General features: G+C 65.2%; 55 protein-coding genes, 1 tRNA gene and 1 pseudogene (1 of these 57 cut by a window edge). 23 read left to right on the forward strand and 34 right to left on the reverse strand.

Features of this window, described 5'->3' with window-relative positions; genetic code table 11:
* The first annotated feature begins 179 nt into the window (after positions 1–179).
* Positions 180–1,376, forward strand: a complete 1,197-nt coding sequence (locus WS62_RS19785; RefSeq protein ID WP_082721119.1) for a reverse transcriptase domain-containing protein — start codon at positions 180–182, stop codon at positions 1,374–1,376.
* A 781-nt stretch (positions 1,377–2,157) separates the two neighbouring features.
* Here WS62_RS19785 and WS62_RS19790 read toward each other — a convergent pair.
* Positions 2,158–3,375 carry a S53 family peptidase gene (locus WS62_RS19790; RefSeq protein WP_066574245.1) on the reverse strand — a complete coding sequence of 406 codons (1,218 nt, stop codon included), beginning with the start codon at positions 3,373–3,375 and terminating at the stop codon, positions 2,158–2,160.
* Between the two features lie 620 nt (positions 3,376–3,995).
* On the opposite strand from WS62_RS19790, the gene crcB reads away from it, so the two are divergent.
* Positions 3,996–4,382 carry a fluoride efflux transporter CrcB gene (crcB, locus tag WS62_RS19795; RefSeq protein WP_066574249.1) on the forward strand — a complete coding sequence of 129 codons (387 nt, stop codon included), beginning with the start codon at positions 3,996–3,998 and terminating at the stop codon, positions 4,380–4,382.
* 23 nt (positions 4,383–4,405) lie between these two features.
* Positions 4,406–4,765: a DUF190 domain-containing protein gene (locus tag WS62_RS19800; protein ID WP_066574252.1), complete on the forward strand. Its 360-nt coding sequence runs from the start codon at positions 4,406–4,408 to the stop codon at positions 4,763–4,765.
* Positions 4,766–4,769: 4 nt separating this feature from the next.
* Here the strand turns inward: WS62_RS19800 and WS62_RS19805 are convergent, their stop codons facing one another.
* Positions 4,770–5,333 carry a YggT family protein gene (locus tag WS62_RS19805; RefSeq protein ID WP_066574254.1) on the reverse strand — a complete coding sequence of 188 codons (564 nt, stop codon included), beginning with the start codon at positions 5,331–5,333 and terminating at the stop codon, positions 4,770–4,772.
* 83 nt (positions 5,334–5,416) lie between these two features.
* Positions 5,417–6,421 (reverse strand): Rossmann-like and DUF2520 domain-containing protein, encoded by a 1,005-nt coding sequence (locus tag WS62_RS19810; RefSeq protein WP_066574257.1) that lies wholly within the window; start codon positions 6,419–6,421, stop codon positions 5,417–5,419.
* On the opposite strand from WS62_RS19810, the gene WS62_RS34290 reads away from it, so the two are divergent.
* The 3 genes from WS62_RS34290 (at position 6,420) to WS62_RS19820 (ending at position 8,292) form a co-directional block, all read left to right on the forward strand.
* Positions 6,420–6,824, forward strand: a complete 405-nt coding sequence (locus tag WS62_RS34290; RefSeq protein ID WP_231748358.1) for a hypothetical protein — start codon at positions 6,420–6,422, stop codon at positions 6,822–6,824. The genes WS62_RS19810 and WS62_RS34290 overlap by 2 nt on opposite strands.
* A 23-nt stretch (positions 6,825–6,847) precedes the next feature.
* Positions 6,848–7,144, forward strand: a complete 297-nt coding sequence (locus tag WS62_RS19815) for a hypothetical protein (protein WP_066574379.1) — start codon at positions 6,848–6,850, stop codon at positions 7,142–7,144.
* Between the two features lie 164 nt (positions 7,145–7,308).
* Entirely contained in the window at positions 7,309–8,292 is a 984-nt protein-coding gene (locus WS62_RS19820) for a threo-3-hydroxy-L-aspartate ammonia-lyase (RefSeq protein WP_066574261.1), read from the forward strand.
* A 197-nt stretch (positions 8,293–8,489) separates the two neighbouring features.
* On the opposite strand, the gene WS62_RS19825 is transcribed toward WS62_RS19820, so the two are convergent.
* The gene (locus WS62_RS19825) at positions 8,490–9,167 is read right to left on the reverse strand and encodes a LysE family translocator (protein ID WP_066574264.1); all 678 of its coding nucleotides are present in this window, start codon (positions 9,165–9,167) and stop codon (positions 8,490–8,492) included.
* Positions 9,168–9,205: 38 nt separating this feature from the next.
* Positions 9,206–10,765, reverse strand: a complete 1,560-nt coding sequence (locus WS62_RS19830) for a UbiD family decarboxylase (protein ID WP_066574268.1) — start codon at positions 10,763–10,765, stop codon at positions 9,206–9,208.
* A gap of 580 nt (positions 10,766–11,345) precedes the next feature.
* On the opposite strand from WS62_RS19830, the gene WS62_RS19835 reads away from it, so the two are divergent.
* On the forward strand, positions 11,346–12,455 hold the full coding sequence (locus tag WS62_RS19835) for a lytic transglycosylase domain-containing protein (protein WP_066574270.1): 1,110 nt from the start codon (positions 11,346–11,348) through the stop codon (positions 12,453–12,455).
* Between the two features lie 462 nt (positions 12,456–12,917).
* On the opposite strand, the gene WS62_RS19840 is transcribed toward WS62_RS19835, so the two are convergent.
* The 5 genes from WS62_RS19840 to WS62_RS19860 form a co-directional block, all read right to left on the reverse strand.
* Positions 12,918–14,111, reverse strand: a complete 1,194-nt coding sequence (locus WS62_RS19840; RefSeq protein WP_066574272.1) for a pyridoxal phosphate-dependent aminotransferase — start codon at positions 14,109–14,111, stop codon at positions 12,918–12,920.
* Between the two features lie 61 nt (positions 14,112–14,172).
* Positions 14,173–14,610 (reverse strand): transcription antitermination factor NusB, encoded by a 438-nt coding sequence (gene nusB / locus WS62_RS19845; protein ID WP_066486860.1) that lies wholly within the window; start codon positions 14,608–14,610, stop codon positions 14,173–14,175.
* Positions 14,607–15,125 (reverse strand): 6,7-dimethyl-8-ribityllumazine synthase, encoded by a 519-nt coding sequence (gene ribH / locus WS62_RS19850; protein WP_010105762.1) that lies wholly within the window; start codon positions 15,123–15,125, stop codon positions 14,607–14,609. The genes nusB and ribH overlap by 4 nt, the downstream gene beginning before the upstream one ends.
* Before the next feature lie 80 nt (positions 15,126–15,205).
* Complete coding sequence (gene ribBA, locus WS62_RS19855; RefSeq protein ID WP_059470317.1) at positions 15,206–16,342, reverse strand: bifunctional 3,4-dihydroxy-2-butanone-4-phosphate synthase/GTP cyclohydrolase II; 1,137 nt, start codon at positions 16,340–16,342, stop codon at positions 15,206–15,208.
* A gap of 444 nt (positions 16,343–16,786) precedes the next feature.
* Complete coding sequence (locus WS62_RS19860) at positions 16,787–17,815, reverse strand: TOTE conflict system archaeo-eukaryotic primase domain-containing protein (RefSeq protein WP_066574274.1); 1,029 nt, start codon at positions 17,813–17,815, stop codon at positions 16,787–16,789.
* A 126-nt stretch (positions 17,816–17,941) separates the two neighbouring features.
* On the opposite strand from WS62_RS19860, the gene WS62_RS19865 reads away from it, so the two are divergent.
* Both WS62_RS19865 and WS62_RS19870 read left to right on the forward strand, forming a co-directional pair.
* Entirely contained in the window at positions 17,942–18,169 is a 228-nt protein-coding gene (locus tag WS62_RS19865) for a transcriptional regulator (protein ID WP_009889671.1), read from the forward strand.
* Positions 18,166–18,549 (forward strand): type II toxin-antitoxin system death-on-curing family toxin, encoded by a 384-nt coding sequence (locus WS62_RS19870; RefSeq protein WP_066574277.1) that lies wholly within the window; start codon positions 18,166–18,168, stop codon positions 18,547–18,549. Before WS62_RS19865 ends, WS62_RS19870 begins: the two co-directional genes overlap by 4 nt.
* 262 nt (positions 18,550–18,811) lie before the next feature.
* Here the strand turns inward: WS62_RS19870 and WS62_RS36695 are convergent, their stop codons facing one another.
* Positions 18,812–19,540 carry a hypothetical protein gene (locus WS62_RS36695; protein ID WP_156441058.1) on the reverse strand — a complete coding sequence of 243 codons (729 nt, stop codon included), beginning with the start codon at positions 19,538–19,540 and terminating at the stop codon, positions 18,812–18,814.
* Positions 19,541–19,752: 212 nt separating this feature from the next.
* Here WS62_RS36695 and WS62_RS39050 point away from each other — a divergent pair, with 212 nt between their 5' ends.
* Positions 19,753–20,208, forward strand: coding sequence for a winged helix-turn-helix domain-containing protein (locus tag WS62_RS39050; RefSeq protein ID WP_082721122.1), 456 nt, complete (start codon positions 19,753–19,755; stop codon positions 20,206–20,208).
* A 42-nt stretch (positions 20,209–20,250) separates the two neighbouring features.
* On the opposite strand, the gene WS62_RS19885 is transcribed toward WS62_RS39050, so the two are convergent.
* The 7 genes from WS62_RS19885 to WS62_RS19915 form a co-directional block, all read right to left on the reverse strand.
* Positions 20,251–20,988, reverse strand: coding sequence for a hypothetical protein (locus WS62_RS19885; RefSeq protein WP_156441060.1), 738 nt, complete (start codon positions 20,986–20,988; stop codon positions 20,251–20,253).
* A 119-nt stretch (positions 20,989–21,107) separates the two neighbouring features.
* Positions 21,108–22,247, reverse strand: coding sequence for a hypothetical protein (locus WS62_RS19890; RefSeq protein ID WP_066574286.1), 1,140 nt, complete (start codon positions 22,245–22,247; stop codon positions 21,108–21,110).
* On the reverse strand, positions 22,244–22,780 hold the full coding sequence (locus WS62_RS19895) for a hypothetical protein (protein WP_156441061.1): 537 nt from the start codon (positions 22,778–22,780) through the stop codon (positions 22,244–22,246). Before WS62_RS19895 ends, WS62_RS19890 begins: the two co-directional genes overlap by 4 nt.
* Positions 22,781–23,105: 325 nt before the next feature.
* Entirely contained in the window at positions 23,106–23,741 is a 636-nt protein-coding gene (locus WS62_RS19900; protein WP_066574292.1) for a riboflavin synthase, read from the reverse strand.
* A gap of 14 nt (positions 23,742–23,755) precedes the next feature.
* Positions 23,756–24,892, reverse strand: a complete 1,137-nt coding sequence (gene ribD / locus WS62_RS19905) for a bifunctional diaminohydroxyphosphoribosylaminopyrimidine deaminase/5-amino-6-(5-phosphoribosylamino)uracil reductase RibD (protein WP_066574294.1) — start codon at positions 24,890–24,892, stop codon at positions 23,756–23,758.
* Between the two features lie 28 nt (positions 24,893–24,920).
* Complete coding sequence (hemL, locus tag WS62_RS19910) at positions 24,921–26,339, reverse strand: glutamate-1-semialdehyde 2,1-aminomutase (protein ID WP_442855095.1); 1,419 nt, start codon at positions 26,337–26,339, stop codon at positions 24,921–24,923.
* 158 nt (positions 26,340–26,497) lie between these two features.
* On the reverse strand, positions 26,498–26,956 hold the full coding sequence (locus tag WS62_RS19915) for a hypothetical protein (protein WP_066574299.1): 459 nt from the start codon (positions 26,954–26,956) through the stop codon (positions 26,498–26,500).
* 300 nt (positions 26,957–27,256) lie between these two features.
* Between WS62_RS19915 and WS62_RS19920 the strand changes: the two genes are divergently transcribed.
* Complete coding sequence (locus WS62_RS19920; RefSeq protein WP_059471215.1) at positions 27,257–28,492, forward strand: Bcr/CflA family multidrug efflux MFS transporter; 1,236 nt, start codon at positions 27,257–27,259, stop codon at positions 28,490–28,492.
* An 82-nt stretch (positions 28,493–28,574) separates the two neighbouring features.
* Here the strand turns inward: WS62_RS19920 and WS62_RS19925 are convergent, their stop codons facing one another.
* Positions 28,575–28,919 carry a DUF3088 domain-containing protein gene (locus tag WS62_RS19925; RefSeq protein WP_059471214.1) on the reverse strand — a complete coding sequence of 115 codons (345 nt, stop codon included), beginning with the start codon at positions 28,917–28,919 and terminating at the stop codon, positions 28,575–28,577.
* Between the two features lie 103 nt (positions 28,920–29,022).
* Positions 29,023–30,210 carry a cystathionine beta-lyase gene (gene metC / locus WS62_RS19930; protein ID WP_066574301.1) on the reverse strand — a complete coding sequence of 396 codons (1,188 nt, stop codon included), beginning with the start codon at positions 30,208–30,210 and terminating at the stop codon, positions 29,023–29,025.
* A 166-nt stretch (positions 30,211–30,376) separates the two neighbouring features.
* Between metC and WS62_RS19935 the strand changes: the two genes are divergently transcribed.
* Entirely contained in the window at positions 30,377–30,844 is a 468-nt protein-coding gene (locus WS62_RS19935) for an Lrp/AsnC family transcriptional regulator (protein ID WP_066574303.1), read from the forward strand.
* A gap of 81 nt (positions 30,845–30,925) precedes the next feature.
* Here the strand turns inward: WS62_RS19935 and WS62_RS19940 are convergent, their stop codons facing one another.
* The 7 genes from WS62_RS19940 to zwf all read right to left on the reverse strand — a co-directional run bounded on the left by WS62_RS19940 (position 30,926) and on the right by zwf (position 38,879).
* Positions 30,926–31,945, reverse strand: a complete 1,020-nt coding sequence (locus tag WS62_RS19940) for a D-cysteine desulfhydrase (protein ID WP_066574305.1) — start codon at positions 31,943–31,945, stop codon at positions 30,926–30,928.
* 83 nt (positions 31,946–32,028) lie between these two features.
* A complete protein-coding gene (locus WS62_RS19945; RefSeq protein ID WP_066574306.1) occupies positions 32,029–32,754 on the reverse strand; it encodes an amino acid ABC transporter ATP-binding protein in 726 nt (241 codons plus the stop codon).
* 63 nt (positions 32,755–32,817) lie between these two features.
* Positions 32,818–33,477, reverse strand: a complete 660-nt coding sequence (locus tag WS62_RS19950; protein ID WP_066574307.1) for an amino acid ABC transporter permease — start codon at positions 33,475–33,477, stop codon at positions 32,818–32,820.
* A gap of 73 nt (positions 33,478–33,550) precedes the next feature.
* Positions 33,551–34,351: a transporter substrate-binding domain-containing protein gene (locus tag WS62_RS19955; RefSeq protein ID WP_066574308.1), complete on the reverse strand. Its 801-nt coding sequence runs from the start codon at positions 34,349–34,351 to the stop codon at positions 33,551–33,553.
* 383 nt (positions 34,352–34,734) lie between these two features.
* A complete protein-coding gene (locus WS62_RS19960) occupies positions 34,735–36,660 on the reverse strand; it encodes a bifunctional transcriptional regulator/glucokinase (RefSeq protein ID WP_066574310.1) in 1,926 nt (641 codons plus the stop codon).
* Positions 36,638–37,318 carry a 6-phosphogluconolactonase gene (gene pgl, locus WS62_RS19965; protein WP_066574313.1) on the reverse strand — a complete coding sequence of 227 codons (681 nt, stop codon included), beginning with the start codon at positions 37,316–37,318 and terminating at the stop codon, positions 36,638–36,640. Before pgl ends, WS62_RS19960 begins: the two co-directional genes overlap by 23 nt.
* A 91-nt stretch (positions 37,319–37,409) precedes the next feature.
* Complete coding sequence (zwf, locus tag WS62_RS19970; protein WP_066574316.1) at positions 37,410–38,879, reverse strand: glucose-6-phosphate dehydrogenase; 1,470 nt, start codon at positions 38,877–38,879, stop codon at positions 37,410–37,412.
* 455 nt (positions 38,880–39,334) lie between these two features.
* Here zwf and WS62_RS19975 point away from each other — a divergent pair, with 455 nt between their 5' ends.
* The 4 genes from WS62_RS19975 (at position 39,335) to WS62_RS19990 (ending at position 43,744) form a co-directional block, all read left to right on the forward strand.
* Complete coding sequence (locus WS62_RS19975) at positions 39,335–40,582, forward strand: ABC transporter substrate-binding protein (protein ID WP_066574320.1); 1,248 nt, start codon at positions 39,335–39,337, stop codon at positions 40,580–40,582.
* 155 nt (positions 40,583–40,737) lie between these two features.
* Positions 40,738–41,676 carry a carbohydrate ABC transporter permease gene (locus WS62_RS19980; RefSeq protein ID WP_066574322.1) on the forward strand — a complete coding sequence of 313 codons (939 nt, stop codon included), beginning with the start codon at positions 40,738–40,740 and terminating at the stop codon, positions 41,674–41,676.
* On the forward strand, positions 41,666–42,523 hold the full coding sequence (locus tag WS62_RS19985; protein ID WP_066574324.1) for a carbohydrate ABC transporter permease: 858 nt from the start codon (positions 41,666–41,668) through the stop codon (positions 42,521–42,523). Before WS62_RS19980 ends, WS62_RS19985 begins: the two co-directional genes overlap by 11 nt.
* Before the next feature lie 102 nt (positions 42,524–42,625).
* Positions 42,626–43,744: an ABC transporter ATP-binding protein gene (locus tag WS62_RS19990; protein ID WP_066574326.1), complete on the forward strand. Its 1,119-nt coding sequence runs from the start codon at positions 42,626–42,628 to the stop codon at positions 43,742–43,744.
* A 189-nt stretch (positions 43,745–43,933) separates the two neighbouring features.
* Here WS62_RS19990 and WS62_RS34305 read toward each other — a convergent pair.
* The 3 genes and pseudogenes from WS62_RS34305 to trxB all read right to left on the reverse strand — a co-directional run.
* A pseudogene (locus tag WS62_RS34305) lies at positions 43,934–44,092 on the reverse strand (TRIC cation channel family protein); the annotation flags it as partial.
* A 19-nt stretch (positions 44,093–44,111) separates the two neighbouring features.
* On the reverse strand, positions 44,112–44,861 hold the full coding sequence (locus WS62_RS19995; RefSeq protein WP_066574333.1) for a Smr/MutS family protein: 750 nt from the start codon (positions 44,859–44,861) through the stop codon (positions 44,112–44,114).
* Positions 44,862–45,010: 149 nt separating this feature from the next.
* Positions 45,011–45,973, reverse strand: coding sequence for a thioredoxin-disulfide reductase (gene trxB, locus WS62_RS20000; protein WP_066574334.1), 963 nt, complete (start codon positions 45,971–45,973; stop codon positions 45,011–45,013).
* Between the two features lie 319 nt (positions 45,974–46,292).
* Between trxB and WS62_RS20005 the strand changes: the two genes are divergently transcribed.
* From WS62_RS20005 to WS62_RS20015, 3 genes are all read left to right on the forward strand, one after another.
* On the forward strand, positions 46,293–48,599 hold the full coding sequence (locus WS62_RS20005) for a DNA translocase FtsK (protein WP_066574335.1): 2,307 nt from the start codon (positions 46,293–46,295) through the stop codon (positions 48,597–48,599).
* 57 nt (positions 48,600–48,656) lie between these two features.
* Positions 48,657–49,367, forward strand: coding sequence for an outer membrane lipoprotein chaperone LolA (gene lolA, locus WS62_RS20010; RefSeq protein ID WP_066574336.1), 711 nt, complete (start codon positions 48,657–48,659; stop codon positions 49,365–49,367).
* A gap of 175 nt (positions 49,368–49,542) precedes the next feature.
* Entirely contained in the window at positions 49,543–50,853 is a 1,311-nt protein-coding gene (locus WS62_RS20015) for a replication-associated recombination protein A (RefSeq protein WP_066574338.1), read from the forward strand.
* 18 nt (positions 50,854–50,871) lie between these two features.
* Here WS62_RS20015 and WS62_RS20020 read toward each other — a convergent pair whose 3' ends face one another.
* Entirely contained in the window at positions 50,872–51,138 is a 267-nt protein-coding gene (locus WS62_RS20020; RefSeq protein ID WP_066486799.1) for a DUF2164 domain-containing protein, read from the reverse strand.
* 251 nt (positions 51,139–51,389) lie between these two features.
* Here WS62_RS20020 and serS point away from each other — a divergent pair, with 251 nt between their 5' ends.
* From serS to WS62_RS20035, 3 genes are all read left to right on the forward strand, one after another.
* Complete coding sequence (gene serS / locus WS62_RS20025) at positions 51,390–52,691, forward strand: serine--tRNA ligase (protein ID WP_066574340.1); 1,302 nt, start codon at positions 51,390–51,392, stop codon at positions 52,689–52,691.
* 110 nt (positions 52,692–52,801) lie between these two features.
* Positions 52,802–52,892, forward strand: a tRNA-Ser gene (locus WS62_RS20030).
* 96 nt (positions 52,893–52,988) lie between these two features.
* The gene (locus WS62_RS20035) at positions 52,989–53,570 is read left to right on the forward strand and encodes a recombinase family protein (protein ID WP_066574381.1); all 582 of its coding nucleotides are present in this window, start codon (positions 52,989–52,991) and stop codon (positions 53,568–53,570) included.
* A 193-nt stretch (positions 53,571–53,763) separates the two neighbouring features.
* Here WS62_RS20035 and WS62_RS34310 read toward each other — a convergent pair whose 3' ends face one another.
* From WS62_RS34310 to WS62_RS34315, 3 genes are all read right to left on the reverse strand, one after another.
* A complete protein-coding gene (locus tag WS62_RS34310; RefSeq protein ID WP_231748360.1) occupies positions 53,764–54,048 on the reverse strand; it encodes a helix-turn-helix domain-containing protein in 285 nt (94 codons plus the stop codon).
* On the reverse strand, positions 54,041–54,355 hold the full coding sequence (locus WS62_RS20040) for a transcriptional regulator (protein WP_066574384.1): 315 nt from the start codon (positions 54,353–54,355) through the stop codon (positions 54,041–54,043). The genes WS62_RS34310 and WS62_RS20040 overlap by 8 nt, the downstream gene beginning before the upstream one ends.
* A gap of 111 nt (positions 54,356–54,466) precedes the next feature.
* The gene (locus WS62_RS34315) at positions 54,467–55,033 is read right to left on the reverse strand and encodes a hypothetical protein (protein ID WP_082721125.1); all 567 of its coding nucleotides are present in this window, start codon (positions 55,031–55,033) and stop codon (positions 54,467–54,469) included.
* A 160-nt stretch (positions 55,034–55,193) separates the two neighbouring features.
* On the opposite strand from WS62_RS34315, the gene WS62_RS20050 reads away from it, so the two are divergent.
* Positions 55,194–55,372, forward strand: partial view of a DUF2778 domain-containing protein gene (locus WS62_RS20050; protein ID WP_066574350.1) — the start only. 310 nt of this gene lie beyond the right edge of the window; 179 of the gene's 489 nt are visible here — the first part of the coding sequence; it begins with the start codon at positions 55,194–55,196; its stop codon lies off the right edge, out of view.

Consider the following 55,372-nt stretch of genomic DNA (forward strand, 5'->3'; position numbering starts at 1 on the left):
GGATCGCGTTGAGCACTTGCAGGTTCGGCAGGCTCACATTGCCTCGCTGTCGCGGCAGGCAATGTTCGATCTGTTTGAATTGGGCTTCGGAGATTTCCATCCCCGAAGCATAACCTTAAATCAATGTAGTGTGAACACGCCCTAGGGAGGATGTTCAACGCCAGCGAAGCACCTGAGATATGGCTAGAAGCGCATACCATACTGCCCTGTCACTTGATGCCCTACGCGCGGCGTGGGGCATTCTATTTAAGAAATCTTCACCTCGATCCCGCAATACTACGGGCGTCGATGACATCTCCATCAACGACTTTCGTGCTGACGAAAAGGCCCGTCTCAATCGATTGGCTCGCGATTTGCACCGCAAAGCGTTCCAGTTTTCCGATCTCCGACCACACCTCATTCCGAAGTCTCCAGGAAAGGATCGGTTGATCTGTGTTCCGACAGTTCAAGATCGCATTGTGCAGCGAGCGGTTTTGAATTTTCTTTCGGATCGCTACGCAGATCGGCTTGCCAACAAGATCAGCTACGGCTTCGTGAAAGATCGTGGAGTGAAGAAGGCCGTTCACGACGCTTGTGAGATTCGAGCGAAGTATGGATGGGTCTACAAGACGGATATCACATCCTTTTTTGACTTGATTGATCGATTGCATCTTGAGCGAGCGCTGAAAGCCGTCATCCGTGAGCGCTCTCTCCATCCATTGTTGGTGCAGGCGATTGGTTGCGAGATTTCTGCGACGAGGGGGAGTGTTGCGAAGAGGACCAGCCGACTCGGCATTAAAATGGGACGAGGCGTGCGGCAGGGAATGCCGCTATCCCCATTCTTTTCCAACATCATGCTGGCTGGGTTTGACCGCGCGATTGCGCAGCAGAGTCTTCGAGCGGTCAGGTATGCAGACGACTTGATTTTCTTTGCCTCATCTCGCGGTGAGTGTGAGGGCGTGGCTGAATTCTGTGCGCGCCATCTTGCCCCGATCGGATTGATGGTGCCGCCGGTTGAGCCCGGCTCGAAGTCAGTGATATACGAACCCGATCAGGCTGCCGAATTTCTTGGTGTGAGCTTGGTTCGCCACCAGTCAAGCTACCGACTTGAACTGACGCAAGAGCAAATCGTTGCGATTCGCGATGACTTGCTTAAGCTTGGCTCAGTACAAGAACTCGTGACACGAGGGATAGCGTTACCAACGCTGAGTAACACGCTCATGCTGAGGCGAAACGGATATCTGGCGGCTTATGACATGTGCCACAACGTAGAAGATCTGGGGCGCGAGTTGGATAAGTTGGAGCAGCGGGTGCTCCGCAGAATCTATAGCGAGGGGCTCGGAATCGAATTAGCCAAGTTGTCGCCGGTGGCTCGCAACTTTTTGGGGCTGAGCTGAATCTGCGATCCGATGATCGGCGGCGGCCCGTGTTTCTGATTCGATGTGGCCGGTGAGTTGATGCAATATGCGGTCGCTATATCGTCAGCTTCTTGATGTCGGTGCTGGCGTGAAAACTGGCGTCGCCTTGAACTCCGCATGAACAGTGGTTCTTCGTGGAGCCGGGAGAAATTGTGGCGTGAGGACGCGCGTGATTAGTGGTTTTGATTAACGCGCTGGGGCTTGGGAAGCTGAGGTAATGGCCATTATACGACGCCCGCAGAACGGGGGATTCTACAGGGTTTCGAGTAAGGATGGCAAGCTGGCGGTTCTGGCCGGCGGCGTCGAAACTGGCACGGCTCGATGGTGGAGCGGTGGCTTCGCTGGCCGATGTGCTTACTGCTGCCGCCATCAGTCATTGGCCGGTGCGCGTTGTTTGTTTTGGACAAGTCTAGCGCTGAATGCAAGGCTTGCTCAGGCGCGAGAAACCTCGCCGAGAGCGTATATGCTGTGCCGGGCGTATGGGGGCCAGCCCACCGGGCCGCAGGCGCGCGACCTCGCTGCCCACCGCGTCGACCGCCCGCGCCTTCGAAGCCGAGCACGGCGGGCAGCGACGTGACGGGGTAGAGGCCGCTGCGGAAATAGGTATCGACGAAGTTCACGCCGATCACCGATTCCCGCACCCGCACCCGCACCCGCACCCGCACCCGCAGCGCCTCTCACGCTCTTCGATATCCGCTTCACGGCCGGCGTTCGACGCGCGCCGCCGGATCTTTGGCGCGTCGCCGTCGTGCCGCGCGCGTCAAGGCTGCGCGACGAGCCCCTGAATCAGATTGAGCGCTTGCGGCGAGCCCAATCCCGTCACGTAGTCATAGCCGCCGCTCGCGGTGCAGATCGTCCCGCAGGTGCCGTTGGTGCCCGACGTCACGTCATGGTAGTCGCCGCCGTACGCGGATTTGCCGGCCGTGTAGAGCAGGTTGTACGGGCCGGCGAGCTTCGCCTTGCCGGCGGCGGTTCGCATCGAGTTCGCGATCGCGAAGAGCCCCGCCCATTGCGGCGCGCCAGCGCTCGTGCCGCCGACCACGAACCAGCCCGATTGCGCTTGATAAGTGACGGAGTCGTACACCGCGAAGCCCGAGCCCGGATTTGCGTTGTAGCCGACGTCGGGCACGCCGCGGCTGCCGGCGTACGGAATCGGCCACAGCGCCTGTCCGGAAGGCTCCGACTCGTACGTGCTGACGCCGCCGCCGCTGCCGCTCCACGCGGCTTCGCCCAGATAGTTGCCGTACGCGTCGGTGGACAGCGTCGTGCCGCCGACCGCGACGACGTACGGCGATGCAGCCGGATACTCGGCGCCGTTGCCGCTGTCGCCGGATGACGCGACGAACGTGACGCGCGACGGCGAGTTGAAGTGGCTGTCGAAGCCCGTCTCCGAGCTGAACTCGCTGCCGCCGAAGCTCATCGACACGACGGACGCGCCGTTGCGGACGGCGACGTCGACCGCGGTCATCAGGTCGTTGAAGCTGTTCGATGCCGCTTCGACGAGCACGATCTTCGCCTTCGGCGCGATCGCGTGCACCCATTCGACGTCGAGCGACATCTCGAGCGACCAGCCTGCGTCGGCGCGCGGCTTGCTGCCGCTCGCGTAGATCTTCTTGAAGCAGCCGTTCGACGTCGTGCAGGTCGGCAGCGAGAAGGTGCTGCTGAATACGCCGAGATCGGACTCGATCCTCGGATCGTCGTATGCGTCAACGATCGCGACCACCATGCCGTCGCCCTGGTTCGCGATCGAGTCGAAGCCGTACGCGTGCCGCACGGTGGCGGGCGCGAGGCCCGCGACGGTCGTGGTCGAGAAGCGCGTCGAGTTCGTATGGAACGGCGGACGCGCGAAGCCTCTCGGCACGCGGGTGCCTTCGACGTACGACGACTGGCCGTTGCCTTGCGCGAGCGCGGCCGTCGACGCGAACGCCTGAATGCACGCGGCCATTATCAATATGGATAACAAAGGGTTGTTTTTCATGCTGCATTCTCCATATCAATAAGATGGAATGGTCTGTTTGAATTCTACGGAGCGGCGAAAATTTTTTGAATAAAAATGAGCGCGACGAGGGAATTCACCGAGTCCATTTCGATGGCCGGAAAATGGAAATCGTTGTACGTCGAGAAACGGTGGGATGGGTTGGCGGGTAGGGCTGGTCGGTTGGTCGAGCGAGCGGCGGCGACGCGACCCCGCGCCTCGTTCGCTATCCGGAGTAACCCGAGTCGCGGATTTTAATAAGCCGAGTAATTGATTGGATGGGTTTATTGTTTTCGTTTTATTCGATATCGAGAAAATAGAACGAACGGTAGTCTTTATTCGCAATTTCAACGTAAGGATTGTGATTCGCCGGGGCGGATGCGCCGATGCGGCTGGAATGCAAAGCCGCCGGCGCATCCGGCGGCGGTCGGCGCGGCGCGCGGGCCGGCCGATTGCCGGGCGGCCGGAAATCCGCATAAAGTTGAGCGTGCGCAGCCGGCTTGGGCGCGTCCGGCGTTCCGTGGCGCCGCACCGGCGCGGCGCCGCACGTCCGGCGGGCACAGCGCCTGCCGCGCGGGCGGACCTCGCGCGGACCTTCTCCCCGTCAATCATGAGGTGCGGCCTTGTTCTATTCGATCGTCGCGATCTTCGTCGGCGCCGGGCTCGGCGCGCTGCTGCGCTGGTTCCTGAGCCTCGGCCTCAATGCGCTCCTCCCCGAGGTGCCGCTCGGCACCCTCGCGTCGAACCTCATCGGCGGCTATCTGATCGGGATCGCGGTCGTCGCGTTTACCACAAGGGCGGGGCTGCCGCCCGAATGGCGACTTTTCGTGATCACGGGCTTCATGGGCGGGCTCACGACGTTCTCCACCTACTCGGTCGAAGTGATGACGCACGCGACTCAGGGCGAGTTCGGCTGGGCGCTCGCCGTGGCTGCCCTACACTTGATAGGTTCGTTCACATTGACGGGGCTCGGCATGTGGACCGCGCGGGCGTGGCTCGCGCCGGCCTGATCCGGCCTAGGCGGAGGCGGCTTATGGACGGTGTTTTCCTGCGTTTTTACGTACACGAGAACCACCGGCTGCACTGGAAGCCGCTCTGGGAGTGGCTGCTCGAGGAAGCAAACCGGATGGGCATCGCGGGCGGCTCCGCATTTCGCGCGATGGCGGGGTTTGGCCAGCATCGGGTGCTGCACGAGGATCGCTTCTTCGAGTTGCAGGGCTCGCTTACGATCGAGGTCGAATTCATCGTCACGGAAGACGAGGCGCGGCGGCTCATCGAGCGCGTGTCGCGCGAGAAGGTGCGCGTGTGCTACGCGACGATCCCCGCGCACTTCGGCGTGATCGACAACCTCGGCGACGGCGCGCCGGCCGCCGCCGCGCCGCCGAACGGATAGCGCGTCAGATCCCGAACAGCGTGAGCGACACCGCCGCGCGTGTCACGATCATGATCAGCACCTGGACGATCACGAACAGCAGGATCGGCGACAGGTCGATGCCGCCCAGGTTCGGGATCACCCGGCGCAGCGGGTTCAGGAACGGCGCCGTCAACTGATACAGGATCGCCATCGCGGGCGAGCGCGGGTTCAGCCACGACAGCAGCGCCATCAGGATCGTCAGCCACAGCACGAGGTTGAGCGCCCATTTCACGACGGTCAGCAGCGCGACGATGAGGATCGTCGGGATGATCGACAGCGCGTCGACGCCCGCCATCGTCACCATCAGCGCGACGTAGACGAGCGACGTGACGATGGCCGCGACGACGCTCGCCCAATCGATGCCGCGCACGCCCGGGACGATATGCCGCAGCGGCAGCACGAGCCAGTTGGTCGCCTGCAGCACGGCCTGCGTGACGGGGTTGTAGGGCGGCACGCGCACGGCCTGCAGCCAGACGCGCAGGATCAGTGCTGCGCCAAACAGTGTGAAAACGGTATTGAGCAGAAAACGGGCGATCTCGCCGAACATCGTTTGAATCCTTTTCTTTATCCAGTCCAGTCGGGTAGCGTGCCGTCGCCGCCCGCAGGCGGCGCGCATCGGGCGTCACCTTATCACGGCTCGCCGCGGGCGGGGCGTGCGAGGTCGAGCGAACGGGCGAGCGACGTGTCGACCGCGTGTTCGAGCGCGTCGAGCGACGGGTGCGGCGACGCGCGCTTGCGCGCGAGCGCGACCGCGCGGCGGGTGTGAAGCGCGTAGAGCGCCGCGTGGTCGCCGCCGAGCGACTCGAGGAGCGCGAGCTGCCGCTCGACGATGCCGACGTCGCCGCGCGACACGGGCCCCGCGAGCGCGTTCGCGAGCCCCTTGTCGCGCGCGGTCTCGATCGTGCCGGCAAGCATCGGCAGGAGCGCGCGCAGCGCGTCGTCCTCGGCGAAGCCGAGCGAGCGCCACAGCTCGACGCATTCGGCGAGGTTGCCAAGCGCGAAGCTCGCCGCGTAGTTGGCGGCCGCGTGATAGAGCATCCGGCCGCCCGCCGGGATCGCCAGCGGATGGCAGCCGAGCGCGGCGGCGAGCGCGACGAGCAGGTCCTTCAGCGCGCCGTCGGCCTCGATCGTCACCGAGCAGCCGTCGATCCGCGCGAGATCGGCGTCGCCGCCGCCGAACAGGTAGAGCGGATGGAAGCCGCCCGTCGCCGCGCCTTGCGCGCGTGCCGGGGCGAGCAGATCGACGCTCGACGCGCCGCTGCAGTGGACGAGCGCCTGCTCGCCCGCGCGCGCCGGCGCGAAGCGCAGCTCGGCGGCGATCCGGCCGAGCGCGTCGTCGGGCACGGTGACGAAGATCAGGTCGGCGGCGTCGACGACCGCCTGCGGCGAATCGACCGGCGCGCAGCGCGCGCCGTGCGCCGTGCTGCCGCCGTTGCTGTCGGAGTGTGCGGGGTCAGCGGCGTCGCGCGCGGCTCGGTCGGCGTCGATCTGCGCGGCGAGTGCGGCGGCCGATGCGGGCGAGCGGCTCGCGATCGCGGTGACGGCGTAGCCGGCGCGCGCGAAGCGGCGGGCGATGCAGCGGGCGAGGCGGCCCGCGCCGATGAAGCCGATGCGGGGCGTAGCGGACAAGGACATGGATGCGATCCTGAATCTGCGGCAAACCGTCAGTATCGCGTATTCGGCGGCGGCGGCGTTCGATCCGGCCTCAGGAGGCCGCCGCATTTTGGGGGACGGAATGCGCGGCGAGATGCGTCCGTGGCGCGCGGGCCACATGCTGTCTCTAATTTGTAATCGTTCATTACCGGTCTCCGAACAGGAGGCGCGGCGCGGCGCGCGGCGTCTCCCGCGATTCTTCGCAATCCGCCGAATTGCAGCCGGACCGCGCTCGCGCGGCCGCGTCCGGTCCTGCGCGCCGCCTTGCCACGGGGCGCTGCGCAATTGCAATTTGCAACAAATGGGCGTGGCTCGCGGTGCCGGATTTCGCTACATTCGTCTCATGCGGCAAGCACGCCGTCGCAGTCGATGCGGTGGGCGCTGACGCCCGCCGCCAGGAGAACCAAAGTGAAAAAGCTCATTCCGTTGATCGCCGTTGCCGCACTGGGCCTGGGCGCTGCGAGCGCTGCCCAGGCGCACGTGTCGATCGGTGTCGGCATCGGGGTGCCGATCGCGCCGGCGTATCCGGTTTACGCCGCGCCGCCGCCCGTTTATTACGCGCCGCCCCCGCCGCCTGTCGTCTACGCGCCGGCGCCCGCGTACTATGCGCCGCCTGTCGTGGTCGGCGGTTACTACGGCTACGGTGGGCGCCCGTACTGGCGCCATCACGGCGGCTACTACGGCCGTCCGCACTGGCGTTATTGATTGCTGACGTCGACGCGCCGCCTGGCTGGCGGCGCGCCTGATGCTGCGGCGCGGCACGGCGATGGTTCGTGCCGCGCCGTTTTCTTTTCGGGGCTGCTGCGCGAGTCGAGCGAAGCTGGGACAATGATCGTTCCCTTGTCCAACGCGTTTCCCTGCTCGCCGCCATGCCTGTTCAATCCGCTTCCGACCTCGCCATCCCCACCTTCGACGACGTGACCGATGCGGCCGTCCGGCTCTCCGGCGTCGCGCATCGCACGCCCGTGCTCACGTCCAGCACCGCCGACGCGCGTACCGGCGCGACGATCTTCTTCAAATGCGAGAACTTCCAGCGGATGGGCGCGTTCAAGTTCCGCGGCGCGTACAACGCGATCTCGCACTTCGACGCCGAGCAGCGTCGCGCGGGCGTGCTCACGTATTCGTCCGGCAACCATGCGCAGGCGATCGCGCTTGCCGCGCGCCTCGCGGGCATCCATGCGACGATCGTGATGCCGCACGACGCGCCCGCCGCGAAGGTCGCGGCGACGAAGGGCTACGGCGGCGAAGTCATCACCTACGATCGCTACACGGAAAGCCGTGAGGAAATCGGCGCGCGGCTCGCGCAGGAGCGCGGGATGACGCTCGTGCCGCCGTACGACCATCCGCACGTGATCGCCGGGCAGGGGACGGCCGCGAAGGAACTGATCGACGAAGTCGGCGAACTCGACATGCTCGTCGTGCCGCTCGGCGGGGGCGGGCTGATCGCGGGCAGCGCGCTGTCTGCGGCGGCGCTCGCGCCCGGCTGCGCCGTGATCGGCGTCGAGCCGGAAGCGGGCAACGACGCGCAGCAGTCGCTCGCGCGCGGCGAGGTCGTGCATATCCCGGTGCCGCGGACGATCGCGGACGGCGCGGCGTCGACGCACGTCGGCGCGTACAACTTTCCGATCATCCAGAAGCTCGTCAAGCGGATCGTCACGGTTAGCGACACGCAGTTGATTGAGACGATGCGCTTCTTCGCGGAGCGGATGAAGATGGTCGTCGAGCCGACCGGCTGCCTCGGCGCAGCCGCGGTGCTCGATGGCGTGCTGCCCGTCGCGGGCAAGCGCATCGGCGTGATCCTGAGCGGCGGCAACGTCGATCTCGCGCGCTACGGCGAGTTCCTGCGCGGATGAGCGCGTGCGTGCGGCTTGCAGCGTGTCTCTCGGCAGGCGGACTCGCGAGCGGCGGGTCGGTCGATCCATCGAGGCGATCGGCCGGTCCGGATGAGTCGGGCTGCGTATGCGGTTGCGCGAGCCGCTCGGGCTCCTGACTCCGGCCGCGTCGTCTGGGCCGACCCGAGCAAGCCAAGCCGAACCGAGCCGAACCAGCGTCAAGCCGCCGCGTTCAGAATCAGGTCACGATAGCCGCCGACGATCACGCTGTACGAGAAATACGCGAAGAGCAGCGCCGACACGACGTGACACGCGCGCATCAGCCCCGCGCCCGCGCGCTTGCGGCCCTGGCTCGCGAGTGTGCAGAGAAAGAGCGTCCACGCGAGCCCGCCGAGGAAGAAACCCGACAGGAACACGGATGCCGTCGTAGGCGTCGTCGCGCCGGCCTTCGCGATCAGCGCGCCGCCGACCGCCGCGAACCACAGGATTGCCGACGGCGACGACATCGCGAGCAGCATTCCGCGCGCGAAATTGCGCCACGTGCTCGCCTGCACGAAAGCGGCGGGCGTGTCTTCGTCCACGGCGTCGCGCGCCGGCTCGGGAAAGAGCGCCTCGCGCGCCATCTTCCACGTGAGGAACAGCAGCACCGCGCCGCCGCCGAGCCATACGACCCAGCGCACCGCTTCGAACTGCAGCAGCACGGCCATCCCGGCGAGCGCGAGCGCCGCATAGACGAGATCGCCGACGCACGAGCCGACGCCGAGCCAGAAGCCCGGCCGGAATCCGTGCGACAGCGTGAGCGACAGCATCGCGACATTCACGAGGCCGATGTCGAGACAAAGCGAAAGCGACAGGAAAAAGCCGTCGGACAGCATCGACGTGGGGGCGAAGCTCATGGTGCGTCGTCGTTATCGAAGATTGGAGAAGCGGAAGCTCACGACAAGCCGATGTCGGTCCACAGACGATCGACACGCGCCCTCACGGCCGCGTCCATCTCGATCGGCCGGCCCCATTCGCGCTGGGTTTCGCCTGGCCACTTGTTGGTCGCGTCGAGTCCCATCTTCGAGCCGAGGCCCGCGACGGGCGACGCGAAGTCGAGATAGTCGATCGGCGTATTCTCGACGAGCACGGTGTCGCGCGCCGGATCGACGCGCGTCGTGATCGCCCAGATCACTTCCTTCCAGTCGCGCACGTTCACGTCCTCGTCGACGACGACGATGAACTTCGTATACATGAACTGCCGCAGGAAGCTCCAGACGCCGAACATCACGCGCTTCGCGTGGCCCGCGTAGCTCTTCTTCATCTGGACGATGGCCATCCGGTAGCTGCAGCCCTCGGGCGGCAGATAGAAGTCGGTAATCTCGGGGAACTGCTTCTGCAGGAGCGGCACGAACACTTCGTTCAGCGCAACGCCGAGCACGGCCGGCTCGTCGGGCGGCTTGCCGGTGTAGGTCGAGTGGTAGATCGCGTCGCGGCGCATCGTGATCCGCTCGACGGTGAAGACCGGAAACCACTCCTGCTCGTTGTAATAGCCCGTGTGGTCGCCGTACGGGCCTTCGAGCGCGTGCTCGTAGCCGGCCGCGGCGCCCGCAGCCGGCCGCGGCGTCGCGCCTTCGGGGGCGGGCGCCGGCGTGCCTTGCTGCGGATGAATGAAGCCTTCGAGGACGATCTCCGCGCGCGCGGGCACCTGCAGCGTGTCGACGCCGGGCGTCAGGCATTTCGCGAGCTCGGTGCGCGCGCCGCGCAAGAGGCCGGCGAACTGGTATTCGGACAGCGCGTCGGGCACGGGCGTGACGGCGCCGAGCGTCGTCGCCGGATCGGCGCCGAGCACGACGGCGACCGGATACGGCTGGCCCGGGTTCTTCAGCGCGAATTCGCGGAAATCGAGCGCGCCGCCGCGATGCGCGAGCCAGCGCATGATCAGTTTGTTGCGTCCGATCAACTGCTGCCGATAGATGCCGAGATTCTGGCGGGTTTTGTTCGGCCCGCGCGTGACCGTCAGGCCCCAGGTAATGAGCGGGCCTGCGTCGCCCGGCCAGCAGGTCTGGATCGGCAGCTTGTGCAGATCGACATCGGCACCTTCGCAGACGATTTCCTGGCACGGTGGCGCGGACACCGTCTTCGGGCCCATGTCCCAGACGGCCTTCGCGAGCGACAGCAGCTTGCCTGCGTCCTTCAGGCTCTTCGGCGGGTCGGGCTCCTTGAGCGCGGACAGCAGCCGGCCGATGTCGCGCAACGACGCGAGCGCCGCGTCGTCGTCGGCGTCGACGCCCATTCCGAGCGCGACGCGCCGCGGCGTGCCGAACAGGTTGCCGAGCACCGGAAACCGGTAGCCGGTCGGCGCTTCGAACAGAAGCGCGGGCCCGCCCGCGCGCAGCACGCGGTCGCAGAGTTCGGTCATTTCGAGGGCGGGCGACACGGGCTGCGTGATGCGCCGCAGTTCGCCGAGCTGTTCGAGGCTGCTGATGAAATCGCGTAAGTCTTTGTATTTCATGAAGGATATCCAGGCCGCGCGCGACAGGCGGCGGCGGTGGGGGCGGGCACAGCGTCCGCCCGGAACCGAGCGCCGATTTTACCCGGCCGGACGGCCAGGCGATGGAAACGTAGAAAAATGGCGGCGGATCCGAACGCCAGACGGCACGCGGCTTCCGATTCCGATCCGTAACCAATTATTACTTTTTGTTATGAAAACGTATTTCTATAGTGTTGACGATCTATAAAACCCTGCTAGAATCCGCTCACATTGGATGCAGGTCCCAGTGTTGAACCATCAATCCCCGGTCCTATAGACGCAACGCGTCGCCGTCCGCCGATACCTGCACGGCCTTCTGACGGTCTGTTTGTTGTCCTAGCCAGCGCCCAGTCGACGCTGGTTTTTTGCGTAGGAGCCCCGCGCGTCCGCCTGCCGCAAGTGCAGGCCCTGTTTCGACGTGGCTCCGAACGGTACTTATACCGTTTCTCCGATACCGATGCGGTCTGACCAAGACGCTCGGTGTCTTGATTCCGCGGCAGCGCGCCATGTCTCGCCTCGAGAACCGAGCGAGCCGCACGAATCATGCCCGTGGAGGATCTGAATGAACGCTTGGTTATCGTGGCGTCCCAGTGAGCGGCATGCGCAGATATTTCGCGCAGCGCTGCGTCGCGGGACGCGTGTCAGTCACCATCTGTTAAGCGTGGTCGGTTGCTGTGCGGTGGCGATCGCGCTCATGCTGTGGCTGCTGCCCAACGTGCGCGGCACGCTTGCAGCAAAAGTGATGCCGTTCGTGTCGGCCGCGGTCCAGGCCGGTCCAGCGCGACTCCTCAGCGGCCATCCGCTGCCGACCTTCGGCCCGGCGAACGCCGACGAAGGCGAATCGATCAACGCGGACGCGGCGCCCGCGCCGACGGCCACGGCCACGCCCGCCGACGTCGGCGCGGCGCTCGACGCCGTGGGCAATGGCCCGTCGCCCGTGTCGCTCGCGAAGCTCATCCCGACGCAGCGGGTCGCCGCCGACGCGCGCGACGACCGCGTGCTCGCGTCGAACCGCGAACAGGCGCTCGTCGCCACTTACCTCGCGCGCCGCTACCGCGTCGCGCAGGAGCCCGTCGGCCAGCTCGTGAAGGCGGCGTTCCAGACGGGCCGCGACGTCGGGCTCGACCCGCTGCTGATCCTCGCCGTGATGGCGATCGAATCCGGCTTCAATCCCTACGCCGAAAGCGGCGTCGGCGCGCAGGGCCTGATGCAGGTGATGTCGAAGGTTCATTCGGACAAGTTCGAGTATTTCGGCGGCACCGATGCGGCGCTGCAGCCGCTCGTCAACATCCAGGTGGGCGCGCTCGTGCTGAAGGACTGCATTGCGCGCGGCGGCTCGCTCTCGGGCGGGCTGCGTCTGTACGTCGGCGCGACGACGCCCGACGACGGCGGCTACGGCACGAAGGTGATCGGCGAGCGAGACCGGCTGCGCGATGTCGCACGCGGCCGCAAGGTGTCGATCTATGCGTCGCAGCAGTCCGCGCAGGGCGCAGTGACGGTCACGACGGTGTCGACGTCGGGCGTGACGCAAAAGCGCGTGCATACGACGCTCGACGGCACGCGCCCGCTGACGATCAAGGCTGCCGCCGCGCCGAAGGCGCCGCAGCAGGACGACGCGAGCGTCGACACGGCGGCGAAGCACGATACCGCGGCTTCGGAGCTCGGCACCTGACGGGGGGCGATTGCCGAATGCGCTGGAACGGTGGCCGCTCCGGTCGCGCGAAGGTTGTGGAAGGCTGGGAATGATCGAAAGGGCCGAGTCCGGTGTCAGACGGGACTCGGCCCTTTGGTTTTGGCGGGCCCCAGAGCGGCGGGCGTGTCTGGGGCGCAATTAACTGCAGGCTGGGCGATCACATGTGATCGCCCAGCCGATATGTTGCAAATCGTTGCGGTTGCGACAGGCCCGGCCCAAGACCTAAGCTGGAGTCCGAAGTCCGAAGTGCAAATCGCCAAGCTCAGGTTCGAGGCGAGCGGCGTGGCGAAAGGCGGGAAACAGAAAGTGGACGGCGAAAGAGGCGGGGAGCAGGATGGGCGACACGCGCGAGACGTGCCACGCGTGACCGTCATGATAGGCAGCAACGACGGGTGTCGGTACGCGCAATGCGACCGCGCCCGTGCCGAGCCTCCTACCGTCCTACTGCCCGAACAGCTTGCCGAGACGCTCGACCGCTTCTTCGAGCCGCGAGTACGCGGTCGCATAGGACAGCCGGATATAGTCGCGCGGCGCATGAACGCCGAAATCCATTCCCGGCACGAGCACGACGCCCGCGTCGTGCAGCATCGCGTTCACGAGCGCGGCACTGTCGCCTGCCGCCGGATGCGCGACGCCGCCGCACTGCGCGTATACATAGAACGCGCCGTCCGGCATCACGGGCACCTCGAAACCGAGCGATTCGATCGCCGGCACGATGAAATCGCGGCGACGCTTGAATTCCGCGCGGCGCGCCTCGTAGATCGCGAGCGTATCCGGTTCGAAGCATGCGAGCGCCGCGTGCTGCGCGAGCGCCGACGGGCAGATGAACAGGTTCTGCGCGAGCTTCTCGAACGTGCCGACGAGCGCCGGCGGCACGACGAGCCAGCCGAGCCGCCAGCCCGTCATGCTGAAGTACTTCGAGAAGCTGTTGACGGTGACGACGTCGTCGCCGAACGACAGCGCCGAGACGGGCGCGCCGTCATAGCTCAGGCCCTGGTAGATTTCGTCGACGATCGTGAAGCCGCCGCGCGCACGCACGGCGTCGATGATCCGGCCGAGCTCGGCGGGCTCGAGCGACGTGCCCGTCGGGTTCGACGGTGACGCGAGCAGCACGCCGCGCGTGCGTTCGCTCCAGCGCGCTTTCACATCGTTCGCGGTCAGTTGGAAGCGGGTTTCGGGGCCGCTCGGCACGAGCACCGCGCGGCCTTCGGCTGTCGCGACGAAGTGGCGGTTGCACGGATACGAAGGATCGGGCATCAGCACTTCGTCGTCACGGCCGACGAGCGCGAGACACGCGAGCAACAGCGCGGCGGACGCACCCGCCGTCACGACGATCCGCTCCGGCGCGATTGGGAGGCCGTACGCGCGCGCATAGTGCGCGGCGATCGCCTCGCGCAGCGGCGCGATGCCGAGCGCGCTCGTGTATTGCGTGACGCCGCGCTGCAGCGCCGCGGCCGCCGCCTCGATGACGGGTTCCGGCGCGGTGAAGTCCGGCTCGCCGATGCTCATGTGGATGATGTCGCGGCCGGCGCGCTCGAGCACGGCGGCCTCCTTGACGATCTCCATCACGTAGAACGGCTCGATCGCGTCGACGCGCGACGCGAGCCTCAGGAGCGAATCGGCAGCGGTGTTCATCGTCGAATCAAAACGTTGGGGGAAGCGGAAAGCGGGCGCGCGCCGCGCGCCCGCGAAGGGGTTACGCGTCGCGTCGCGCCTGCGTTTCGGCCGGGCGCAGCTTGACGGAGAGCTTGTCGAGCACGCCGTTCACGTACTTGTAGCCGTCCGAGCCGCCGAACGTCTTCGCGAGTTCGACGGCTTCGTTGATGATCACGCGATACGGCGTGTCGATCTGATGCGTGAGCTCGTACGTCGCGATCAGCAGCACCGCGCGTTCGACGGGCGACAACTGGTCGATCGGACGGTCGAGACTCGGCGAGATCGCTTCGGCAAGCGCCGCGTGCTCGCGGATCACGCCGTGCAGGATCGTGTCGAGCAGCGTCTTGTCGGCCTTGTCGTAACCCAGCGCGCCGCGCAATTGCGCGTCGATCTCGCCCGGCGCCGCGTTCGACAGCAGCCATTGATACAGGCCCTGCGTCGCCAGCTCACGCGATTGTCGGCGGGCGCTCTTCTTCATGCGCGCTCCTCTTCGTCTTCGTCGTCCTCGTCTTCGTCCTCTTCGTCGTCGCTCAATTGATCGAGCGTCATCGTGAGGTTCGCCATCTCGACGGCGACGCGTGCGGCGTCGCGACCCTTCTCGGTCATCCGGGCGATCGCCTGCTCGTCGGTTTCGGTCGTGAGCACGGCGTTCGCGATCGGCGTGTTGAAGTCGAGCGCGATGCGCGTGATGCCCGCGCCGCTCTCGTTCGACACGAGCTCGAAGTGATAGGTCTCGCCGCGAATCACCGCGCCGAGCGCGATCAGCGCGTCGAACTGGTTGCTTTCCGCGAGCTTTTGCAGCGCGAGCGGGATTTCGAGCGCGCCCGGGACGGTCACGAGCAGCACGTCTTCGCCGGCGACGCCCAGGCGCTCCAGCTCTTCGACGCACGCGTCCGCAAGGCCGTTGCAGACGGGCTCGTTGAAGCGCGATTGAACGATGCCGATACGCAGGCCATCGCCTTCGAGGTTCGGTTGATATTGTCCGATTTCCATGTTCTTTCCGTGGTGTGGATGAGCGGTGATAGGGGCTGCAGCACAGGCTGACAACATTACGACACTACGACACGAGACCGTTATGCGGCGTCGGGCGTCGACGTCGCGCCGCCCGGCATCGGCGCGAAGCCGGTGACTTCGAGGCCGTAGCCGGACATGCTGCCGAGCTTGCGCGGATTCGACAGCACCTGCATCTTGCCGACGCCGACGTCGCGCAGGATCTGCGCGCCGATGCCGAACGTCTTGAAATCGACCGGCCGGCGCTTGAGCGCGGCCGCCTTCTCTTTTTCGTCGAACGCGAGGAACACGTCGACGAGATGCTCGTTCGTGTCGCCGCAGTTCAGGAGCACGATCACGCCGAGCTCGCGCGCGGCGATTTCCTTCATCGCGGCGTCGAGCGTCCACGAGTGAGTCGAAATTCCGGTCTCGAGCAGGTCGAGCACCGACAGCGGCTCGTGCACGCGCACGGGCGTCTCTTCGTGCGGCGCGGGCGTGCCGCGCACGAGCGCGATGTGCGGCGAGCCCGTCGGATGATCGCGGTACAGCACCGCCTTGAACGGGCCGTGCGCCGTCTGCATCGTGCGTTCGGCGACGCGCTCGACGATCGATTCGGTGCGGCTGCGATAGTGGATCAGGTCGGCGATCGTGCCGATCTTCAGGCCGTGCTCCTTGCCGAATTCGATCAGGTCCGGCAGGCGCGCCATCGTGCCGTCGTCCTTGATGATCTCGCAGATCACGGCGGCGGGCGTGAGACCCGCGAGCGCCGTCAGGTCGCAGCCCGCCTCGGTGTGGCCCGCGCGCACGAGCACGCCGCCCGGCTGCGCCATGATCGGGAACACGTGGCCCGGCTGCACGATGTGCTCGGCGCGCGCGTCGTGCGCGACCGCGGTCGCGATCGTGCGCGCGCGGTCCGCGGCCGAGATGCCCGTCGTCACGCCTTCGGCCGCCTCGATGCTGACCGTGAACGCGGTGCCGTACTGGGTGCCGTTGCGATACGTCATCAACGGCAGGTGGAGCTGCTTGCAGCGCTCCTGCGTGAGCGTGAGGCAAATCAGCCCGCGGCCGTAGCGAGCCATGAAGTTGATCGCTTCCGGCGTGACGAACTCGGCGGCGAGCACGAGGTCGCCCTCGTTTTCGCGGTCTTCTTCGTCGACCAGGATCACCATCCGGCCGGCTTTGAGCTCGGCAATGATGTCGGGCGTGGAGGCGAGCGTCATAAAAGGATCGGGGGAAGGGAAAGCGCGTATTTTACGCCACGCGCGCCGGGTTTTAGCCGAACGCGGCGCGACGGCCGGCCGCGTCGGCCGAACGGCCGATGGCGGCGCGCGCGGCGGTGCGGCCGGCGCACCGCGCGATGGACGTTCGGCGGGTGTCGGCGCGCGATATCCGGCGGGCGGCGCGGATGCGAAAAGGGCGCGATGGGTGCGCCGATCGTCCGATCGCAGACACGCATCGCGCCCCGCGGAACACCGCGCGCCGCGCCGGTTCACGGTTACTTCGGCGCGTTCATCATCCGCTCGACATACCGCGCAATAACGCGATGTGCTTCGGGTGGTTTTCCGCACAACCGATAATCCGTGGTTTGTCCCAGACAGGGAAACGCATTGCCTGGGCCTTGAAAAATTCGGGATTTGGAAAGGCGGTGAGACGGATCAACCGGTTTAGCAGAGATTGCGGGACGCGTGCTTTTCGAAATAGACGAGATTGGCTGCGGTGACAGAGAGCGAAGCCGGCATCGGACCCGGCAGTGTGTCTTGCTGGTTTCTGCGCGTTTTCCACGGTTTCTGCTGGTTCTTCTCTGTAATGAAGGTTACGTCGAGAGGATGCGTACCGCCGGTAGCATCCATGACGGCCCGCTCGATAGACTCCGGTGCCATCGACCGGATCGACGACAGATAGGTCCATTGGTCCGTGTAGGGCTGGAAGTCCTCGTCGACGAAAACACTGCAATCCTGCTCGCGTGGCGTCTTTTGCAGAGGAAGTGCAATCAGATTGCCGAAGCCACCCTTCGGTATCGTGTCCTGATTAGGGAAGAGGCGGTCGTAGGACGCCAGCTTCAGTTGCCGCGTTCGCGCGCATGTATGGCTGATGATCGCGGTGCCTAGGCGCCGCGCATCCCGTCCAGGTACCGCTGACCGGAAGAAAATCCAGATGTGCGCGCCGTTGCCGGATCGCGAGATTTCCAGCGCAGCCGGTACGCCTAGTTCGGTGCATGACGACCTGAAAGCCTGGGCATCTTCTCGCCAGTCGGCGTCATCGAAATCGACGGCAAGAAAATGACAGGTATCGTCAGCCAGCAAGGGGTAGACACCAATCGTGTGCCTACCAGCGAGGTGGTCGTAGATGATCTGGTCGGACAACGATATCAGGAGGCGGTGGCCGCAGTCGGAGCATTTGATTCGGGGTTTCTCACAAATACAGGGTCTCCACTCGTTGGCACAAGCGGGTGAGGAGCCTGATTTGCCAGCCTTGCTCTGCCATCTGATCGGATAAACGTCGGTACGACCTTGAATCAGCCGGCGAAACAGAACGATTTTCTCGTCCGTGCTAAGCCGAGACGCCTTGGACTGCTGCGGGACAACTGGCTCTGCCAACGACCGTTGGAAGTCGATGCCGTGCGCATCGAGCAAGGCACGGAGCCGCGCGCTTTCGGCGCGCAAACGCTCCAGTTCGCTAATCTCGGGTGCCATGTCGGCGCCGCGAACGGGATGGCCACCTTTCTGTCCCTAAACACGAACTGTTGGAGAGTCGTTCAATCCTTGTCCTTTGGGTAGGCAATTGCTATATAATGATCGTTATATAGTAAGGAGGGCGCCATGCTTACTTTCAAGGTCACAACTGTCGGGGCTTCGGCCGGTTTCATTCTTACCAAGGAGGCGATGGCGCGGCTCAAGGTGCAGAAAGGCGATACCGTGTATCTGACCGAGGCACCCGAAGGCGGCTACCGGATTACGCCGTACAACCCGGATTTTGAACGCCAGATGAAGTTGGCGGAAGAGATCATGCACGATGACCGCGATATTCTGCGGGCACTAGCCAAATGACAGTATGGCGCTGGGTGCGTGCGGACCTGACTTACGCAATCCATGATCGCCAGCTTGCAGAGCATGGCGGGCTCGATGGTGTGCGCGACAAGGGAGCGGTGGAGTCGGCACTGGCACGGCCGCAGAATCTCGATGTTTATGCGAGTGCGGACGCGGCGGCGCTCGCCGCCGCATATGCCTGTGGGTTAGCGCGGAATCATGGCTTTACGGACGGCAACAAGAGAACCGCTTGGGTGGTTGCGCGTCTTTTCCTGGCAGACAACGGCTTTCGGCTGAAGTTTGATCCAGCCGACGCCGTTAGGACCATGGAAATGGTTGCTGCTAGCACGTTCGACGAAGCTGCGTTGGCGGAGTGGTTCAGGAAGCGGATCGCCGAGTAAGTCGGCGGACGATTAAACTCGACACTCGCGCTGGTTTAACCAGTTACGGGCGTCCCATGGGTGACGCCGACGACAGCATTCTTTCGGTGTACCGCGCAATTATGTTGAGTCTGGCTGGAGACGCTTGCCCAGTATAGCGGTGGCGCTCAACGATGCTCGGTATACCGTCAGAAATACCGTCGTGTCGTTGTGGCTGTAGAGAGTCGTTGGTGGACAACTACGAACGAAAGCGAATGTGAACGCACTACCCCTTGGTCGGCACTCAGTGCGACCGATAGCCGTGGCAGTCGATATTTACATGCTTAGTGGCCTTCACTGCGATAATGGTGCCGCTCGAATCAGTGAGGTTGAACGCGTTTCCGTTTTCGTGCTCAACATCATAGTGAAACATGTCCTCCAGTTCGGTGGAATATTTCCAGCGGCGAGGGAAGGGGGTCTTTGCATGATATGGGCCCGCATCCTTCCAAACCAATCCTGTGCGATCAACCATATATGTCGGCTGCTTTGGCTGATTAGCTTTCGTATGATCGTTCGCGAAGCGCTTAATCTTTTTGGCGAGTCGCTCGAAGTGGTTCTCTTCGCGCCCCCACATCTCACATTCACCCCAAATGTCGGGATGTTCGGGCAATCGAGAAAAAATATTCCCCGGAAATATCAACGGTGAGCTTTTTCCACGCGGCCTGATGTGCTCCCGACAAGAATTTTCCTCAATGAGGACCGTTGATAGGTATGTTTGGAACGTCGTTGCCTCGGTACCTACACTCCAGAGCGTTTCGGCATCGCCCCAACGAAACCGGAAGTGAGCCCGTATGCGTTGCGCGATCGAACCGCGGTCCCCGGTTTGATGAAACCCGACGATATGGGCTCCTTGCGCTTCTCCAGCTTTCTGTAATAAGTCTTGAATTTGCTGTTCGGCGATTTGCGCGCTCGTGCTCTTTCCAGGAAAAAATCTAACTGCCCAATCTCCGAGGTGTGCACTATCCATTGCCATTACTGCAGCCTTGGCTTCCGTCCCACAACTTCAGGGGCTTGCCATCAGTCGTGGCGCGCGCGATTTCCAATGCAGTCAGAGGCATTTGAGTCGTTCAACATGGGTGTTTTCGATGTTGAAACGATATCGGATCGTGACGAAGCCATGCGAGCTAAATAACTTTGGCGCATAGCATGAGATATACTAATTAAGTGACAATATCCGGGCTCGATATGCGAAAAGAGGAGACTGCGGAGTTCGAGGCACGTCGACGTAAAGGGATGCGATTGCTTGCGCGTGGGGCGTCTCAGGCAGAGGTCGTCCGCGCTCTCGGGGTTACTCGACAGACCGCTTCGAGGTGGGCAAAGATGCTGGCCGAGAATTCTGGCTCGTGGAGGGCTGGAAAGCGCGGACCGCCGAGCCGATTGACGGAACAGCAGCTTCTGCGTCTGGATAGGCTAGTGAGGGGGAAGGAACCGCAGGAGCACGGCTTCGCACAGTATCGCTGGTCTGTTGCCTTGGTCCGCGATCTGATTGAAAGGGAGTTCGGTATACGCTACGAGTCGATTCCGAACGTGCGGCGCATCCTGCGCGAGATGGGGCTGTTCCCCAAGTACGGATGGAGTCTATCGATGATACGCCGGGCATGGCGGCGATGGGAGCGTGATGGAAGGCCAGTGGCCTGGTAACGCTAATGGACCGGCATTGAGAAGGTGGGTGTGTCGTGTGCGTCAGTCGCTTCCGCATGTAGCCGAAAACGTCAAATCTTTTCTGATGATGCCCTTTTCTTGGAGACGCTGAAAGACAGATTCTTCGCGCACGGGTACAGCAAAGTACGCCATCAACGTTGCCGCATTCAGATCGCGGAAATGTTGGAGGATCTCCATCGAGCAGCGCAATGCATGATCAAAAACGAGCCAAAGACACTTTTCGTGCGCTGGCCAGCGCGTCCAATGTTGAAACATCGCGGCCTTTTTTTTGTTGCTGTGTGCAAGCTCTCCGTATATGACCGTATCCAGTATCTCCCGATACGTGACCGCGTCTCCGCCGGGTTGAAGTGGCGAACCCGTTGACAGAAATAACGTGTTCTGTTCCCTCAACTGCGTGAATGCATTGTGAAATAAAGGGTGAGTAAACTCGTAATTCTCGGCGAGGCGTCCGATGCTAAATCTGTCATTGTTTTGGGTAAGCATTCGATAGGTCAGCGTGAAGGCATCGATGTTGTCCCGATCGAGATGACGTAGATCGAAATCGCTGACCTCGGTTTGCATCTCTATTTCCGTCGCTGCATCCCCGTCGTCGTCGATTACCTGATTTACAGACAGGATTTTTGCGCGAACCCGATTTAAGCTAAACGTGACAGCTTGGCTTTGGAAGAACCGAGTATGCTCAAGACGTTGCACCTTCTCGTTGAAGCCTATAAGCTGCTCTCGAAATTCCGACGCGTCAGGCGTTTTTCGAACTTGCATGGTCCGCCCCCGTTAGACGTTTCCAGCTTTGTGCATGGCGATGTCGTTCTGTGCAGGCATTGTTGAGGACTCTCAACGCGACCACACGTAGCCTCGGCAACGCACTCCTGACCAGCAAGTTAATCGGGTGGGATCGCATTTTGGCGTTCAGAGGCAAGTTCAATGTCGACGAAACGCAGGTTGCCCGATTTATTTCGCAAGGCGCGAACTAGCACTTGGCGGTTAACCATGGGGCCGATGACGTCATCGACCTGTTGAGAGACACCGCTTACTTTTTCTTCGCCTTTGTCAGGGACGTGAATCTTCAACCAATCGTCGTTGAGGTCAACAGCGCGCAGGTTGCCGGTTAATTCCACGACTTGCTCGCCGATGTTTGGCGCCGGTAGTTCGGTGCGGATAACCTTGGCTATTTTGGTGCGAGCAATGGCGTTGATTCGGGGTGCCTCTTCTACGCCTGCGGACCGGAATTCGAGACTTTCGAACTCTTTCCCAGCGGGCGTCATGTTTCGGACGAGCTTCCGAAATGTGGTCCGATAGTTATCATCTTGGATGAGAGCTTTGGTCGCGTCACCCGATTCATCCTCGGAAATCGTTTGGACGACGGTCAAAAACTGCTTCGCGACGTCGGATGCACCAGGATTCTGCTTTTCGAACAATTCGAGTTGTGTGCTAGCCTTGATCGCAACAGAGAATTGGAAGCTTCCCGGCACATCTTGCAAAAGCCATGGCTGGAATAATTGCGTGACGTCCTTGGTTGGCGGTCCCTTCCGGTGTGGCCGGTCAGTTGTCCATTCGATTACGCGATAAAACATCGCCTGAATCGTCTTCACGCGATCGACAATCAGGTCTAGCGGTGCGGCGCCGCGGAGCACGTCACCGCCTTTGACTGAGACGTTGACCATTCCCGGCAAGAAGTTGACGTCGTACTTCTGCTTCTCTCGTTCGGTGAAGACTGCTTGAACGATCTCTTCGAGTTGGAAACGTGCGAAGTCGGCTAACGCGCTGTCGCTCAACTGAGAGTATGCAAGTTGACAGGCGCGATCTAGCTCGCCGGCCTTGTACAGGAGAGCTACCGTACTTACTGCCGTGATATCGCGCGTTTTACGCTTGCTCGGGTCTAGCGCATCGAGGGCCTGACGTTCGAACTCGGCTGCTTTTGCGAACAACTGACGAGCATTTTCCTTATCGTTGGCACGTAGCGCTTCATGCGCCTGCTGCGCCGCTGTCTCGCTCAGCCGATGAAAGGTTAGCCAGGTCATGCCGCAGGTTCGAGCAGAATGAGTTTCGCGCGAAAGCCGACGACAGCGGCAAATGCTGGCAGGCTGCTTTTACCCTCCTTGGCTTGCTGCCGTTTCTGTTTGAGTCTGTATCGAACGTCTGTTTCGCCGCTGTCTGACCCAGAGACCTCCAGGCGGTATGCTTCCTCCAAGTAGGACTCTGGATCGCTTCCGACCGGCATCACGTAGTAGTCAGCCCCCGTCTTGGTTTCGCATCGCGCAACGCCAACCATGTTTTCCAACTCCTCTACGGCGGCGAGAGCTATAGCGTATGCGCCATCCCGCTTCGCGTCGTCGGCATTGAGATACGAGCGTTTCAGTGTGCCGTCGGCGGGCGTCCAGCCGAGTTCGACGGGCTGGGCTTCGCCACGGGACTCAAGCTGGAATTCCGTTGGCGAATTGTGATGCGCGTCGAGACGAACTCGTGCCGCGTTTGAACAAGTGTCCAATTGGGGTTGGTCGATTAGATGACGACCAGCAAGGTTCTCGAAAACGAGCCTCAACTTTTCTTCCACACGTACCCCCCGCATCTCGCGATTTTTGGGGAACAATGTAGCGCGACGTATCGCGAGCGTAAAGGAAAATCCCTTGTACTGAGCTTGACTGCGCGGTTGAAATGCAGACCAGATCAGTCCGAACTCTTGCGGCGTATCGCCGCCGATTTCGATCCCGATGGGGTAGGTAGCTGGATTCGGTATATCGAGGACATCGTCTTCTGGAGACGTGACGGTATACGAATCGCAAAAAGCGGCCGTATACCGTCAGAAATACCGTCACAAAACCGTAGATTCAGTTGGGCTCAAGGAGACGCCAGTAGACGAGTGATTCAGGAAAATCTAATCATTTCAATGGCTTATGGTCGTCCTGAGACGTGCTGAGCATCCGCTCCACGTACCGCGCAATCATGTCGATCTCCAGATTGACCTTCACGCCGGCCTTCAGATGCCGCAGCGTCGTCACTTCGACCGTATGAGGAATCAGGTTGATCGAGAATGCGCAGCCGTCGTCGCGATCCTCGACCGAATTGACGGTGAGGCTCACGCCGTTGACGGTGATCGAGCCCTTGTACGCGAGGTAGCGGCCGAGCTCGCGCGGCGCGAGCACGCGCAATTCGTGCGATTCGCCGACGGGCGCAAAGCGCGTGACCGTGCCGAGGCCGTCGACGTGCCCGGACACGATGTGGCCGCCGAGGCGATCGTGCGCGCGCAGCGCTTTTTCGAGGTTCACTTCGCCCGGCTCGGCGAGGCCGACCGTCTTGTTCAGGCTTTCGCGCGACACCTCGACGTCGAACGTATCGGCCGTCTTCGCGACGACTGTCATGCACGCGCCCTGGATCGCGATGCTGTCGCCGAGCGCGACGTCGGCAAGGTCGAGCCCGCCCGCGCGCAACGTGAGGCGCACGCCCGCGTCGGGCGAGGAGGCGATCGGCTCGATCGTTTCGATGCGGCCGACTGCCGCGACGATTCCGGTAAACATCGTGTCGGGTTCCGTTATGAGTGAGTAGGGGACGCGCTCGCGTGTGCGTTCGCGAAGCGAGCCAGGATGCGCAGGTCGTCGCCGACGCGCTCGACGCTATGAAACGCGAGCCGCATGCGGTCGGCGAGCGACGCGGGCGCGGCGACTTCGAACATCGCGGCCGCGTCGGCGCCGAGCAGGCTCGGCGCGAGATAGACGAGCAGCTCGTCGACGCAGCGCTCGCGCAGCAGCGAGCCGTTCAGCTTGTGGCCCGCTTCGACGTGCAGCTCGTTGATCCCGCGTTCGCCGAGCACGGCGAGCATGGCGGGTAGATCGACCTTGCCGCGCGCGTTCGCGAGCGGCACGATTTCCGCGCCGCGCGCGCGCAGCGCATCCGCGCGCGCTTCGCTCTGCCAGTCGAGCGCGCCGCAGAAGATGAGCAGCGAGCCGCCTTCGAGCAGGCGCGCGGAGAGCGGAATATCGAGGCGGCTGTCGATCAGCACGCGGCGTGGCTGACGCGGCGTGTCGACGCCGCGCACGTTGAGTTGCGGATCGTCTTCGCGCACGGTGCCGATGCCCGTCAGGATCGCGCAGGCACGCGCCCGCCATTTGTGGCCGTCGTCGCGTGCGGCGTCGCCCGTGATCCATTTGCTTTCGCCGGACGCGAGCGCCGTGCGCCCGTCGAGCGATGCGGCCGTCTTCATCCGCACCCAAGGCCGGCCGCGCGTCATCCGCGACACGAAGCCGATGTTCAGTTCGTGCGCCTCGTGCGCGAGCAGGCCGCAGCGCACGTCGATGCCCGCATCGCGCAGCATCGCGAGGCCGCGCCCGGACACCTGCGGGTTCGGGTCCTCCATCGCCGCGACGACCTTGCCGACGCGCGCGTCGATCAGCGCGTGCGCGCACGGCGGCGTGCGGCCGAAGTGGCTGCACGGCTCGAGCGTCACGTAGACGGTTGCGTCGCGCAGGTCGCTGCCGTGCGCACGCGCGTCCTTCAGCGCCTGCACTTCCGCGTGATCCTGGCCTGCCGGCTGCGTGAAGCCCTCGCCGATCACGACGTCGTCCTTGACGATCACGCAGCCGACGCGCGGATTCGGCGTCGTCGTATACATCCCGCGCGCGGCGAGCGCGAGCGCGCGCTGCATGTGGGTGAAGTCGCTTTCCGAGAACATCGGTGGGTCCTGTCTGTCGTCCGGCCGTTCAGGGGCGCAGCGCCGCGAACGCGCGGCGCGCGGCGGCGAGCGTCGCGTCGAGCGTGTCGTCGTCGTGCGCGCTCGACACGAAGCCCGCTTCGTACGCGGACGGCGCGAAGTACACGCCTTCGTCGAGCATCAGATGGAAGAAGCGGTTGAAGCGCTCGACATCGCTCTTCGTCACGTCGGCGAAGCTCGCCGGCACGCGCTCGATGAAGTAGAGGCCGAACATCCCGCCGATCGCATCGGCCGAGAACGGCACGCCGGCTGCGCGCGCCTCGGCCGCGAGGCCGTCGGCAAGCCGGCGCGTCTTCTGCGCGAGCGCGTCGTGGAAGCCGGGCGCCTGGATCAGCTTGAGCGTCGCCAGACCCGCCGCGACCGCGATCGGATTGCCCGACAGCGTGCCCGCCTGATAGACGCCGCCGAGCGGCGCGAGGTGCGACATGATGTCGCTGCGACCGCCGAACGCGGCGGCCGGCATCCCGCCGCCGATCACCTTGCCGAGGCACGTGAGGTCCGGCTTGATCCCGTAGCGCTGCTGCGCGCCGCCGAGCGCGACGCGGAAGCCGCACATCACTTCGTCGAAGATCAGCACGGCGCCGTGCTTCGTGCAGAGCGCGCGCAGCGCGTTCAGGAATTCGGGCGTGCCGCGCACGAGGTTCATGTTGCCCGCAACGGGCTCGACGATCACCGCGGCGATCTCGTTGCCGAACGCGGCGAACGCTGCTTCGAGCGCCGCCACGTTGTTGTATTCGAGGACGGTCGTGTGCTTCGCGACGTCGGCCGGCACGCCCGCCGACGTCGGGTTGCCGAACGTGAGGAGCCCCGAGCCCGCCTTCACGAGCAGGCTGTCCGCGTGGCCGTGGTAACAGCCTTCGAACTTGACGATCCGGCTGCGGCCGGTGAAGCCGCGCGCGAGGCGCAGCGCGCTCATCGTCGCCTCGGTGCCGCTCGACACCATCCGCACCTGCTCGATCGACGGCACGAGCTTGCAGATTTCCTCGGCGATTTCGATCTCGGCTTCGGTCGGCGCGCCGAACGAGAAGCCGTCGGCGAGCACGCGCTGCACGGCCGCCAGCACGTCCGGATGCACGTGGCCGACGATCATCGGGCCCCACGAGCCGATGTAGTCGATGTAGCGCTTGTCGTCCGCGTCCCAGAAGTACGCGCCTTGCGCGCGCGCGACGAAGCGCGGCGTGCCGCCGACCGAGCGGAATGCCCGCACCGGCGAATTGACGCCGCCGGGGATGGTTCGCTGGGCGCGTTCGAAGAGAGTTTGATTATTCGACATGAATTGGACCTGCGAGAGAGTGCGCGCGAGCGGCGAAGCGCCGCGGCTCGCGTCGGGCGTATCGATCCGACTGATTGTACCGGAGACGCGCGGCGCGGGTCCGGCCGGGGCTGCGGCGGTTGGGCGCGCGAGCAGGGCTGGTGGCGGTGCGGGCGCGTGACAGGCGGTGCGGCCCGCGTTTGCCGGGTGGCGCGCGGGCCGGATTTCGTCCGATTCTTTTCGTGCCGGCTCGCTTCGCCGCATTTGCCGGATCGACGGCGAGCCGCCGCGACGAAGGGCGGCTGGCTCGCCGGCTACGCGCGCCGCGGCGGCTTGCGCTTGCCGGTGAGCTCGGCCCAGCGCTTCTCGAGCGCGCCTTCGGCGACGGGCTTGATCGAGATGCCGGACGTCTGCGCATCCCACGTCTGCACCGAGAACGGATGCGCGCGCAGCGCGTCGCGCGGGACCGCGACTTCGCTATGGCCGTCGACGAGCCAGTCGTAGACGAAATCGATGCAAAGCCGATAGCCGCGCTTCATTTCCGGATCGGGCACTTCGTACGGCCCGCGCGTCACGTAGCCGGAGCCGAACACACCCTTCGGCTCCTTCGCGACGCGGTGCAGGAACACGCGATCGCCCGGCAGGATGCTGCGCGAGAAGCCGCAGCCCCAGACGTCCGCGACCGCTTCGCCCGCCTTCACGCGCGCGGCCATCTCGGGCAGCTCGGGCCACGGCCATTTCTTGGGGCTCCAGATCAACAGGAAGGCGGTCATGTCGGCGAGCTCGGCTCGGAATCGTCCAATGAAAACGGCGAGCTTAACCGATGCGTGGGCGCCGCGCGACGGCGGTGCGGGGCGAAGGGCGGCGGGATCAAGAAAATCGCCGTGGCCGGTGGAGGGCGAGCGCCGGCGCCCCGAACGCGCAAGCCGACGCCCAATCCGGGCCGCGTCAAGAACGCCGACGAAGGGTCGCGTACAATCGAAACCTCGCGTCGGCCCGATCGGCCGCCGCCCTCCCTGCCTGACCGTGCAGTGCGCTCACCGGCGCACGCCGGCCGCTTCCGTGGAATTCCAATGTCTCACGTCGCAAGACGCCGGCCCGACGGCCGGCTGATCCTGTTGCTCGGCGCGCTCGCCGCGTGCGGGCCGATCGCCACCGACATGTATCTGCCGAGCCTCCCCGCGATCGCGGACGGCTTCGGCGTGAGTGCCGCCGCCGCGCAGCGCACGCTGACGAGCTTCATGGCCGGCTTCTCGATCGGCATGCTGCTCTACGGACCGCTGTCCGACACGTACGGCCGCCGGCCCGTGCTGCTCGGCGGCATCGCGCTCTTCACGCTCGCGAGCGTCGGCTGCTTCGTCGCCGCGTCGATCGACATGCTGATCGTCGTCCGCTTCCTGCAGGCGTTCGGCGCGGGCGCCGCGTCGGTGCTCGCGCGCGCGATCGCGCGCGACGCGCACGAGCCCGCCGACGCCGCGAAGGTGCTGTCGATGGTCGCGATCGTCACCGCGGTCGGACCGCTTCTCGCCCCGCTCATCGGCGGGCAGGTGCTGCGCTTCTCCGGCTGGCGCGGCGTGTTCGTCGTGCTCACGCTGTTCGGCGCGGTATGCGCGGCGGCCGCGTTCCTGCGCGTGCCCGAGACCTGGCCGCGCGAGAAGCGCGCGAGCGCCGCCGTGCTGCGCTCGTTCGCCGCGTACGGACGCATCGTCGCCGATCCGGTCGCATGGGGCCACATGCTGTGCGGCGGGATGGCGTTCGCGTCGATGTTCGCGTACATCACCGCGACGCCGTTCGTCTACATCGACTACTTCCACGTGTCGCCGCAGCATTACGGGCTGCTGTTCGGGCTGAACGTCGTCGGCATCATGATCGGCAACTTCCTGAACACGCGTCTCGTCGGCCGCGTCGGCTCGCTGAAGATCATCGCCGCCGCGTCGCTGCTGAGCTGCGCGGCGTCGCTTGCTGTCGCGTTCTTCGCGCTCACGGGGCTGGGTGGCCTGTGGTCGATCGTCACGAGCCTCTTTTTCGTCGTCGGCGTCGTCGGCATCCTGTCGGCGAACTGCACGACCGACCTGATGCACCGCTATCCGCACAACGCGGGCGCCGCGGCCGCCGTGTTCGGCGCGATGCAGCTCGCGCTAGGCGCGCTCGCGAGCGTCGCGATCGGCGCGCTCGCCAACGGCACGCCGTTCGCGATGGGCGTGACGATCGGCGTCACGGGCCTGTTGTGCTTCGGCGGGCGCATGCTCGTGCTGCGCTGGCACGGCCGGCCGGTGAAGGGCCGACTGAGCAACGTCGACGTCGCGTAAAAAAGCGCCGGCGGCTCGCAAGCGAACCGCCGGCCCCGCGGCTCGCCGCCGCGCGACGCGAAGGGCCGCGTCGCGCGCGCGATCACGACGCGTGCGCGACGCCGTACTGCGACGACAGATATCGCCGGATATCGTCGGGCGCGTTGATGAAGCGCGTGCCGTCGCGCTCCTGAACGGCGACCGACGCGTCGTTCGGCATCCGGCCGTTGCCGAGCACGATCACCGGCGCGGACTGATTGGTTTCGCCGATCAGCGCCACGATCGCGTTGCGCGGGCGCGGCGCGTCGATGTACTCGACGTCGACCGCGTCGCGCAGTTGCGGGAAGAAGCTCAGCAAGCCTTCGACCGCCACCGAATCGCCGCAGTAGAACGGGCCTTCCGCGCCGCTGTAGAAGCCCGGACGAAGGATGAACAGTTTGTCTTTCATGGTTGTCTCGCTAAGGTTGGACTACGTGGGTTGGGGCAGGCGCCGGCGATACGCGCGAGCACCGCGTGAGGGCGTCCCGCCGCCCGCGCGGCATCGCGGCGGGTCAGGCTTCGATCTGAGTTGGCGCGGCGGCGCGCAGCCGCGAGAATCCGGCTTCGAGGTCGGCGATCATGTCGTCCGGGTGTTCGAGGCCCGCGTGAATCCGCAGCAGCGGGCCTTCCCGTTTCCATTGCGTCGCCGTGCGACAGCTCGCCGGGTTCGACCGGAGGATCAGGCTTTCGAAGCCGCCCCAGCTATAGCCCATGCCGAAGCACGTCATCCCGTCGAGCATCGCGCGCAGCGCTTCGTCCGATTGCGGGTGCAGCACGACGCCGAACAGTCCGCTCGCGCCCGTGAAGTCGCGCCGCCAGAGCGCGTGTCCGGGCGAACCGGGCCGCGCCGGATACAGGATCTCGGCGACTTCGGGCTGCCTGGCGAGCCATTCCGTCAGCGCGTGCGCATTGCGCTGATGCCGCTCGAGCCGCACCGACAGCGTGCGCAGCCCGCGCAGCGCGAGATACGCGTCGTCGCCGCTCACGGTCATGCCGAGCTGCCGGTAGAAGCGGTTGATCTTCGGATAGAGCGCGTCAGTCGTCAGGATCGCGCCCATCAGCACGTCGGAGTGGCCCGAGATGTACTTCGTCGCCGCGTGAATCGACACGTCGACGCCGTGCTCGAACGAACGGAAATAGAGCGGCGTCGCCCACGTGTTGTCCATCAGCACGATCGCGTCGTGCCGATGCGCGATCCGGCTGATCGCCGGAATGTCCTGCACTTCGAACGTCAGCGAGCCGGGCGACTCGACGAACACGGCGCGCGTATTCGGACGCATCAGCGCGGCGATGTCCGCGCCGATCGACGGATCGAAGTACGTCGTCTCGATGCCGAGGCGCGCGAGCGTCTCCGCACAGAACGCGCGCGTCGGGTCGTAGACGGAGTCCGTCATCAGCAGATGGCCGCCGGGACCGAGCGTCGCGAGCAGCGACGTCGTGATCGCGCTCAGCCCGCTCGGCGTGAGCATCGCGCGATGCGCGCCTTCGAGGCGAGCGAGCGCGGTCTCGAGCGCGCGTGTGGTCGGGCTGCCGCCGCGCCCGTAGGCGCTCGGCGTGCCGCTCGCGTGCTTCAGCGCTTCGACGCTGTCGAAGAGCAGCGTCGATTGCCGGTAGACGGGCGGGTTCACGGGCGCGCCGAGCTGGCTGTGCGTGCGGCCCTCGTGGGCGAGGACGGTGTCGGTCGAATGCGTGGCGTTCAAGGCGTGTTCCTTTGGTCGTCTGTTCAATCGAGGCGAATCGAGCGGCGCCGCGCGTCGCGGCGTGGCAGTTCGTGAAGTCATGTTAATTGCGCGAGATCGGAAATTGTTTTTAAAGATTCGCGCACATCCGGATAAGATTGGAAAAATTTTCTAATCCGGAGGAGATATGGACAAACGCGATGCTCAGATGCTCACGTTGCTGCAACAGGACGCGACGATCAGCCTGAACGACCTCGCGAAGGCGGTGAACCTGTCGCCGACGCCATGCTGGCGCAGGCTGCAGAAACTGCGCGAAGACGGCGTGATCTGCCGGCAGGTCGTGCTCTGCGATCCGGCGAAGCTGAATCTCGGGCTCACCGCGTTCGTAACGGTGCGCTCGAACCAGCACGGCGACGCGTGGACGATGCGCTTCATCGAGGCCGTCCGCGCGATTCCGGAGATCATCGAAATCTATCAGATGAGCGGCGACGTCGATTACTTGTTGAAGGTCGTCGTGCCCGACATCGCCGGCTACGACAGCGTCTACAAGCGGCTCATCAAGAGCGTCGAGCTGATGGACGTGAGCTCCGCGTTCGCGATGGAGGTCATCAAGCGCACGACCGCGCTGCCGCTCGATTACGTCGCGACCGAGTGACGCGGGCGCGCGGCCTGCCGACGACGATCGCCGGTGGGCCGCCCACGATTCGCGATCGCGACGTGCGCGCGCGTTCGCGAATCAATCCGTGCCGCACGCGTCGCGATACGCGAACAGCGCGGGCGCGCCGCCCGTGTGCAGGAACAGCACCGGGCCGCTTCCTTCGAAGCGGCCGCGCGCGATGCCGTCGAGCAGGCCCGCCATCGCCTTGCCCGTGTACACGGGATCGAGCAGCAGCCCCTCGGTCCGTGCGAGCAGCCGGACTGCGTCGATGCCCGCGCGATTGGGCTCGCCGTAGCGCGGCGCGAAGTAGTCGTCCCACAGATCGATGCGCGTGTCGGCCGGCGTCTCGATGTCGAGCAGCTCGCTCGTCCGGTCGAGCAGTTGCTGCACCTTCGGACGCTGTTCCGCGTCGATGCGCGACACGGTGACTCCGATCACGGGCAGCGACGGCAATGCATGCGAGAGCGCGAACGCGAGGCCCGCATGCGTGCCCGCGCTGCCGGACGCGAGCGCGACGGCCGAGAAGTCGAGCCCCGCCGCGCGGATCTGCTGCGCGAGCTCGAGACCCGCGCGCACGTAGCCGAGTGCGCCGAGCGCATTCGATCCTCCGATCGGAATCACGTACGGACGGCGTCCTTCGCCGCGCAGCCGCTGCGCGGCCGCTTCGAGCTGCCGGTCCGCGTCGTCGAGGCTGCCGACGACGTGCGCGCGCACGCGGAACAGATCGAGCAGCAGCCGGTTGCCGCTCCGCAGATAGTCGTCGCGTGCGGTGCCGATCGGGTTCTCGAGCAGCGCGACGCAATCGAGGCCGAGCTGCGCGGCGAGCGCCGCGGTCTGCCGGACGTGATTCGACTGGATCGCGCCCGCGGTCACGAGCACGTCCGCCTTCTCACGGATCGCGTCCGCGGCGAGAAACTCGAGCTTGCGCAGCTTGTTGCCGCCCATCGCGAGCGACGTGAAATCGTCGCGCTTGACGTAGACGTCGCGGCCGACGTGCGCCGACAGGCGCGGCAGCCGTTGCAGCGGCGTCGCCGCGTCGATCAGGTTCAGGCGCGCAAAGGCGCTCAGTCGGGTTGAAAGAGGCGTCGTCGTGTTCATGCCGGGTCGAGGTGTCGGGTGGAGGATATCGAGTCGAAGTGTCGGGTCGACGTGTCGCCGCCGGCGGCGGCATGCGGCGCGGGTCAGTGCAGGATCTTGTCGAGGAAGTCGCGTGCGCGCTCGGAGCGCGGCGTATCGAAGAACGCGTCGCTCGCCGCGTCTTCGACGATCACGCCGCGATCCATGAACAGCACGCGATGCGCGACCTTGCGCGCAAAGCCCATCTCGTGCGTGACGCAGACCATCGTCATCCCTTCGCGAGCGAGCTCGACCATCACGTCGAGCACTTCGTTGATCATCTCCGGATCGAGCGCGGACGTCGGTTCGTCGAACAGCATCGCGACGGGATTCATCGACAGCGCACGCGCGATCGCGACGCGCTGCTGCTGGCCGCCCGACAACTGGCCGGGGAATTTCCGCGCATGCGCCTTCAGCCCGACGCGGTCGAGCAGTTGCAGCCCGATGTCGTGCGCGTCGTCCTTCGCGCGGCGCAGAACCTTGATCTGCGCGAGCGTGAGGTTCTCGAGCACGGACAGGTGCGGGAACAGCTCGAAATGCTGGAACACCATGCCGACGCGCGCACGCAGTTGCGCGAGCTTGACCGACGGATCGTCGAGCCGCGCGCCGTCGACGGTGATGCAGCCTTTCTGGAACGGCTCAAGGCCGTTGATCGTCTTGATGAGCGTCGATTTGCCGGAGCCGGACGGACCGCAGACGACGACCACTTCGCCTTTCGATACCGCCGCGCTGCAATCGGTGAGGACCTGATGCTTGTCGTACCACTTCGATACGTTGTCGAGAGTAATCATGTCGGGGTGCTTCGTGAGTGGCGGGACGCGCGGCCGTCCGGAAGCCGGACGGCCGGCGCGCGATCAGTGCGTCGACGGCAGCGCGCAGCGCGTTTCGATGCGGCCCTGCAGTCGCGCGAGCAGCGTGCTCAGCACCCAGTAAATCGCGGCGGCGGCGAGATACAGCGGCAGCGGCTGGAACGTCGACGCGATCACTTCCTGCGTCGAGCGCAGCAGCTCCGTGACGGTGATGACGGAGACGAGCGACGTGTCCTTGATGAGGCTGATCAGCGTGTTGCCGAGGCTCGGCACTGCGAGGCGCAGCGCCTGCGGGCAGATCACGTGGCGCAGCGTCTGCACGTGCGTGAAGCCGAGACTGTGCGATGCGGCCCACTGGCCACGGCCGATGCCGAGGATCGCGCCGCGCATGCTTTCCGACAGGTATGCGCCCGCGTTGAGCGTGAGGGTGAGGATGCCAGCGGAGGTTGGATCGAGCGAGATGCCGATGCTGGGCAGTCCGTAGTAGACGACGAACATCTGCACGAGGAGCGGCGTGCCGCGCATCACGCTAACGTAACCCTGAGCGATCGCGGACAGGGGCTTGTTGTTGCCGATGCGCACGATCGCGACCAGGAGGCCGACGATCAAGCCCAGCACCATCGACGCGACGGCGAATTTGATCGTGAGCACCGCGCCCATCGCCAGGACGGGAAGGCTGTGAACGATCAGATTGAATGCTTCCATGAACGTGTCTCCAGATCGTTGCCGGGCGCGTCGGCGGCGCAATGCGGGCCGACGCGCGCGCGGGCTGCTGCGGTCAATGTGCGTTGGGGGTTGTCGTGTCGGAGCCGAACCACTGCATCGAGATCTTCTTCAGCGTGCCGTCCTGGCGCATCGCCGCGAGCGCGTCGTCGATCGCCTTCGCAAACTTCGGATTACCCTTGCGGAACGGAATGCCCATTTGCGTGTCGGCGCCGGGAATCATGTTGCCCGTGCGCAGCGGCAGGTGCGAGCGCTTGATCAGGTACGAAAGCATCAGGTGGTCATTCACGGCCGCGTCGATCCGGCCCGTTGCGAGATCGCTCAGCATCTCCGCATCGCCGGGATAGGTCCGCAGGCCGACCTCGGGCACAGTCTTCACGAGATCCGCATAGTTGCTGCCCAGCACGACCCCCGCCTTGAGGCCCTTCAGGTCGTTCAGCGACTTGAACGCGCGCGAATCGTTTTCACGCTGCAGCAACTGCACACTCGAGTACACGTACGGCTGGCTGAAGTCGAGGGCCTGCTTGCGCGCCGGCGTGATCCCAACTTGGTTGACGATCACGTCGAACTTGCCCGCCTGCAGGCCGGCGAGGATTCCGCTCCATTCGGTCGTGATGAACTGCGGCTTCACGCCGAGCCGCGCGGCGACTGCCTTCGCCACGTCGACGTCGAATCCTTCGAGCTGGCCGTCGCTGTTGCGGTAGTCGAACGGCGGGTACGTGCCTTCGAGCGCGATCTTGAGCACGCCGGATTGCTTGACGCTGTCGAGCAGGTCGGCCGCGTGCGCGGAGGCGGTCGCGATGCCCACGAGCGCGGCGACGACTGCTGACGTGAACATCGGCTTGAATGCCTTCATCTTGATCTCCGTTGATAAAAACTGATCGGTTGATTTCACGGCTGCGTCGTCGCCTCGACGGCGATCCCGGCACCGCGCGGGTTCATGCGGGATGTGCGGGGCGGGGCGTCGTCCGGCGGCTACGAAAGCGAGTCGATTGAAGGCAAGCTTAATTTTGTCAAAATGGAAAATGTTTCCAAAGAAGTGCGGACTTTGGCGGCCGCGTGGAAAGTTTTTCTAGTGCTTCGAAGGGTTGCGCAAACAATCTGCTGTGGGTGCAACCGGGTGCGACTGGCCGAAGGATTCGCCAGCCTGTCGGCCCCACGCAATGCGTCGCACAAAAAAAACCGGAGCCCCAAGGCTCCGGCTTACTGCGGCTCGCGGCTCGCGGCTCGCGGCTCGCGTCAGTCTTTCGCGGCGGGCGCCGCGCCATGGCTCAGCCAGTCGAGCACGTCGGTGGCTTCGTCGTCCGCACTCGTGCCCGCGCGCACCTTTGCGCGCGCCATCGCCTCCGCGAGTTCCGCGTTCGGCGCGGCGCGGCGGATCGCAACGCCGACCGCGAGGATGTCGATCATCACGAGATGCAGGATTCGCGAGATCATCGACAACTGCGACTCGCGCATTTCGATGTGATCGGTCTCGAGCGCGACCGTCGCGCGCTTCGCGAGCGGCGTGTTGCTCGACGTGATCGCGATCACCTTCGCGCCCGCCTGCATCGCGACGTCGAGTACGCGCAAGAGCTCCGGCGCGCGGCCCGACTTCGACACCGCGACGATCACGTCGCCCTTGCCGAGGAGCGCCGCGGACGCCGCCTGCATGTACAGGTCGCCGTACGCGATCGTCGGGATTCCGAAGCGGAAGAACTTGTAGTGCGCGTCCTGCGCGACGATGTTTGAATTGCCGAGCCCGTAGAACTCGATGCGCCGCGCGTTGTTCAGGATGTCGATCGCCTGCTCGACGTGCTCGAAGTTCAGATGCTCGCGCAACTGGAGAATCGCCGACACCGTGTTGTCGAGCACCTTCGCGCCGAAATCGGTGGCGGTGTCGCCCAGATGCACCTGGCTGTGGCTCATCGGAATCGTGCCCGTCAGGCCCGTCGCGAGCTTCAGCTTGAAATCCGACAGCCCCTGGCAGCCGAGCGAGCGGCAGAAGCGGATGACGGTCGGCTGGCTCACGTCGGCCTTGCGCGCGATGTCGACGATCGGATCGTTGATGATCGAGCGCGGATGGTTGAGCGCGAGATCGGCGACGCGCCGCTCGGCGGGCGTCAGCGCATCGCGCATCTGCCGGATCCGCTCGAACACGGCCGACGACGCGCCGCCCGTGCGGTTCGACAACTGCTCGGCGAGGATCGCCGACACGCCGAGGAACGCAGGATACTCGGCGGTGATGAGGTAGGTCGGGATGTTCGCGAGATAGGTCTCGAAGCGGCCCTTCGCCTCGAAGCGCGCGCGAAACGGCGAGCGCATGAACAGCTCGCCCAGCTTCGGCACGACGCCGCCGCCGATGTAGATGCCGCCCAGCGCACCGAGCGTTACCGCGAGGTTGCCCGCGAACGTGCCGAGAATCCCGCAGAAGCACTCCACCGCCTCGCGCGCGAGCGCATCGCCCGCGTGCGCGCGCTCGACGATGTCGGCCGTGTCGACGTTCGCGGCGACCCGCTTCTTGTCGCGCGCGGCGAGCGCGCGATAGATGATCTCCATGCCCGGGCCCGCGCACACGCGCTCGAACGATACGTGCGGATACTTGTGGCGCGCGTACTGCAGCACGAGATCCTCGCGTTCGTCCATCGGCGCGAACGTCGCGTGGCCGCCTTCGCTGCCGAGCGCGATCCAGCGGTCGTCGGCCGGAATGAGCCCCGACACGCCGAGCCCCGTGCCCGGTCCCATCAGGCCGATCACGCTGCTCTGCCGGCGCGCGCCGCCGCCGATCTGCACGCGCTGCGCGTCGGTGAGGCCCGGCAGCGCCATCGCGAGCGCGGTGAAATCGTTGACGACGAGGAGCGTGTCGAAGCCGAGCGCGCGGCGCGTCGCTTCGATCGAGAAGCTCCAGTTGTGATTCGTCATCCGGACCTGATCGCCGTCGACGGGATTCGCGATCGCGATCGCCGCGTGGTTCACGCGGCCGATCTTCACGTCCTTCAGATACTTGCGGATCGCGTCGGTGAGCGTCGGATAGTCGGCGCCCGGGTACACGCGGATCTGCGTGACCTCGCCCGGGCCCGTCTCGAGCGCGAAGCGCGCGTTCGTGCCGCCGACGTCGGCCAATAGGCGCGGCCCGTCGGCGTGCTGTCTCGCCGCGGCGACGTTAGTTTGCACACCAGTAGACATCGAGCTTCGTCCCCTTGTCGTTGGCGAGTTGCGAAATCGCGTTCTTCTGCGGCGCGGCGGCCGCCGCCTCGAGCACCTCGCGCTTGCGGGTTCCCGCGATCAGCAGGAACAGGCGGTCGATGCGCTTCAGCGCGTCGAGCGACAGGCTCACGCGCGCATGCGGCGCGGCGCCCGGATGGACGGCGACGAAGCGCTCGGTCGTCGCGATCGCGTGATCCCATTCGGGCGCGTCCGCGAAAATCGAAGCGGTGTGGCCGTCCTCGCCCATGCCGAGCACGGCGACGTCGGGCAGCGGATGCGCGGGGCTCTGATTGAGCGCGGCGACCTGCGTGTCGGGCGACTCGCGCAGGTCGACGAGCGGCGCGAAGCGCGCGTGCGCGGCCGCGTTTCGCAGCAGCGTCTCGTGTACGAGCTTCGCGTTGCTTGCGTCGTCGGTGTCGGGCACCCAGCGGTCGTCGACGAGCGTCACGTCGATCCGCGGCCAGTCGAGCGCGGCGCTCGACAGCGTTTGCAGGAACGGCCGCGGGCTCGTGCCGCCCGACACCGCGAGCGTCGCGCGCGCGCGCAGCGCGAGCGCTGCCGCGAGCGCTTCGCCGACCGCTTGCGCGAGCGCTTCGGTTTGCGCGCGCGGGCTTTCGAAAGCGTGAACCTCGATCACTTCTCCTCCAGACTGCCTTTATTGAATTGAATGAATTCAGTGGGAACCATCGAGCGGCGCGCATGCGAAACCGCACGCGCGCTGCTTTGCATCAGTTTTCTTCTTCGAGCCAGCAGGTGCCGTGCTGCGCGAGCATCGCGCTCGCGGCGGCGGGGCCCCAGGTGCCGGCCGCGTACGGCTTCGGCGGCTTCGCCGAGCGCGCCCATTCGTTCAGGATCGGCTCGACCCAGCGCCATGCGGCTTCCTGCTCGTCACGACGGACGAAGAGGGCGAGGCGGCCGTTGATCACATCGAGCAGCAGGCGCTGGTACGCCTCCATCTGGCCTTCCTTGAAGAACTGGTCGAACGCGAGGTCGAGGTGCACGCTCGCGAGGTTCATCCCTTCGCCCGGCTGCTTCGCGAGGCAGTACAGACGAATCGACTCGTTCGGCTGCAGCCGGATCACGAGGCGGTTCGCGCCCGCGCGCAGCGCAGTGGGCCCGAGCGCCGAGTGCGGCACCGGACGGAAGTTGACGACGATCTCCGCGACGCGGTCGGCGAGCCGCTTGCCGGTGCGCAGGAAGAACGGCACGCCGGCCCAGCGCCAGTTCTCGATCTCGACCTTCAGCGCGACGAACGTCTCGGTCTGGCTGTCGGACTTCACGCCGGACTCGGTTGCGTAGGCGGGCACCTGCGCGCCCTTGATCACGCCCGCGTGGTACTGGCCGCGCACGGCGACCTTGCCGATGTCGCGCGGATCGACGGGCTTCAGCGCGCGCAACACGCGCAGCTTCTCGTCGCGGACCGAATCGGAATCCATCGAGTGCGGCGGCTCCATCGCGACGATCGACAGGAGTTGCAGCAGGTGGTTCTGCACCATGTCGCGCAGCGCGCCGGTATTGTCGTAGAAATCGCCGCGGGCTTCGACGCCGAGCTCCTCGGCGATCGTGATCTGGATGCTCTCGACCCATTCGCGGCGCCACAGCGGCTCGAAGAGCGCATTGCCGAAGCGCAGCGCGAGCAGGTTCTGCACCGGCTCCTTCCCGAGGTAGTGGTCGATCCGGTAGATCTGATCTTCTGCGAAGATCTCGCCGACCGCGTCGTTGATCGCGTTCGACGAGCGCAGGTCGTAGCCGAGCGGTTTCTCGAGCACGATCCGCGCGCCTTCGTTGAGGCCCACGGCGGCGAGCGCCTTGCAGATCGGCACGAAGAGCGACGGGCCCGTCGCCAGATAGAACACGCGGATGCCCGACAGCCGGCCGACCGCGTCGCGCAGCAGCGCGTAGTCCTCCGCGCGGCCGAGATCGAGCTTTACGTACACGATGCGCTCGAGGAAGCTCTGCCAGACGGATTCGTCGAACGCGCCGCCCGACGCCTTCGCCGCGTGCGGCTTCACGTGCTCGTCGACCCATTGCAGGTAGCCGTCGCGGTCCGCCGCATGGCGGGCCACGGCGACGATCCTGCCGGCTTCCGACAGCATGTTCGCACGGTGCGCCTCGAAGAGCGCGGGGAGGATCTTGCGCATCGACAGATCGCCGGTGCCGCCGAAGAGAACGAAGGTGAAGCTCGAATCGGTATGCATGTGTGTCCGCCGGTTGGGGATGCCCGAGACGCGGGCCGTAGTGCGATAAAAATATTTTTGACACTGAATTGTAGTTTAACTACAATCCGCCGCAAGGGGTAGCTCCCGAACGAAGAAAAGAAGCGCACGGCATGAAGAGGCGCGATCTTCGGACGGGCCGTGCGGCGCGAGCGCCGCACGTGGAAATGTTATCGGACATTGATGAAGCGCATGTGCGCGCGCGTCGCTGCCCCGGGTTCGAGCCGCGCGGCGGCGGAACCGGATAGCCCAAAGAGGAGACAGTCGTTGAATCTCGAGTCACTCAGTTCCTAAGAGCCCGCGGCCGGCATCGGCCCGCACGCATCATGCGTCGTTCGCGGCTCGATTTCCCGTGTCGTTCCGTAGCAAAGCCGGCTTTCACGCATCCGCGCAGTCGAAAGCCTGACGAATCGATCCAAATCTGGAGGAGATGACTGATGAAAATTCGCGCGATCATGGGCGCGCTCAGCGCCGCAGGCCTGTTGTTCGGCGCCGCAGCGGCGCAAGCAGCCGAGAACGTCACGGTGCTGCACTGGTGGACGTCGGGCGGTGAATCGAAGGCGGTCGGCGCACTGAAGGACGACCTGCAGAAGCAGGGCTACGTCTGGAAGGACTACGCGGTCGCGGGCGGCGCGGGCGCCGCGGCGATGACCGCGCTGAAGACGAAGGTCATCAGCGGCGACGCGCCGTCGGCCGCGCAGATCAAGGGGCCGCTGATCCAGGAATGGGCGGATCAGGGCGTGCTCGTGAACATCGATTCCGCCGCGGGCGACTGGAAGCAGAACCTGCCGCCCGAGATCGACAAGATCATCAAGTACAAGGGCAACACCGTCGCGGCGCCGTTCTCGGTGCACCGCGTCAACTGGCTCTACATCAACAAGGCCGCGCTCGACAAGATCGGCGCCAAGCCGCCCGCGACGTGGCCCGAATTCTTCCAGATCGCCGACAAGCTGAAGGCGGCGGGCATCCAGCCGGTCGCGATGGGCGGTCAGCCGTGGCAGGACCTGACGTTGTGGGAAGACGTCGTGCTGTCGCAAGGCGCCGACTTCTACAAGAAGGCGCTCGTCGACCTCGACCAGAAGACGCTCACGTCGGACAGGATGCTGGAAGTGTTCAACACGGTTCGCAAGATCCAGGGCTACTTCGACACCGGCCGCAACGGCCGCGACTGGAACCTCGCGACCGCGATGGTCATCAACGGCCGCGCCGGCATGCAGTTCATGGGCGACTGGGCGAAGGGCGAGTTCGAGGCGGCGGGCAAGAAGCCGGGCAAGGACTACATCTGCGCGGCGGTGCCGGGCACGGCGAATGCGTACACGTTCAACGTCGATTCGTTCGTGTTCTTCCAGCAGAAGGGCCAGAAGGCGGCGACGCCCGGCCAGATCGCGCTCGCGAAGACGATCATGACGCCCGCGTTCCAGGAGCAGTTCAGCTTGCTGAAGGGCTCGATCCCGGTGCGTCTCGGCGTGAAGATGGACAAGTTCGACGATTGCGCGAAGAAGTCCTACGCTGATGAACAGACGGCGATCAAGTCGGGCGGCTACGTGCCGTCGCTCGCGCACGGGATGGCGCAGGGCGACGCGACGGCGGGCGCGATCACCGACGTCGTGACGAAGTTCATGAACTCGCAGCAGGACTCGAAGAGCGCGGTCGCCGCGCTCGCACGAGCCGCGAAGGTGAAGTAACGCACGGCGCGGGCGCCCGGTTTCGCGCATCGTCGCGCCGGGCGCTTCGTGCCGCAACCGCAGCAAACGGGCCGCGAGCCGGCCCGCGCCGTACCCGCCGCCCGCGCCGGCTTCTTGCCGGCGCGCAGGCGATCTCGTTCCAGGAGTCGAAATACGTGGCTGCCCCTCTTAGCGGAAACGGAACCAGCGCGGCTGCCGCGCACCGCACGTCGCCGCTGTCGGCGTTCGCCGACCGCTGGATTCCGAAACTGGTGCTCGCGCCCAGCATCGCGATCGCCTTGGTTTTCATCTATGGCTTCATCGCCGTCACCGGCTATCTGTCGCTGACGAATTCCCGGCTGTTGCCGAACTACGACTTCGACGGCTTCGGCCGCTATTCGGATCTGTTCCAGAACGACGTCTGGTGGACGTCGGCCGCGAACCTCGGCTGGTTCGGCGTTCCGTTCATCGCGATCTGCGTCGTGCTCGGTCTCTTTCTCGCGATCCTGCTCGACCAGAAGATCCGCAACGAAGGCGCGCTGCGCGCGGTGTTCCTGTATCCGATGGCGCTGTCGTTCATCGTCACGGGCACCGCGTGGCAGTGGGTCCTGAACCCGGGCCTCGGCCTCGAGAAGGTGATGCACGACTGGGGCTGGACGAGTTTCTCGTTCGGCTGGCTCGACGATCCGGACAAGGCGATCTTCTGCGTCGTGATCGCGGCCGTCTGGCAGTCGACGGGCTTCGTGATGGCGCTCTTCCTCGCCGGCCTGCGCGGCGTCGACAGCGAGATCTTCAAGGCGGCGCAAGTCGACGGCGCGACGCTGCCCACGATCTACCGCAAGATCGTGATCCCGAGCATGCGCCCCGTGTTCTTCTCGGTGCTCCTGATCCTCTGTCACATCACGATCAAGACCTTCGACCTCGTTGTCGCGCTGACGGCGGGCGGGCCGGGCACGTCGTCGTCGCTGCCCGCGATGTTCATGTACACGTATTCGTTCAATCGCGGGCAGCTCGGCGTCGGCGCGGCGTCGTCGGTGATGATGCTCGCGACGGTCGTCGCGGTGCTCGTGCCGCTGATGTATCTGGAATCGAGGAGCACCCGCAATGCAGCCTAAGATGACCATCAGTCGGGCAGTCATTTACGCGGCGCTGATCCTGTTCGCGTTGTACTTCCTGTTTCCGATCTACGTGATGCTGTCGACGTCGTTCAAGGACCTCGACCAGCTGCGTACCGGCAACCTGCTGACGCCGCCGGCGAACTGGACTTTCTCGCCGTGGGTGAAGGCGTGGAGCGAGGCGTGCACCGGCGTGCGCTGCGACGGGATGAAGCCGTTCTTTTTCAACTCGATCAAGATGGTGATTCCGGCCGTGCTGATCTCGTCGCTGATCGGCGCGTTCAACGGCTACGTGCTCACGCACTGGCGCTTCCGCGGCGCGGACGCGCTCTTCACGATGCTGCTCGTCGGCTGCTTCATCCCGTTCCAGGTGATCCTGCTGCCGATGGCGCGGCTGCAAGGCTTCTTCGGGATGGCCAACACGATTCCCGGCCTCGTGCTCGTGCACGTCGTGTACGGGATCGCGTTCACGACGATGTTCTTCCGCAACTTTTACGTGAGCGTGCCGGCCGAGCTCGTGAAGGCGGCGCGCATCGACGGCGCGGGCTTCTTCACGATCTTCACGAAGATCCTGCTGCCCGTGTCGCTGCCGATCTTCATGGTATGCCTGATCTGGCAGTTCACGCAGATCTGGAACGACTTCCTGTTCGGGATCGTGTTCTCGGGCGTCGATTCGATGCCGATCACGGTCGCGCTGAACAACCTCGTCAACACGTCGACGGGCGTGAAGGAATACAACGTCGACATGGCGGGCGCGATCATCGCCGCGCTGCCGACGCTCCTCGTCTACGTGATCGCCGGCCGCTACTTCGTGCGCGGCCTGACGGCGGGCGCGGTCAAGGGGTGACGTCGGGACGCTCGACGCGAACATGCAGGCGCCGCGCGCGGCGCAACGATACGAGACACGACGCGGCGCACGCGCGCCGCACTGAGACAGAGGATTCACAGCATGGCAAGCCTTTCCATCCGTGACGTGTACAAGACCTACCCGAACGGGGTGCCCGTCCTCAAGGGCGTCGACATCGACATCGAGGACGGCCAGTTCCTGATTCTCGTCGGCGGTTCGGGCTGCGGGAAGTCGACGCTCCTCAACATGATCGCGGGCCTCGAGACCGTGACGAAGGGCGAGATCCGGATCGGCGACAAGGTCGTCAACGACCTGTCGCCGAAGGATCGCGACATCGCGATGGTGTTCCAGTCGTACGCGCTGTATCCGTCGATGACGGTGCGCGAGAACATCTCGTTCGGCCTCAACATCCGCAAGGTGGTGAAGAGCGAGCAGAAGCAGATCGTCGACCGCGTCGCCGCGATGCTGCAGATCGAGCACCTGCTCGACCGCAAGCCGGGGCAACTGTCGGGCGGCCAGCGGCAGCGCGTCGCGATGGGCCGCGCGCTCGCGCGCGATCCGTCGCTGTTCCTGTTCGACGAGCCGCTGTCGAATCTCGACGCGAAGCTGCGCATCGAGATGCGCGCCGAGATCAAGCTGCTGCACCAGCGCCTCGGCACGACGATCGTCTACGTGACGCACGACCAGATCGAGGCGATGACGCTCGGCGACCGGATCGCGGTGATGAAGGACGGCGTCGTCCAGCAGTTCGGCGCGCCGCAGGAAATCTACGATTCGCCGTCGAACCTGTTCGTCGCGGGCTTCATCGGCGCGCCGCCGATGAACTTCATCAACGGCAAGCTCGTCGAGCAGGGGAGCGGCGTCGGCATCGAGCTCGATACGGGCGCGATGCGCGGCGTGCTGAACCTGCCGTTCGACGTGAAGCGGATGAACGGCCACGTCGGCCGCGACGTGATCCTCGGGCTGCGGCCGGAGCGGATCACCGATGCGAGGAGCGCGCACAACGGCGAGAGCTCGCGGCTGCAGCCGGTCGACGTGACGGTTGACGTGACCGAGCCGACCGGCCCGGACACGCACGTGTTCGCGCAGGTCAACGGCAAGCGGATCGTGAGCCGCGTGCACCCGGCCGCCGATCCGAAGCCGCAGCAGAAGCTGTCGCTGTTGTTCGACGTGTCGAAGGCGGTGCTGTTCGATCCGTCGACGGAAGCGCGGATCGCTTGATCCGGCGCGCGAGCGGCGCTCGGCGACGGCGCGGCTTGCGCGCAGCGTTCGTCGTGTGCCGTGCGTCGCTACGTCGCTACGTCGATCGCAGGTGATTCCGGGGGATCGCGGGGCGAAGTCAGGGAAGAGAAGGGCGGCCGTGCGTGCACGGGCCGCCCTTTTTGTTCCGTGCATCGCGCGCGGCTAGCGCCTGTTCGTGCTCCCGCCGAACGCGGTCGCGAGCGCGCCGCCGAACGTGCCGACTGAGTCGAGCCGGTTCTTGCGTGCCTCGACGAAGCCCGAGATCGCGAACGGGAGGGGCGCGATCGCCTCCAGGGCCGCGATCGCGAGCGTGGGCCTGGGCGGCACGCGGCCTTCGGTCGCCGCTCTACGCCGGAGACGGCTGCAGCAGCACGAGCACCGCGCCCGCGCCGCCGTCGTGGCCGCGCGCCTGGCAGAACGCGATCACCTCGTCCTTCTGCACGAGCCACGCGCGCACCTTGCCTTTCAGCACCGGCTCCTTGCCGGCTGAGCCGAGCCCCTTGCCGTGGATCACGCGCAGGCAGCGCAGGCCTTTCTTGCCCGCTTCGCGGATGAATTCGGCGAGCGCATCGCGCGCCTCGTCACGCCGCATTCCGTGCAGGTCGAGCTGCGCCTGGACGATCCACGCGCCGCTTCTCAGCTTGCGCACGACATCGCGGCTCACGCCGGGGCGGTGGTAGTAAAGCGTCTCGTCGGTGTCGAGCAGCGTCTCGGGATCGAATTCGTCGGACAAGGTCTCGGACAGCACCGCTGCCTCGTCTTGCTGCGTGTGCTTCGGCACGGGCGCGGGCGGCGGGCGGCCGCTCTCGGCGCGCGACGGCGCGGCGAGCGGCGTGATCTCGCCGATCTCGCGGCGGAACAGGTCGGCATCCGCGGCGTTCCGGCGGGCGGCCTGCTTCGCCTGCGCCGCTTCGCGCGTGCGGCGCTCGGATTCGCCCGCGAGCGTCGCACGCAGCGCGCCGAGCCCGGCCAGGCCCTGGCCGCGCAGCGCGGCGGGCGGCGGAGGCGGGCTCGCGGGCGCGGGAGCCGGTTCGACGGCCCGTGCGGCGGCGTGCCGCTTCGCGGGGTCGCTCGGGTGAGGCTGGTTTTTCGCCATGATGAATCGGATGCGGATGGGCGGGCGCGCCGACGCTGCGGTTTCGCCCGACGGACATGAAAAAGCCGCTGCGCGATGCACAGCGGCTGCGGTGTTCCAGACCCGGCAGGTGGCGCGCGGCGATGCCATTGTAGCGCCGCGCGGCGCGCTTACTTGCGCTCGTGCAGGCTTTCGAGATAGCGCTGCGCGTCGAGCGCCGCCATGCAGCCCGTGCCCGCGCTCGTGATCGCCTGACGGTAGATGTGGTCCTGCACGTCGCCCGCCGCGAACACGCCCGGCACGCTCGTGCCCGTCGCGTTGCCCGACAGGCCGCTGTTCGTGATGATGTAGCCGTCCTTCATCTCGAGCTGGCCCTTGAAGATGTCGGTGTTCGGCTTGTGGCCGATCGCGATGAAGAGGCCCTGCACCGCGACGTCCTCGGTCGCGCCCGTCTTCGCGTGCTTGACGCGCACGCCCGTCACGCCGGAATCGTCGCCCGTCACTTCGTCGAGCACGTGGTCCCACTTGATCTCGACGACGCCTTCCTTCTCCTTCTCGAGCAGACGGTCGACGAGGATCGGCTCCGCGCGGAACTTGTCGCGGCGGTGGATCACCGTGACCTTCTTCGCGATGCCCGTCAGGTAGAGGGCTTCCTCGACGGCCGTGTTGCCGCCGCCGACGACGGCGACGTTCTGGCCGCGGTAGAAGAAGCCGTCGCAGGTCGCGCAGGCCGATACGCCGCGGCCCATGAACGCTTCTTCCGACGACAGGCCGAGGTACTGCGCGGACGCGCCCGTCGCGATGACGAGCGCGTCGCACGTGTATTCGCCCGCGTCGCCGATGAGGCGGATCGGCTTTTCGTGCAGCTTCGCGGTGTGGATGTGGTCGAACACGATTTCGGTGTTGAAACGCTCCGCGTGCGCGAGGAAGCGCTGCATCAGCTCCGGGCCCTGCACGCCGTCCGGATCGGCCGGCCAGTTTTCGACATCGGTCGTCGTCATCAGCTGGCCGCCTTGCGCGATGCCCGTGATCAGGAGGGGCGACAGGTTCGCGCGGGCCGCGTAGACGGCCGCCGTGTAGCCGGCGGGGCCGGAACCGAGAATCAGGACTTTCGCGTGTTTGGGCATGGGCATGTGCAGGATCCGTAAAAATGCGGCCGGCCGGGCGGATGACGCTGCCGGGCGGCACGTTGCGAGCGGGATACCGTCGCAGATGGGTGCAAAGCTCGCATTATAAAGGCCTGCTTGCTGCGCTGCCGAAAGGACTTTTCAATCGGCGCGATAGCGTCGCGCCGCGTCCGCCTGTGGTAGCGCGTGCACATTCCCGGCGGGAACCGGCTGGGCGTTACCGTCATTTACACTTGGCGCGGCGGCGCAGCGTTTACAATAGATCGGATCGAACGATCGGCGGCCCTGCCGCGCAGGCCGCCTCATCGCCCCTCTTGACGGATTCATGGCAAAAGCACCTTACACCGCTCAGGCCCAAGCGCTGCCGCATCGCATGTCGCGCCTACTGACCGAGATCCGCTGGATCCTCCAGGTCGCGCTGCTCGCATTCCTGCTGATGGCGCTCCTGAGCTACAGCCGGCGCGATCCGAGCTGGACGCACGCCGCGCAGGTCGACCACATCGCAAACTGGGCAGGGCGGGTCGGCGCGTGGACGGCCGACATCATGCTGCTGCTGTTCGGCCTCTCCGCCTATTGGCTCATCGTGCTGCTCGGGCGGCGCGTCGCCGCGAACTACCGCCGGATCACCCGGCACGACGCGCTGCCCGACGAGCCGGCAAAACCGGCGGGCTGGCTCGCCGAAGGCTTCGCGTTCGTCCTCGTGCTGCTCGCGAGCGACGGCATCGAAGCGCTCAGGATGTGGTCGCTGAAAGTGCAACTGCCGCGCGCGCCGGGCGGCGTCGTCGGCGAGACGGTCGCGCGCGGCGTGTCGCATGCGTTCGGTTTCACGGGCGGCACGCTTGCGCTTCTGATCGCGCTCGCGATCGGGTTGTCGCTGTATTTCCGCTTTTCGTGGCTGTCGGTCGCCGAGCGCGTCGGCGACGCGATCATCAACGCGTTCACGCTCGCGAAGCTGCGCCGCGAGGCCGAGCGCGACCGCAAGCTCGGCGAGGCCGCGGCCGTCAAGCGCGAAGGCAAGGTCGAGGAGGAGCGCGTGCGGATCGAGGAGCACGAGCCCGTCACGATCGTGCCGCCCGTCGTCACGCCGGCGAAGTCCGAGCGCGCCGAGAAGGAGCGCCAGCAGCCGCTCTTCACCGATCTGCCGGGCGATTCGACGCTGCCCGCGATTTCGCTGCTCGATCCCGCTTCCGCGTCGCAGGAGACGATCTCCGCCGACACGCTCGAGTTCACGTCGCGCCTCATCGAGAAGAAGCTGAAGGACTTCGGCGTCGAGGTGAGCGTCGTCGCCGCGTATCCGGGGCCCGTCGTCACCCGCTACGAGATCGAGCCCGCGACGGGCGTCAAGGGCAGCCAGATCGTCAATCTGTCGAAGGATCTCGCGCGCTCGCTGTCGCTCGTGTCGATCCGCGTCGTCGAGACGATCCCCGGCAAGAACTACATGGCGCTCGAACTGCCGAACCAGCGCCGCCAGACCGTGCGCCTGTCCGAGATCCTCGGCTCCGAGGTCTACGCGGACGCGCCGTCGATGCTCACGATCGGCCTCGGCAAGGACATCGGCGGCAAGCCCGTGTGCGCGGATCTCGCGAAGATGCCGCACCTGCTCGTCGCCGGCACGACGGGCTCGGGCAAGTCGGTCGGGATCAACGCGATGATCCTGTCGCTCCTCTACAAGGCGAGCGCCGAACAGGTGCGCCTGATCCTGATCGATCCGAAGATGCTCGAAATGAGCGTCTACGAAGGGATTCCGCATCTGCTGTGTCCGGTCGTCACCGACATGCGCCAGGCGGGCCATGCGCTCAACTGGACGGTCGCCGAGATGGAGCGCCGCTACAAGCTGATGAGCAAGCTCGGCGTGCGCAACCTCGCCGGCTACAACAACAAGATCGAAGACGCGAAGAAGCGGGAAGAGAAGATCCCGAATCCGTTCAGCCTGACGCCGGACGATCCGGAGCCGCTCGGCCGGCTGCCGCACATCGTCGTCGTCATCGACGAGCTCGCCGATCTGATGATGGTCGTCGGCAAGAAGGTCGAAGAGCTGATCGCGCGCATCGCGCAGAAGGCGCGCGCGGCGGGCATCCACCTGATCCTCGCGACGCAGCGGCCGTCGGTCGACGTGATCACGGGCCTCATCAAGGCGAACGTGCCGACGCGGATCGCGTTCCAGGTGTCGTCGAAGATCGACTCGCGCACGATTCTCGACCAGATGGGCGCCGAATCGCTGCTCGGCCAGGGCGACATGCTTTACCTGCCGCCCGGCGGCGGGCTGCCCGTGCGCGTGCACGGCGCGTTCGTGTCGGACGACGAGGTGCACCGCGTCGTCGAGAAGCTGAAGGAGCACGGCGAGCCGAACTATGTCGAGGGCCTCCTCGAAGGCGGCACGGCCGACGGCGACGAAGGCTCGGGCGCGGGAACGGGCGACGCGAACGGCGAGTCTGATCCGCTGTACGACCAGGCGGTCGAGATCGTCGTCAAGAACCGGCGCGCGTCGATTTCGCTCGTGCAGCGCCATTTGCGGATCGGCTACAACCGCGCGGCGCGGCTGCTCGAGCAGATGGAGCAGTCCGGGCTCGTGTCGGCGATGTCGTCGAGCGGGAATCGCGAAATCCTCGTGCCCGCGCGCGACGCCGAATGAATTCGCGCCGGCGCCGTCGGTCTACGACGCGCCGGCCGTCCACGGAGAAAACCACACATGCAGCATCAGTCGTTGGCAGTTCACACCGGTTCGGGTCTTGCGCCGAAGCGCACGTTCGTGCGCACGTTGCGCGCCGCGCTCGCCGGCGCGGCGCTCGCGCTCGTCGCGTCGCACGCGTTCGCGAGCGGCACCGAGCAGTTGAAGGCGTTCGTGTCGAAGGTTCATGCGGCGAAGGGCGACTTCACGCAGCAGATCGTCAAGGCGCCGTCGAAGGCGGCGAGCGGCGCGGTGCCGACCGTCAAGCCGACCGACAACTCGAGCGGCAGCTTCGTGTTTTCGCGGCCCGGCAAATTCATCTGGACTTATCAGAAGCCGTACCAGCAGGTATTGCAGGCAGACGGCGACAAGCTCTACGTGTACGACAAGGACCTGAACCAGGTCACCGAGCGCAAGCTCGCGGGCGCGCTCGGCGCGAGCCCGGCCGCGATCCTGTTCGGCAGCAACGATCTCGAGAAGAACTACACGCTGCGCGACGCCGGCGAGAAGGGCGGGATCGACTGGCTCGAGATGGTGCCGAAGGCGCAGGACACGCAGTTCCAGCGGATCGGCATCGGCTTCAGGAACGGCGTGCTCGCCGCGATGGAGTTGCACGACGTGTTCGGCAACGTGACGCTCCTTACGTTCACCCATATCCAGACGAATCCGCCGCTCAAGGCCGACCAGTTCAAGTTCGTCGTGCCGAAGGGCGCGGACGTCGTGACCGGCTGAGCGCGGCCGGCCTCGCGCCTCATCGACCGCCGACTGGGCCCGCCAGCGATGGCGGGCCCGGTTCGCTTTGGGTCGGCCGCGGCCGGGGTGCGTGGCGTCGAGCCGCGCGGCTGTCATAATGTCCGGTCCGGCGGCGAATGCGTGCCGCCATCGTTTTTCGTGGGAGCCAAGGTCCATGTCCGACCTGTTTGCAGTCGAACCGCGCCGGCCGCTCGCCGAGGCGCTGCGCCCGAAGACGCTCGCCGACGTGATCGGCCAGACGCATCTTCTCGGCGAAGGCAAGCCGCTTCGGCTCGCGTTCGAATCGGGCAAGCCGCATTCGATGATCCTCTGGGGGCCGCCCGGCGTTGGCAAGACGACGCTCGCGCGACTGACCGCGCTCGCGTTCGATTGCGAGTTCATCGCGCTGTCCGCGGTGCTGGGCGGCGTGAAGGACATCCGCGAGTCGATGGATCAGGCGCGCGACACGCTGAACCGCACCGGCCGCCACACGATCCTGTTCGTCGACGAAATCCACCGCTTCAACAAGGCTCAGCAAGACGCGCTGTTGCCGTTCGTCGAATCGGGGCTCGTCACGTTCATCGGCGCGACGACCGAGAATCCGAGCTTCGAGGTGAACTCGGCGCTCCTGTCGCGCGCGCAGGTGTACGTGCTGAAATCGCTGACGGAAGACGAGCTGCGCCGGCTGCTCGCGCGCGCGCAGGGCACGGCGCTCGCCGGGCTGGCCTTCGAAGACAAGGCGGTCGATACGCTCGTCGGCTACGCGGACGGCGACGCGCGGCGCTTCCTGAACCTGCTCGAGCAGGCGCAGACGGCGGCAGCGTCCGCGGGCGTGTCGACGATCGACGCGGCGTTCGTCGAAAGCGCGATGACGATGAACGCGCGCCGCTTCGACAAGGGGGGCGACAACTTCTACGACCAGATCTCCGCGCTGCACAAGTCGGTGCGCGGCTCGAATCCGGACGGCGCGCTGTACTGGTTCTGCCGGATGCTCGACGGCGGCGCCGACCCGAAGTACCTCGCGCGGCGCGTCGTGCGGATGGCGTGGGAAGACATCGGCCTCGCCGATCCGCGCGCGATGCAGATCGCGAACGATGCGGCTGAGACGTACGAGCGGCTCGGTTCGCCGGAGGGCGAGCTCGCGCTCGCGCAGGCGGTGCTCTATTTGGCGTGCGCGGCGAAGAGCAATGCCGGCTACAACGCGTACAACGAGGCGATGGCGTTCGTGCGGCAGGACAAGTCGCGCGAGGTGCCGGTGCACCTGCGCAACGCGCCGACGAAGCTGATGAAGGAACTCGGCTACGGCCACGCGTACCGCTACGCGCACGACGAGCCGAACGCGTACGCGGCGGGCGAGACTTATCTGCCGGACGGGATGCGCGAGCCGCGCTGGTACAAGCCGGTGCCGCGCGGGCTCGAGACGAAGATCGCCGACAAGCTCGCCTGGCTGCGCGAGCTCGACAAGGACGCCGGCAAGAAGGACTAGCGCGTCGGCCGGCCGGCGTCAGCGCTTGCGGCCCGGCTGCTTCTTCCAGTATTCGAACGGCGGTTCGTGACAGTCGATGTCGAGCTCGGCGACGCGCGCTTGCAGGCGCTCCTGCGCATCGGCGATTGCGAGGTTGTAGATCGCGGGCGCGATCTCCTCGACGAAGAAATGCAGCAGCGCGCCGGCCTGGATGTTGCCGATCGGCTCGTCCATGTTCTCGGCGAAATAGCGTTGCAGCGATGCGATTGCGCGGTCGCGCACGTCCTTGTCCAGTTCGATGGCCATCGATTCTCCGGTGTCGACCAGAGTTAGCGCTTTAGCGCTTACTCTGGTCCCATGCATCGCGGTCGACCAGAGTTAGCGCTTCTTACTCTGGTCCCATGCAAAGCGGCTTCCCGGCATGCGATGCGCAAGCCGGCAGCGCGATATTGCCACGGGCGGCGTCGCGTTTGCGTCGCCGCCCGACGAGCGTGCGCCGTGGCGGGCGCGCGGTGCGTTAGAATTCGCGTCTTACACAACGATTTTCCGGTCCTCCCATGCTCGACATCCAGTTGCTGCGCAAAGACCTCGACGGCGTCGCGAAGCGCCTCGCCGATCGCGGCTACACCCTCGACGTCGCTGCGTTCTCCTCGCTCGAAGCGGAACGCCGTGCGATCCAGACTCGCACCGAAGAACTGCAGGCGCGTCGCAATAGCCTCTCGAAGCAGATCGGCGCGATGAAGGGGCGGGGCGAGGACACGTCGGCGGTGATGGCCGAAGTGGGCGGGATCGGCGACGAGATGAAGGCGTCGGCGGTGAAGCTCGACGAGATCCAGTCGCGCCTGTCGGACCTGATGCTGCAGATGCCGAACCTGCCGCACGAGAGCGTGCCTGTCGGCAAGGACGAGACGGAGAACGTCGAGGTGCGCCGCTGGGGCGCGCCGCGGCAGTTCGATTTCGACGTGAAGGACCATGTCGACGTCGGTATGCCGCTCGGCCTCGATTTCGAGACGGGCGCGAAGCTGTCGGGCGCGCGCTTCACGGTGCTGCGCGGACCCGTCGCGCGCCTGCATCGCGCGCTCGCGCAGTTCATGCTCGACACACACACGCAGCAGCACGGCTACAGCGAGACGTACACGCCGTACATCGTCAATCCGGACGTGTTGTACGGCACGGGCCAACTGCCGAAGTTCGCGGACGACATGTTCCGAGTCGAGAAGGGGGGGGCGGAGAACACCGTCACGCAGTATCTGATCTCGACGTCCGAAATCTCGCTGACGAACACCGTGCGCGACACGATCGTCGACGCTGCCGCGCTGCCGATCAAGCTGACCGCGCATTCGCCGTGCTTCCGGTCGGAGGCGGGCTCGTACGGCCGCGACACGCGCGGGATGATCCGTCAGCACCAGTTCGACAAGGTCGAGATGGTGCAGATCGTCGCGCCGGAGGCGTCGTATGCGGCGCTCGACGAGATGGTCGGCCATGCGGAGGCGATTCTGCAGAAGCTCGAGCTGCCGTATCGCGTGATCACGCTGTGCACGGGCGACATGGGCTTCGCCGCGACGAAGACGTTCGACCTCGAAGTGTGGCTGCCCGCGCAGAACACGTATCGCGAGATCTCGAGCTGCTCGAACACGGAATCGTTCCAGGCGCGCCGGATGCAGGCGCGGTTCCGCAACGCGCAGGGCAAGCCGGAGCTCGTGCATACGCTGAACGGCTCGGGCCTCGCGGTCGGCCGCACGCTCGTGGCGGTACTGGAGAACTACCAGAACGCCGACGGCTCGGTGACGGTGCCCGTTGCGCTGCGGCCGTACATGGGCGGTATCGAGCGGATCGACGTGCCGTCGAACGCGGCCTGAGTGGGCGTCCGAGTGGCTTCGAAAAATATTTGAAGAAAAACTTGGAAGTCTGCGAAGAGTTGTTCTATAATCTTCGCTTCGCCGGGGCGACCTGCCGGTGAACGAAAAAAGGAAAGGTGGCAGAGAGGTCGAATGCGCCGGACTCGAAATCCGGTATACGGTTATACCGTATCGTGGGTTCGAATCCCACCCTTTCCGCCAGATAAGATGGGCAATTTCGATTTTGAATGCAATTTCGAAATTGTTTGTAAGGAAACGCTGGATTCTGTGGAAGAATCCAGCGTTTTTTTACGCCACATGAGAATCGGTTACGCCAGAGTTTCCACGCAGGAACAGGAAACGCGAGCGCAAATCGACGCACTGACCAAGGCCGGCGTCGATTCAATTTTCGAAGAAAAACGGTCTGGCGCAACCCTGCGCCGACCCGTCCTAGACAAACTCCTCAGAACTCTCAAGCGTGGCGACATTCTCGTCGTCTACAAGCTCGATCGCATCGCGCGATCGCTCAAGCACCTTCTCAGTATCATCGAACGCCTGCAAGATCGGGGAGCGGGATTCGAGAGCCTTACCGAGCACATCGAAACAAGCACGCCAGCAGGTCGCCTAATGCTTCAAATGCTCGGCGCATTTGCCGAGTTCGAGCGGGAAATGATCCGCGAGCGGACGAAGAGCGGCATGCAAGCCGCGAAGAAGCGCGGGATACAGTTGGGTCGGCCACGCGCCCTTGAAGTCGAAGACGAACGCCGCGTCGTCAGACAGTGGCAGTCCGGCGGCTACACGCTAAGCGCCCTAGCGCACGAATATGGCGTACATCTTTCGAGCATCAAGCGCGCAGTCTTGCGAGCCAGGGCGGCGCCATCGAGCACATCCCTTCAATAAAAGCGGTCTGGTAGTGAGAGGGTAGAGGCGCTATGCCGCGCTGCCTACGGCTCACCTCGCTGCCATGACCCGCTGCTCGGTCCGGCGAGGCGCGCTGAGCCGCGCGGCAACCGCAAGCACTCCGCGCCCGAGCTGTCGCTCTACGTCGCTTCGAGCTAGGCCGGACACTCCCGACGCTAAACGCCCGGCGCGGTCAAACTGGCTGAAGATCCCGAAGGGCCTCAGGGTGCTTGACGACAACGCGCAGCAATGTTTGCGCTGCACCGGTTGGCGTGCGCCGACCTTGCTCCCAATCCTGCAACGTGCGGGCCGAGACTCCCAAAAGGGCGGCAAACGCGTTTTGAGACAGTCCCACTTTGGCGCGCGCAAGCGACGCTACAGTCGGTTCAACGGTCGTCGAGCGGGCGGCTTTCCGCGCCTTCATTTCGCGAACCGAATTCAACAAGTCGGCTTGAAATTGTTCCAGTTCCTTATCCACGGTTAATTTCCTCCCGCAGTTGATTCAAAAACGATGTTGGCAGGTTGTCGAACTTGGCCTTTGTATACGCAATCAGCAGCCAGATTTCCCCGTCATCCAAGAGGTTGTAATGGATGACGCGGGCACCCCCACGCTTGCCCATCCCGGAACGAGACCAACGTACCTTTCGCAAACCGCCCGTGCCGGGGATTACATCGCCCGCAAGTGGATTGTTTGCGATCCAGTTAATGAACTCTTCGCGCTCTGCATCGCGCCAGATGTCCGACGAATACCGCTGGAAAATTGGAGTCTCGATGATCGTAAACATAGCGCAACTATACGGCATTGCCGTATAGTTGGCAACCCCCCGCACCACGCGCAGTATGCATGCCCGCGAACCCGTTGCGTGACTCTCAACTCCGGCCGGACACCCCTAACGCTAGACGCCTGATTTTCCGTTACGCCCGCGCTTAAATTCCTCATCGCTCAGGAATGACTTCATAACAGACTCATTCGCCCAATACACCAAGCGCTCAAGCGCATCAGCTTTTGAAATCCCCACGTCCGCCGCCAACCGTTCCAGTGCGCGACGCATTGCCTCATCAACCGTAAAACTCAGCTTTCGACGACCCAAGCACGACCGAGCCGGAATGGATTCCCGCACCACATCCGTAACAACAATCACCCCACGACCGACAGGCTCTTGCGACCGCTGTCCACCAACCGCCTCGCGCTTCACCTCTTCCAAATCGAGGCGGGCTTGACGCAACTCTTCACGAAGCTGCTCGTTTGCCATCACAAGCTCGTCGTATCCGTCCGCAGCGGCCGGAATATTTTTCGTTACGGTAACGGGTTTTCCGGCCGCCTGACGACGCGCCCGATGTGCCGCTTGCCGCTCCGCATTCGTCATCGCTCCGCCTTCCTTGCGCGGGCGACCGCGACCACGCTTTTCCGTTACGGCAGAAAGAGGTAACGGAATTGTTTTCGTGTCTTCGGGCTGAATCATTGCGCGCACTCCATATCGGCGATGATCTCACTTTACGTTACGCATAACGCAAAAACAATATCTGTTATTCGTAACGATAAATTGCCTGTCAAAACTACGGGTATGGCACAAGAGGGCGCTTTGGTAGGGTGCAGCGAATCCAACACAAGAGAACCCGACCATGCCAGCCATCTGCACGTTCACCCTCAACGGCGCGTCGCTATCCACCCTGCAGTGCCCCGGCATTGGGGCGTTCGCCGCCTTCTCAGGCATGCCGCGGGACCGGAACAATCCCGCGGCCGTGTCTCACGTCGATTCCGGACCGTTGCCATCTGGCCGGTACTACGTCATTGATCGACA

The sequence above is a fragment of the Burkholderia sp. ABCPW 14 genome (assembly GCF_001523835.1).
Classification (GTDB): Bacteria; Pseudomonadota; Gammaproteobacteria; order Burkholderiales; family Burkholderiaceae; genus Burkholderia; species Burkholderia mayonis.

Bases quoted from the DNA above. Each gene is read 5' to 3' on its own strand.
- WS62_RS19785 (WP_082721119.1), top strand. From the start codon at position 180: ATGGCTAGAAGCGCATACCATACTGCCCTGTCACTTGATGCCCTACGC.
- WS62_RS19790 (WP_066574245.1), bottom strand. From the start codon at position 3,375: ATGAAAAACAACCCTTTGTTATCCATATTGATAATGGCCGCGTGCATT.
- WS62_RS19800 (WP_066574252.1), top strand. From the start codon at position 4,406: ATGGACGGTGTTTTCCTGCGTTTTTACGTACACGAGAACCACCGGCTG.
- WS62_RS19805 (WP_066574254.1), bottom strand. From the start codon at position 5,333: ATGTTCGGCGAGATCGCCCGTTTTCTGCTCAATACCGTTTTCACACTG.
- WS62_RS34290 (WP_231748358.1), top strand. From the start codon at position 6,420: ATGGATGCGATCCTGAATCTGCGGCAAACCGTCAGTATCGCGTATTCG.
- WS62_RS19810 (WP_066574257.1), bottom strand. From the start codon at position 6,421: ATGTCCTTGTCCGCTACGCCCCGCATCGGCTTCATCGGCGCGGGCCGC.
- WS62_RS19820 (WP_066574261.1), top strand. From the start codon at position 7,309: ATGCCTGTTCAATCCGCTTCCGACCTCGCCATCCCCACCTTCGACGAC.
- WS62_RS19825 (WP_066574264.1), bottom strand. From the start codon at position 9,167: ATGAGCTTCGCCCCCACGTCGATGCTGTCCGACGGCTTTTTCCTGTCG.
- WS62_RS19830 (WP_066574268.1), bottom strand. From the start codon at position 10,765: ATGAAATACAAAGACTTACGCGATTTCATCAGCAGCCTCGAACAGCTC.
- WS62_RS19835 (WP_066574270.1), top strand. From the start codon at position 11,346: ATGAACGCTTGGTTATCGTGGCGTCCCAGTGAGCGGCATGCGCAGATA.
- WS62_RS19840 (WP_066574272.1), bottom strand. From the start codon at position 14,111: ATGAACACCGCTGCCGATTCGCTCCTGAGGCTCGCGTCGCGCGTCGAC.
- nusB (WP_066486860.1), bottom strand. From the start codon at position 14,610: ATGAAGAAGAGCGCCCGCCGACAATCGCGTGAGCTGGCGACGCAGGGC.
- ribH (WP_010105762.1), bottom strand. From the start codon at position 15,125: ATGGAAATCGGACAATATCAACCGAACCTCGAAGGCGATGGCCTGCGT.
- ribBA (WP_059470317.1), bottom strand. From the start codon at position 16,342: ATGACGCTCGCCTCCACGCCCGACATCATTGCCGAGCTCAAAGCCGGC.
- WS62_RS19860 (WP_066574274.1), bottom strand. From the start codon at position 17,815: ATGGCACCCGAGATTAGCGAACTGGAGCGTTTGCGCGCCGAAAGCGCG.
- WS62_RS19865 (WP_009889671.1), top strand. From the start codon at position 17,942: ATGCTTACTTTCAAGGTCACAACTGTCGGGGCTTCGGCCGGTTTCATT.
- WS62_RS19870 (WP_066574277.1), top strand. From the start codon at position 18,166: ATGACAGTATGGCGCTGGGTGCGTGCGGACCTGACTTACGCAATCCAT.
- WS62_RS36695 (WP_156441058.1), bottom strand. From the start codon at position 19,540: ATGGCAATGGATAGTGCACACCTCGGAGATTGGGCAGTTAGATTTTTT.
- WS62_RS39050 (WP_082721122.1), top strand. From the start codon at position 19,753: ATGCGAAAAGAGGAGACTGCGGAGTTCGAGGCACGTCGACGTAAAGGG.
- WS62_RS19885 (WP_156441060.1), bottom strand. From the start codon at position 20,988: ATGCAAGTTCGAAAAACGCCTGACGCGTCGGAATTTCGAGAGCAGCTT.
- WS62_RS19890 (WP_066574286.1), bottom strand. From the start codon at position 22,247: ATGACCTGGCTAACCTTTCATCGGCTGAGCGAGACAGCGGCGCAGCAG.
- WS62_RS19900 (WP_066574292.1), bottom strand. From the start codon at position 23,741: ATGTTTACCGGAATCGTCGCGGCAGTCGGCCGCATCGAAACGATCGAG.
- ribD (WP_066574294.1), bottom strand. From the start codon at position 24,892: ATGTTCTCGGAAAGCGACTTCACCCACATGCAGCGCGCGCTCGCGCTC.
- WS62_RS19915 (WP_066574299.1), bottom strand. From the start codon at position 26,956: ATGACCGCCTTCCTGTTGATCTGGAGCCCCAAGAAATGGCCGTGGCCC.
- WS62_RS19920 (WP_059471215.1), top strand. From the start codon at position 27,257: ATGTCTCACGTCGCAAGACGCCGGCCCGACGGCCGGCTGATCCTGTTG.
- WS62_RS19925 (WP_059471214.1), bottom strand. From the start codon at position 28,919: ATGAAAGACAAACTGTTCATCCTTCGTCCGGGCTTCTACAGCGGCGCG.
- WS62_RS19935 (WP_066574303.1), top strand. From the start codon at position 30,377: ATGGACAAACGCGATGCTCAGATGCTCACGTTGCTGCAACAGGACGCG.
- WS62_RS19940 (WP_066574305.1), bottom strand. From the start codon at position 31,945: ATGAACACGACGACGCCTCTTTCAACCCGACTGAGCGCCTTTGCGCGC.
- WS62_RS19945 (WP_066574306.1), bottom strand. From the start codon at position 32,754: ATGATTACTCTCGACAACGTATCGAAGTGGTACGACAAGCATCAGGTC.
- WS62_RS19950 (WP_066574307.1), bottom strand. From the start codon at position 33,477: ATGGAAGCATTCAATCTGATCGTTCACAGCCTTCCCGTCCTGGCGATG.
- WS62_RS19955 (WP_066574308.1), bottom strand. From the start codon at position 34,351: ATGAAGGCATTCAAGCCGATGTTCACGTCAGCAGTCGTCGCCGCGCTC.
- WS62_RS19960 (WP_066574310.1), bottom strand. From the start codon at position 36,660: ATGTCTACTGGTGTGCAAACTAACGTCGCCGCGGCGAGACAGCACGCC.
- zwf (WP_066574316.1), bottom strand. From the start codon at position 38,879: ATGCATACCGATTCGAGCTTCACCTTCGTTCTCTTCGGCGGCACCGGC.
- WS62_RS19975 (WP_066574320.1), top strand. From the start codon at position 39,335: ATGAAAATTCGCGCGATCATGGGCGCGCTCAGCGCCGCAGGCCTGTTG.
- WS62_RS19985 (WP_066574324.1), top strand. From the start codon at position 41,666: ATGCAGCCTAAGATGACCATCAGTCGGGCAGTCATTTACGCGGCGCTG.
- WS62_RS19990 (WP_066574326.1), top strand. From the start codon at position 42,626: ATGGCAAGCCTTTCCATCCGTGACGTGTACAAGACCTACCCGAACGGG.
- WS62_RS19995 (WP_066574333.1), bottom strand. From the start codon at position 44,861: ATGGCGAAAAACCAGCCTCACCCGAGCGACCCCGCGAAGCGGCACGCC.
- trxB (WP_066574334.1), bottom strand. From the start codon at position 45,973: ATGCCCATGCCCAAACACGCGAAAGTCCTGATTCTCGGTTCCGGCCCC.
- WS62_RS20005 (WP_066574335.1), top strand. From the start codon at position 46,293: ATGGCAAAAGCACCTTACACCGCTCAGGCCCAAGCGCTGCCGCATCGC.
- lolA (WP_066574336.1), top strand. From the start codon at position 48,657: ATGCAGCATCAGTCGTTGGCAGTTCACACCGGTTCGGGTCTTGCGCCG.
- WS62_RS20015 (WP_066574338.1), top strand. From the start codon at position 49,543: ATGTCCGACCTGTTTGCAGTCGAACCGCGCCGGCCGCTCGCCGAGGCG.
- WS62_RS20020 (WP_066486799.1), bottom strand. From the start codon at position 51,138: ATGGCCATCGAACTGGACAAGGACGTGCGCGACCGCGCAATCGCATCG.
- serS (WP_066574340.1), top strand. From the start codon at position 51,390: ATGCTCGACATCCAGTTGCTGCGCAAAGACCTCGACGGCGTCGCGAAG.
- WS62_RS20035 (WP_066574381.1), top strand. From the start codon at position 52,989: ATGAGAATCGGTTACGCCAGAGTTTCCACGCAGGAACAGGAAACGCGA.
- WS62_RS20040 (WP_066574384.1), bottom strand. From the start codon at position 54,355: ATGTTTACGATCATCGAGACTCCAATTTTCCAGCGGTATTCGTCGGAC.
- WS62_RS34315 (WP_082721125.1), bottom strand. From the start codon at position 55,033: ATGATTCAGCCCGAAGACACGAAAACAATTCCGTTACCTCTTTCTGCC.